The following is a 43861-nucleotide window of genomic DNA, read 5'->3' as shown; positions in this document are numbered from 1 at the left end:
GCTGTGCGCGGCTAAGGAGTCCGGAGACTCCCTAACCGCGCACAGGGCCGAAGGCCTGACTATCGAGCGAAGAGCAGTGCTCGCTTGACTTCCTGAATAGCCTTTGTCACCTGGATGCCGCGGGGGCACGCGTCGGTGCAGTTGAACGTGGTGCGGCAACGCCACACGCCGTCCTTGTCGTTCAGGATGTCGAGACGCTCGGAAGCGGCCTCGTCACGGCTGTCGAAGATGAACCGGTGTGCGTTCACGATGGCAGCGGGACCGAAGTAGCTGCCGTCGCTCCAGTACACGGGGCACGACGTGGTGCAGCATGCGCAGAGGATGCACTTGGTGGTGTCGTCGAAACGAGCACGGTCGTGCTGGCTCTGGATGCGCTCACGAGTGGGCTCGTTGCCACTGGTGATGAGGAACGGCTTCACGGCGCGGAATGCGTCGAAGAAGGGCTCCATGTCGACAACCAGGTCCTTCTCGACGGGCAGGCCCTTGATGGGCTCGACCGTGATGGTGACCGGCTTGCCGTCCTTGGGCAGCATGTCCTTCATCAGCAGCTTGCAGGCCAGACGGTTCACACCGTTGATCCGCATGGCGTCCGATCCACAGACACCGTGTGCGCAGCTGCGACGGAACGTGAGGGTGCCGTCGAGGTAACCCTTCACGTACAGGAGCAGGTTGAGCAGACGGTCGGTGGGCAGTGCCGGGACCTGGAAACTGTCCCAGTGCTGGCCCTCGCCCGATTCGGGGTTCATCCGCGCGATCTTGAGAGTGACCATGACGGCCCCCTCGGGAACAGCGGGGAGTTTGGGTGCATCTACAGCAGGCGCAGACATCAGTACTTACGCTCCATCGGCTCGTAGCGGGTCTGGATCACCGGCTTGTAGTCCAGACGGATGTCGGAGAGCAGGCCGTCACCCTCCTTGTACGCCATCGTGTGCTTCATGTACTCGGCGTCGTTGCGATCCGGGAAGTCCTCGCGAGCGTGGCCGCCGCGCGATTCCTTGCGGTTGAGGGCGCCGACGACGGTGACCTCTGCCATTTCGAGGAGGAAGCCCAGCTCGATGGCCTCGAGCAGGTCGCTGTTGTAGCGCTTGCCCTTGTCCTGGACCGTGATGTGGTTGTAGCGCTCCTTGAGAGCACGCACATCCTTGAGAGCCTGGGTGAGGCGCTCTTCGGTGCGGAAGACGGAGGCGTTGTTGTCCATCGACTGCTGCAGCTCGGTGCGGATGTCCGCAACGCGCTCGTGGCCGTGATCGGACAGGATGACGCCGACCCAGTCTTCGACCATGGCGGCCGGGGTTTCCGGCATGTCGACGAACTCGGTGGAGTTCGCGTACTCGGCGGCAGCGATGCCGGCGCGGCGGCCGAACACGTTGATGTCGAGGAGCGAGTTGGTACCGAGACGGTTTGCACCGTGTACGGAGACACAGGCGCATTCGCCGGCCGCGTACAGACCCTTGACGATCTCGTCGTTGTTGCGCAGCACCTCACCGTTGATCTTGGTGGGAATACCGCCCATGACGTAGTGGCACGTCGGGTAGACGGGCACGGGCTCCTTGACGGGGTCCACGCCGAGGTAGGTGCGCGAGAACTCCATGATGTCGGGGAGCTTCTCGTCGAGAACTTCCTCGGGGATGTGCGTCACGTCGATGTAGACGTAGTCCTTGTTCGGGCCGGCGCCGCGGCCTTCGAGAACCTCGAGGACCATCGAACGAGCCACGATGTCACGCGGAGCGAGGTCCTTGATGGTGGGTGCGTAACGCTCCATGAAGCGTTCACCGTCGGCATTACGGAGAATGCCACCTTCACCGCGGACGGCTTCCGAGATCAGGATGCCGAGACCGGCGAGTCCTGTCGGGTGGAACTGGTGGAACTCCATGTCCTCGAGGGGCAGGCCCTTGCGGAAGATGATGCCCATGCCGTCACCGGTGAGGGTGTGCGCGTTGGACGTCGTCTTGTACATGCGTCCCGAGCCGCCGGTCGCGAAGACGATCGACTTGGCGTGGAAGATGTGCAGCTCGCCGGTCGAGAGCTCGTAGCAGATGACACCGGTGGCAACCGGGCCGTCCTCGGTCTCGGTGATGGCGATGTCGAGCGCGTAGAACTCGTTGAAGAACTCGACGTCGTGCTTGACGCAGTTCTGGTAGAGCGTCTGCAGGATCATGTGGCCGGTGCGGTCGGCGGCGTAACACGCACGGCGGACGGGTGCCTTGCCGTGGTCGCGTGTGTGGCCACCGAATCGACGCTGGTCGATCTTGCCTTCGGGCGTGCGGTTGAACGGCAGACCCATCTTCTCGAGGTCGAGCACCGCATCGATGGCCTCCTTGGCCATGATCTCGACGGCGTCCTGGTCGGCGAGGTAGTCGCCGCCCTTGACGGTGTCGAAGGTGTGCCACTCCCAGTTGTCTTCCTCCACGTTCGCCAGTGCGGCACACATGCCGCCCTGGGCCGCGCCGGTGTGGCTGCGGGTGGGGTAGAGCTTGGTCAGTACGGCCGTGCGGGCACGGGGGCCAGCTTCGATTGCCGCACGCATGCCTGCGCCACCGGCGCCGACGATGACCACGTCATAACGATGTTCCTGCATGAAGTCTGTGCTCCCCTAGCTCGCCGAGATATTGGGGTCGAAGGTGAAGATGACGTACGTGCCCAGGCCCATGATCAGGATCATCGAGAGAACGAGGATCGTGGTCAGCCAGAAGCGCGTGGAGTCCTTGCGGGAGTAGTCCGCGATGACCGTGCGCAGACCGTTACCGCCGTGCAGCTGTGCCAGCCACAACATCGTCAGATCCCAGAACTGCCAGAACGGGCTGGACCAGCGACCTGCGACGAACGCGAAGTTCAAACGGTGAACGCCACCGTCGAGCATCAGCATGATGAACATGTGGCCCAGGACCAGAACGATCAGGGCGACGCCGGAGAAGCGCATGAAGAGCCATGCGTACAACTCGAAGTTGTTCCGAGCCTTCGCGCGCGGGGACCGCGGGTTGTCCAGGCTTGCGGGACGGTCGTATGAGGTGCCCAGGCTCTTGGCTTCGGGTCCGTGAGTAGTCGCCATGTCAGTGCTCCGCAAACATGTTGATGAGGATGCGTCCGGCGCCTGGGATCATCACCAGGAACCAGATCGTCAGAATGGTCCAGAGCATGACGCGCTGGTACTTCGGGCCCTTCGACCAGAAGTCCACCAACATCACGCGCACGCCGTTGAGGGCGTGGTAGAGGACTACGCCGACGAGGCCGATCTCCATGAGGCCGACGAGGGGGTTCTTGTACGTGTCGATGACGGCGTCGTACGTATCGGGATTGACCCGAACGAGTGCCGTATCGAGAACGTGTACGAATAGGAAGAAGAAAGTAGCGACGCCTGTGATCCGGTGTAGAACCCAGGACCACATTCCGGGGTCGCCCCGGTAAAGCGACCTCGTGCGCTCCTTCTGAGGAGCGGCTTCAGTCGTAGTACTCATCGAGTGCTGTGCCTCCAACGTCATTGGTGGACGCGTCGAGCCTGCAGAGAGCTTCGATGTACCTCAGCCCGGGCTCGACGGGATCCTGAACCGACTTGACTCAGACTCTAAACCTATGTGAAACCGGGAACTAATCAGATGCGGGATTCGTACGCGTACCAAACTCTTTGTAAGGTTTGCCTTTCCAATCTCGCCGAGACGGTTTCGGCGTGGTTTCTGCATCCATTCAGTCGGCGTGATTGGATAACGAACCATGGGTGACATCGACTGGAAGTTGTTGCGGCACAACGCGCAAGTGGTCATGCGGCAGGCTTATGCACCGTACTCGGGCTATGCAGTGGGTGCAGCTGCCCTGGTAGACGATGGTCGGATCGTCTCAGGATGCAATGTGGAAAATGTCTCATACGGTTTGAGCCTGTGTGCCGAATGTGGACTCGTCGGTAACTTGGCCGCCACCGGGGGCGGGCGGCTGATTGCCTTCACGTGCTGCGACGCGAAGGGCTCGATTCTGATGCCATGCGGCAGGTGCAGACAGCTTCTTCTCGAGCACGGCGGGGGTGAGATGCTTGTCGACACGAGCAGTGGGTTCAAGCCGCTGAGCGAGCTGTTGCCTGATGCTTTCGGGCCGGAACAAGCAGAGGGGCTCCGCCATGTTTGACGCAGTTTCCATCATCGGCGCCAAGCGTGACGGCCGCGAGCTGTCGGGAACCGAGATCGACTGGATAGTTCAGGCGTTCACACAGGGGATCGTCGGTGACGAGCAGATGTCGGCGCTCGCGATGGCGATCTACTTCCGAGGAATGTCGCGAGCAGAGACCGGTCGATGGACCGAGGCGATGATCGAATCCGGCGGGAGGATGGACTTTTCGGACTTGCCGCTGCCCACCGTCGACAAGCATTCGACCGGTGGAGTGGGGGACAAGATCACCCTTCCGCTTGCACCCCTCGTCGCTGCCTGTGGTCTTGCAGTCCCGCAGTTGTCGGGCCGCGGACTCGGCCACACCGGTGGAACTCTCGACAAGCTCGAGGCCATTCCAGGTTGGCGAGCCGAGCTCACGGCGACGGAGATGGTCGACATTCTCTCGGATCCGAAAATCGGCGCGGTGATCTGCGCTGCCGGAGCGAATCTGGCCCCCGCGGACAAGAAGCTCTACGCGCTGCGCGACGTGACCGGAACGGTGGAATCCATTCCGCTGATCGCAAGTTCGATCATGAGCAAGAAGATTGCCGAGGGAACCGGCGCCCTGGTGCTCGACGTCAAGGTCGGTTCCGGAGCGTTCATGAAGGACCTCGGCGACGCGCGAGAGTTGGCACGCACGATGGTCGAGCTTGGCAACGACGCCGGCGTGCGTACAAGCGCTCTCATCACCGGGATGGACACCCCGCTCGGATTGACGGCGGGCAACGCCCTCGAGGTACGTGAATCCGTCGAGGTGCTGGCAGGAGGCGGGCCGTCGGACGTCGTCGAGCTGACCCTGGTCCTGGCTCGGGAGATGCTGTCAGCGGCTGGGATCGACGGTATCGACCCCGCCGACAAACTGGCCGACGGCACGGCAATGGACCGGTGGCGCGCGATGATCGCCGCACAAGGTGGGGACCCACACGCGACGCTGCCGGTGGCCCGGCACAGCGACGTCGTCACCGCGGACCGAGACGGCGTACTGACCCGACTCGACGCCATGGCGGTGGGCATCGCGGCCTGGAAACTGGGAGCCGGACGCGAACGGCAGGGCGAAGCCGTTCAGGCCGGTGCCGGCATCGAGATGCATGCAAAGCCTGGCGACGTGGTCCGTGCCGGGCAGACGCTGATGACATTGCACACCGACACTCCCGAGAGATTTGATGCAGCGCGACGAAGCCTCGGCGGTGGATGGTCGATCGGGGCCGATTCCGACACCGTTTCGCGACCGTTGCTCATCGAGCGAATTGTGGGTGATTCGCGTTAGCGTTGGCGAATGAACGCACCGGAGTTGACCACGATCCGCAGCGCACCCAAAGTTCTTCTCCACGATCATCTCGACGGAGGACTCCGACCCGAGACCGTTCTCGAACTGGCCGAGCAATGTGGCTACGACGAGCTGCCGGCGAATACGGCATCCGAACTGGCGCAATGGTTCCGAACTGCCGCTGACAGTGGATCGCTCGAGCTCTACCTCGAAACGTTCGCGCACACAGTCGCCGTGATGCAGACCCCCGAAGGGCTTGCACGGGTGGCACGTGAGTGTGCCGAGGATCTGGCCGACGACAACGTCGTCTATGCCGAGGTCCGTTTTGCGCCCGAGCAGCACCTGGAACAAGGCCTGAGTTTGGACGAGGTCGTCGAGCACGTTCTCGAAGGTTTCCGGGCCGGCGAATCCGCTGCCAGGGTCGCGGGACGGGAGATCCGCATCGGCTGTCTCCTGACGGCGATGAGGCATGCCGCCCGGTCGCGGGAGATCGCCGAACTCGCGGTGCGATTCCGGGACCGCGGAGTGGTCGGGTTCGACATCGCCGGCGCCGAGGCCGGAAACCCACCGAGCCGGCACCTCGACGCGTTCGAGTACATGCGTGACGCGAACGCCCACTTCACGATTCACGCGGGTGAGGCTTTCGGGTTGCCGTCGATCCACGAAGCCATCGCCTTCTGCGGAGCGGATCGGTTGGGCCACGGCGTGCGGATCGTGGACGACATCGACGTAGGCGTGCAAGGTGGGGCAGAGTTGGGTCGGCTCGCGAACTACGTCCGTGACATGCGCATTCCCCTGGAACTGTGCCCGAGTTCGAACGTGCAGACCGGAGCCGTAGCCGCCCTGGCGGACCATCCGTTCGGACTCTTGGCGGACTTGCGCTTCCGAGTGACCGTCAACACCGACAACAGGCTGATGAGCGACACCACCATGAGCCGGGAAATGGCCGCGTTGGTCGAGACCTTCGGTTACGGATGGACCGATCTCGAACGCTTCACCATCAACGCGATGAAGTCGGCCTTCATCCCGTTCGACGAGCGCCTCGCGTTGATCGACGACGTCATCAAGCCGGGCTACGCCGTGCTCATCGGCTAGATGACGTGCGCCCGACTACTCAGATCGAAGCCGGGCCTCGAACTCGCGCTCGAGTTCGCGCCAGGCCTCGGATTCCTTGGTGAACGGCGCACTCGGAGCCATCCGCGACGGATCGGGGTTGAGGAGGTACGAGACGTACCAACCCAGCTCGTTCGACGCGGACAGAGCCTCCTCGGTGGAGTCGTCGTCGGCGAAATCTGCTGCATCGGTGAACAATTCGACTGCGAGTTCCAGCTGCTCGGCATCTACGACGTCCGGGCCCTGGGCGAGGTCGTCGGCGATACCGGGCAGAACGTAGACGTTCTCGTCCGTGACCTCGATTTCGAGTGAACCGTCGACGGCCGCATTCTGAATTTCGCCGTACGTACTGACCTGCGAGAGATCGTGTTCGTGGTTGTCGGCGAGGTAGCGAGCGAGTGCGCGCTCGCTACGGAAGACGGTGATCAGTCCGTCCTTGCCGAGGAAGATCGCCTGATCTCCCATGTAGCAGCGCAGAGTGTAGAACGTCTCGGCCGAGGTGATGATGCGGATCGGGTCGACACCGACCTCGCCCCAGAAGGTCTCGACCTCGTCTTCGTCCTCTTCGAGGTCGTCTTCGTCGAATTCCTCGTCCTCGCCCTCCTCGGCGACATCGTCGGCGTCGACGGTGTTCTCGGCGGCAGCGAGCAGTTCAGCTTCGGCGACCGCGACGGCGGCTGCATCGACCTTCGGGGAGGTGACCACCTTGTCGATGGCGTCGAGAACGGCGTCCCAGTCCTTGACGATCGCAGCGCCGACCTGGTCCCACAGCTCCAGGCCTTCGCGGCCTTCGAAGGTGCCGGCGCCGGTGGCAAGCGCGCCGAGTACCGGATGGCCGCTGAAGAAGCGGATGACCGCGTCGAGTTCGCACACCTCACCGATGTTGCGAGCCATGTTCAGGGTGTCTTCGAGTTCCGAGACCACCAGTGCCTCAGGGTCACCTGCGGCCAGTTCCGGCACGCCGACGAAGTCGAACGTGAAGTTCTCTTCCGGTTCCAACTCGGCTGCCGACAGTCCGGAGACGACGGCCCACGCCGGATGCTCGACCAGGTCGTTGTCGGAGTCCGTTCGGATGAAGGCCGCGAGTTCTGCGACGGAGGAGAACCCGTAGAGGTCTTCCTCATGGCCGAGGAACGCTTCCCACTCGTCGTCGCCCTCGCGCCAGCGGGGTGCCCACAAAGTGACGAGGTCTCCGTCGGTGAGTCCGATTTCGATAGGGACGATGTCTCCAGCCATGGGCGGAAGCCTATCCACCGCAGAGCGAAAGGCATAGCGGGGGTTCGTCACGTTTGTTTCAGTGCCACTCGGAGCTCACTGACCAGTCGCTCGCGTTCGTCGTTGGACTGTTGAACTGCCTGGTGAATCGTGGCCACCGTCAATGCGGCCACCGTCTGAGAATTCATCGCGGTGATTGCGTCGGTGATCCGTAGGTCGACCAGAGCGCCCAGCCCGTCGACAGTCGCCGTGACTATCCCACCCTCGCTCGAGACGACTACCCGCAGAGCGCCGACCCCGTCGACGGCGTCCTGCAAGAGTCCCGTCCGGTGTTTCGCCAGCTCCATGATTCGATCAATCTCGCTCATATCGAACGCATCCAGCTCGACGGAAGGTTCTGGCCCTCGGCGGCGTCGACATCGGCCAGTTCGTCTCGGGTCGGTAGACCGAGCCGATCGAGGATCGCTGCCGGGACTCCGGTCTCCTCGAGCCCCACACGATGGCGGGCGCCGGCCTCGATTGCTGCTTTCGAGCACAGCGTGAGTATCTGTTGCGCCAACCGCTGCCCGCCGTACCGCAGTTCGTCCTGGCTGATCCGCAGGTCCACGGGCACGGCGTGCTCCGTGGCGCGGACCGCGATGGTTCCGGCGCGGTTGACGGCTACGGCTGTGATGATCGGCGGTGATTCGCGCTTGTTCTCGGGCATGATTCCCTGTCATTCCGTCGGACGGTAGAAGCCGTGAAAGCCCATGCCGCTGTTCGTGGTTCGGATGGCGCTGATTTCGACTGGGTCGCCGGCTTCGATCATCTGGCCGCCGCCGATCACCATCGCGACGTGGCCGTCCCAGACCGCGAGGTCGCCCGGCATCAGATTGTTCTGATCGACCTGGTTCCCGATTCCCTGTTCCTGAGCCAACCTCGGAATGTCGACTCCGGCCTGGCCGTACGCCCATTGAGTCAGCCCGCTGCAGTCCAGACCGACTCCCGGCGTAGTGCCTCCCCAGGCGTACGGGACACCCTGTTGAGTGAGCGCGTTGCGTACGGCAGCAGCGGCCTCGGCGTTCGGTGCGGTGGCAATCGAGCCGTCGGGAAGTTCGACCTCAACGCCACCGACGGAACCGGAACCACTTGCGGAACCGGAACCACCGACGGAACCGGAACCACCCGCCGACTCGGAGACTCCAGGTGCGGGATCGGGTATCGGGACGGACGGGACGAGTGCGGACATCTTGTCGGTCGACCCGGCCAACTCACCGCGTACCCGCTCGATAACCGATACCGCGCTTCCGAGGTGCTCCAACGCGGCCGACAACAACATCAATTGGCCCGTCGGTGTCATCAGCGTCGGCCCGGCCTTGATCGCGAGTGTCAGAAAGGACTGGAGAATCTCACCGAGTTCGGTCATTCCCGCGTACACGGACGTTGTCGCTTCGTCCACGACGCCGGCGATGTCGCTTCCGCGATCGGCGAGGTTTCGCGTCGACGTCTGCGTCTGCTCGGTTTTGGTCACCGCAGCAGTGAGGGCAGTCGACGAACTCTGAGAGGACGCCAGTTCGCTCAGTGCCGCGCTTCCCAGTTGGTAGGCGATCTCGAGGGCGTCCGTGGCGATTCGGATGCCGACGTCGGGTCCATTTGTGCTGGGGACACCAGTCCCGACAGTGTCGACCAGATCGATGATCGGTCGTGCGAGTGCGTCGACGTCGATCATGAGCGTGCGGCTTCAGCGAGAGTCCTTCTTACCGATTCCTCGGAGTCGAGATAGACGGCGTGAGCGTCGAGGGCGGCCGACCGGACACTGGAAATTACAGTGGACAGTCGATCGATGTCGTCGATGTGCGCTTGTTGTGCCCGGCCCGCGACGCCGCCGAAGTCGCCGCCGATCAGCCCGAGCACAGCGGACAGAGCCGTGTGATCGCCACCCGCTGCGTCCTGTCGAGCTTGCGCGACGTTGTCGGCAACAGTGCCCAACCGCCTGGCGAACTCCGCGATGCTTTCAGTGTCCAGATCCAGATTTGTCAACTTGTCTTCCCCCCGTTGCGCTTACTCCTTCTTGGACGCCGCGCGGGGTGCTCCGGTTCCCGAGGAACTATTCTGATGGTCATGCAAACGCACGTAGTCGACCATCCGCTCGCGGCGGCCCTCTTGACGACAATGCGTGACGCACGCAGTGAGAACGCAACTTTTCGTTCCGCACTTCGCAGGCTCACGCACATGCTGGTCTACGAGGCCATGCGTGACGCGGAGGTCGAGGAGTTCCCGGTCGACACCCCGGTAGCAGCGACGACGGGCATCCGGCTCGCGAAGCCGCCGTTGTTGGTACCCGTGCTGCGGGCCGGTCTGGGCATGGTCGAACAGGCGAGTGCGCTGATTCCGTCGGCCGGCGTCGGCTTTGTCGGAATGGCACGTGACGAAGAGACTCATCAGCCGGTTCCGTACCTCGAATCCCTGCCGGCGGATCTGTCCGGTATCCCGGTGTTCGTGCTCGATCCGATGCTCGCCACCGGTGGTTCGATGGTGCACACCATCGACTTGCTGGTTGCGCGTGGCGCGACGGATGTCACGGCAGTGTGCGTCGTGGCCGCTCCGGCCGGCGTCGACGCGCTGGCAGCGTCCGGCCACCCGGTTCGTCTGGTCATCGCGAGCATCGATGACGGACTCGACGAGAACGCTTTCATCGTCCCCGGTCTCGGTGACGCCGGCGATCGGCAGTTCGGACCCCGCTAGAGCGAAAGGGCGAAGGTTCGGAGTTCGGCGAGCCGGGCCTTCGCCTGCTCTAGTGCGTTCGCGAGGTCGTCGCGGTTCGCCACCGGGACGACAACTTCGAGATAACACTTGAGCTTGGGCTCGGTGCCGGACGGTCGCACCACCACGCGGATCGACGGTCCGTCGAATATCACTGCGTCCGTGCGCATACCACCGCGAACCTCGGCCAAGTCCTCGACGGTGACCGGCTCGCCCGCGAGTTGGCTTGGCGGATCGGCGCGTAGTCGTTTCATCATTTCGGCGATGTCGCTCGAATCCTCGACGCGGCGGGATACTTGGTCCCCACGATGCAGTCCGAATTCGACGGCATAGTCGCCTAGAACGTCCAACAGGGTTCTGTTGCTGCCCGCGAGGGTGGCAGCCAAGTCGGCCACCAGCACGGCAGCCGAGATTCCGTCCTTGTCCCGCACCACATCCGGATCGACGCAGTGCCCGATCGCTTCCTCGTAGGCGTAGACGAGTCCGTCGCCGGCGCGCGTGAGCCACTTGAATCCGGTGAGTGTCTGCGCAAACCTGGCTCCGCGGGCTTTCGCCAACTTCGAGAGCAGGGTCGAGGAGACGATCGTCGTCGCCACCAACGAATCTTCGGGCGCCGTGCTCAGTACGTGGTCGGCCAGGAGCACCCCGGTTTCGTCGCCGCGCAACATGCGCCACTGATCACCGTCGCGAACTCCGACGGCGCAGCGGTCGGCATCCGGGTCGAGTGCGATCGCCAGATCCGCGTCGACACGTCGGGCAAGGGCGAGCAGGCGGTCTGCGGCGCCGGGCTCTTCGGGATTGGGGAACTCGACGGTCGGAAACGTGGGGTCGGGATCGAACTGCTCCGCCACGACGTGCAGGTCCTCGAATCCTGCTGCTCGCAGAGTCGCGGCCGCAGTCTCGCCGCCGACGCCGTGCATTGCCGTGAGCGCAATCCGGATCGAGCGTGCGTCGCCGTGCGGGAGGGTCGCGATGCGGGCGATGTACTCCTCGACCAGAGAGTTGTCGGCCGGAACCACCGATGCTCGCGCGACGTCGGCGGCACCACCGATGCCGGCGATCTCGCTCTCGATTTCACGATCGGCGGGGGAGACGAGTTGCGCTCCGCCCGAGAGGTACACCTTGTAACCGTTGTCGGCGGCAGGATTGTGGGAGGCGGTGATCTGGATACCTGCCGCTGCCCCGAGCCTGCGCACCGCGAACGCCACCAGCGGTGTCGGCAGTGGGCGGGGGAGCAGGGTCACCTCGAACCCAGCCGCTGCCATGACCTCGGCGGCGGCGAGAGCAAATGCCTCTGAACCGAGTCGGGCGTCGCGGCCGACCACAACGTGGGACCCGCCCTGGCAGCGAGCTGTCAGCCAGGCCGCCAGACCGGCCGTGGTCCGGATGACGACCGCGAGGTTCATGCCGTTGGGTCCGCCGCGCACCGGCCCGCGAAGCCCAGCAGTGCCGAAACTCAGCGGTGAGGAAAAGCGTTCGGTCAGTTCATGTTCCGAAAGGGCTGCCAATTCTGCGCGGGTAACCGGGTCCGGATCGGCGTCGATCCACTCGGTGACGTTCAGCGGTGTCACAGCTGCTCGACCAGTTGGCGCAGCAGCACTCCCATCCGGGCCGCCGAAGCTTTGCCTGCCGCCAGCACCTCCTGATGGTCCAGTGGGGCGCCCGTGATTCCGGCGGCCAGATTGGTGACCATGGAGATGCCGAGAACGCGGGCGCCGAGCGCGCGGGCCGCGATGGTCTCGTGAACCGTCGACATGCCGACCAGATCGGCGCCGAGTGTACGAAGCATTCGAATCTCGGCCGGAGTCTCGTAGTGCGGACCGGGAAGCCCGGCGTAAACACCCTCGGCAAGGTCCGGGTCGATCGAGCGAGCCAGCGCACGCAGTTCCGGCGAGTAGGCGTCGACCAGGTCGACGAACTCTGCGCCGACGAGGGGAGAGCGGGCCGTCAGGTTCAGGTGGTCACTGATCAGCACCGGTTGACCGACTGTGTAGTTTTCAGCAATACCGCCGGCCGCATTGGTGAGGATGACGGTGTCGGCGCCGGCAGCAATGGCTGTCCGGACCGGGTGGACGACGGTACCGAGATCGTGGCCCTCGTATGCGTGCGCGCGCCCGAGCAGCAGCAGGACTTCGGTGTTTCCGACGCGCACCGAACGAATGGTGCCCGCATGGCCGAGAGCGGACGGTGGGGCGAAGCCAGGAAGATCCGCCATCGAGACTTCGGCTGTCACGTCCGCACCGGCGTCGCCGAACACGTCTGCGGCATCGGTCCACCCCGACCCGAGCACGATGGCGACTGACGGTGACGAAGAGCCAGTCATGGCGGACAGAGCAGCGGCGGCGGCCTCGGCGATCGTTCCCATGTGAGCAACCCTACTGAGGAGTCGGGTCGGTTCGCCGGGTGAGTTGGCGGGCGTTACTCTCCCATCCATGCCTTATCTCGAACGCGACGGCGACGTATTCATCCTGTACCTCGGCAACGAGGGCGAAACGGACAACGAGAACCGCTTCGGCCCTGAGTGGATCGACGCTGTTCACAGCAAGTTGGACGAGATCGAAGCGCACGAGGGGCCCGCAGCCCTGGTGACGACGGCGACGGGCAAGTTCTACACGAACGGCCTGGACACGACGTGGATCTTCGGCAATCTCGACGGTCTCCCCGGCTACCTGGACAAGGTCCACACCATCTACAGCCGTTTGCTGACCTTCCCGATGGCCACGGTCGCGGCCGTGCAGGGGCACGCGTTCGGCGCCGGCGCCATGCTCGCGTCCTCGCACGATTTCCAGATCATGCGCGCGGACCGCGGCTTCTACTGCCTGCCCGAGGTGGGACTGAACATGCCGTTCACTGTCGGGATGTCTGCACTGCTGAACAGTCGTCTGCCCAAGCAGACGGCAGTCGATGCCATGACGACGGGGCGTCGCTTCGGCGGTGCCGACGCACTTGCTGCGGGCATCGTGCAGGAAACGGTCGACGGAGACGGAGTGCTCGCCGCTGCTGTGGCCAAGGCGTCGGCACTGACGTCGACTCACGGCAAGAACTTGGCGGGAATCAAGGCAGGCATCCACCGCGATGCTCTTGCAGACCTCGCTCAGGTGACTGACAAGAGCAACTTCTCCTTCGGGTGAGACAATGATCGCGTGAACCAGAATGTCGACAGCGCAGTCAGGTCCGTAGAGGCCGATCTGATTGCGCTGTCGCATTCGATTCACAGCGACCCGGAACTCGCCTTCGAGGAGTTCCGCAGCGCTGCCAAAGTGTCGGACCTGCTGGCGCAGCACGGTTTCGCGGTCACTCACGGGATCGTCGATCTGCCGACGGCCTTCGATGCCACCTACGGCAGCGGAGAGTTGGTCATCGCGATCTGCGCCGAGTACGACGCGTTGCCCGAGATCGGTCATGCCTGTGGGCACAACATCATTGCCGCCGCCGCGGTCGGGGCCGGCATCGCGTTGGCTACCGTGGCCGACGAACTGGGGATCACCGTCCGAGTGATCGGTACTCCGGCGGAGGAAACCGGTGGCGGCAAGGTCCTGATGCTCGAGCGTGGTGCCTTCGACGGCGTCGGCGCTGCCATGATGGTTCATCCAGGGCCGATCGACATCATCGGTGCGACCTCGCTGGCCTTGGCGGACATCGCCGTGAGTTATCACGGTCGCGAGGCGCATGCGTCTGCTGCGCCGGAGTTCGGTCGTAACGCCGCCGACGCAGCGACGCTCGCTCAGGTGGCGGTCGGACTTTTGCGTCAGCACCTGCAGCCAGGTCAGCAGATTCACGGAATCGTCAGTGACGGCGGCACGGCTCCCAACATCGTTCCGGCTCGGTCCGAATTGCTCTACTACCTGCGTGCCGAAACGGCCGCGTCGTTGGCCAATCTGTCCGAGCGTGCCGACGCGTGCTTCGCCTCGGGTGCACTCGGCACTGGGTGCACCCACGAAATCCGCACGGTATCGCCTACTTACACCGAGCTGACCCCCGATCCGTGGCTGGCGGCGGCGTACCGTGAACAGATCGTCGATCTCGGGCGGGTGCCACTGGCAGCGGAATGGGAGCGCTCCCGTCCACTGGGTAGTACGGATATGGGTAATGTGACCAATGTGATTCCGGGAATTCACCCGGTCATAGGCTTGGATTCATCGGGGGCAGTGACACATCAGCCGGAGTTCGCGGCTGCGTGTATCACCACCTCCGCAGATCGAGCGGTAGTCGACGGTGCAAATGCGTTGGCCCGCACTGCTGTCCGGGTAGCGTCCGATCCAGAACAACGCGCCCGTCTGTTGGAAGGGGTAGATCGCCGGTGAACGCGGCAATCGACACGTGGATTCACGCGCACACCGACGACCTCGTCGCGTGGCGTCGACACATCCATGCCAACCCGGAGTTGGCTCGCCGCGAATACGCGACCACCGAATTCGTCGCCACCCGCCTCACTGCCGCTGGATTGTCGCCGAAGATCCTTCCCGGTGGCACCGGTCTCACGTGCGATATCGGACCGGAGGGTCCACGAATCGCACTGCGCGCCGACATGGACGCTTTGCCGATGCAGGAAGCGACCGGGGCGACGTACTCGTCCACGGTCCCCGGTGTGTCCCATGCGTGCGGCCACGACGCCCACACCACCATCTTGCTCGGCGCCGGACTGGCTCTGGCCACGCTGCCCGAACTTCCCGTCGGGGTTCGGCTGATATTCCAGCCCGCCGAGGAAGTCATGCCTGGCGGAGCACTCGACGTCATCGCCGCGGGCGCGCTCGACGGTGTGTCCAGAATCTTTGCTCTGCACTGCGATCCGCGACTCGAGGCAGGCCAGGTGGGAATGCGCCTGGGTGCGATCACCTCAGCTGCAGACACGATCGAGGTCGTCCTCGACTCTCCGGGTGGGCACACGTCGCGGCCGCATTTGACCACGGATCTGATCTACGCGCTCGGCACCGTCGTGACCGGGCTGCCGGGAATGCTCAGCCGTCGTATCGATCCGCGTACCGGAACCGTCATGGTGTGGGGCGCGGTCAGTGCAGGTCAGGCGCCCAACGCGATTCCGCAGACCGGCATGATGACGGGCACGGTACGTACCGGCGATCACGACACCTGGGAGTTGCTCGAACCGCTCGTGGAAGAAATCGTCCACGGACTGCTCGCACCCACCGGAGTTCGCTACCAACTCAACTATCGTCGCGGAGTGCCTCCGGTCGTCAACGACGAGGTGTCCACTCGGATGTTCGAGGACGCCATCGCGACCGTCGGACAAGATGCTTTGGCGGACACCCCGCAATCCGGTGGTGGCGAAGACTTTTCGTGGTACCTCGAAACCGTGCCGGGTGCCATGGCGCGGCTCGGCGTGTGGTCGGGTGAGGGCGATCAGCTCGACATCCACCAACCCACTTTCGATCTCGACGAGCGAGCACTCGGCGTCGGTGTGAAGGTTCTGACGAGCCTGGTTCTGGGATAGTTCCGGTTCCCGTCGGGGGTACCGTTTTTCGTGTCGTTCGAGTGAAGGTACGGGCATGTCCATAGGTGTGGGAGTGCGAATCGGCACATTGGTGTCGACGGCTGTCGTTGCGTCGAACGATCCGGGTTCGGCCGATCCGGTGGTATTGGTTCGGGACACGATCCTCAATCAACGCAAGGACGGAACGACGGTGCTCGGTGGCACCGAGCAACTGGGTGCCGGCCGTGAGTTCGCCGAGAGCTGGTCGGGCTTTGTCGGTCGCGTCGGGGACCCGAGTGGCGTCGCGGGAACTGCCGATACTCGTTACCGCGCCGAGGATTTGGTGGCGACCTCGATTCGCTGTCTGTTGCAGGAATGCGAGCCGCTGCCCGATCGTGGTGGTCGAAGCGGGGGAGCGCCCGACATCGTCGCGACCTACCCGTCACGCTGGGACTCGTCGACAGCGGCACTCATGCAGGATTCGCTGGTCTACGCGGGCCTCGAACGGGTCACACTCGTCTCGGATGCCGAGGCCGTGTCGGCGTGGTTCGAGTCGGAAATCGCGGCACTCGCCGGCACGCTCATCGGCATCTATCACGTGGACGACACCGGGGCAGCGGTCACCCTCGTGCGTTCTGGTGTCGCGGCCGGCCGTGCATTCGGCTTTGCCGGCGACGGGAGTTCGCCGAGTTCACGCCTCGCGACGGCTCTGGGTGCGTTCGGTTGGATGCCGGAGAACCTGGACGCCGTAGTCGTCACCGGTGACGGAGAACCGGCGACAGACAAAGCGGCCATGATGTCCATAGCGGCCGGAATCGCCGAAAAGCTCGGTGTCAGATGTGAACTCGGTCCCGGACCTGAGCAGTCGGCTGCGCTGGGAGCCGCAATTCTGGCTGCCGGATTCACCTCGACGTCGCACACTATCGTGCCGATCGGATTGCCGCCTTCACACGACGTGACCGAGGTGTTCGACACCCTGGGACGCGAGAAGGTGGCGGCAGAAACCGCTGCCGGGGTGGCGACCGCCGAGCCGGAAACTGCAGTTGTCGCAGGCGAATCGGAGTCGCGCGGTTCCAAGCGTGTGCTCATCGGCGTGACGGTTGTGGTGGTGCTCGCAGCACTGGCAGTGCTCGCGTATTTCCTGCTGCTTTGAGCAGGACAGCTATCTAATCGGTAACACCGTTACCCGGACCGACATTGCGGCTGTTTCTCGTCCGCAACTCTCGTACGTACTCGGCCGGCGCTCCGGCAATCTCGGCGGCGTCGGCCATCACGCCGATGTAGCGGGCCGACGGCAGTCCGCCTTCGTACGCATCCATGACGTAGAGCCACGCAAGTACCGCGTCGCCGGCGGTGTCGACCCGCACGCGGATCTTGCGGTGCAGACCCAGTTCGGCACCTTCCCAGCGGTCCAGACTCACTTCGTCCTCTTCCGGGACGTCGTAGAGCACCACGAAAACACTGGAATCGGGATCTTCGACCACGGTGGCGAGAGCACCCTCCCAGCCGAGGTCCTCGCCGCTGAAGGTCAGGCGCCAGCCTCGCAGCCACCCTGTCCCGGACATGGGGGAGTGTGGGCAGCGCAACAACATCTGCTCGGGATGCATGTTGGAACCGTAGGCGGCATAAATCGACACGGGCGCAAGCCTAAACCGTGGTCCGAGGGTGTGGCGAAGCGGACCACCGGACGCAAGTAATCTGGTACAAGCACTGCGCGACACGTGGTGCTCGAATAGCGTGACACTGGTCGACGGGAGACCCCTGCCGGCCACGCGAGGACTTGGAGGACACATGACCCGGATCGTGATCATCGGTGGCGGACCCGCCGGCTACGAGGCGGCACTGGTAGCCGCGCAGCACGGGGCCACGGTCACCCTGGTCGATTCGGACGGCGTCGGCGGTGCGTGTGTGCTGTTCGACTGTGTCCCGTCGAAGACGTTCATCGCGTCCACCGGAATCCGCACCGACATGCGTCGTGCATCCGACCTCGGCATCACTCTGGATCCGGAGCAGGCTTCGGTGTCACTGCCGAAGATCCACTCCCGAGTCAAGAGTCTCGCGTTGTCCCAGTCCTCGGACATTCGCGCACGGTTGCAGACGGTAGGCGTCGAGGTTCTCTCCGGCACCGCCGAACTGACCGATCCACTCCTCGGCATGGCGGCACACCAGGTTCGCGCGACGCTCGGAAGCGGCGAGCAGAAGACCATCGACGCAGACGTCGTGTTGATCGCCACCGGCGCCAGCCCCCGCATCATCCCGGGAGCCGAGCCCGACGGTGAGCGAATCATGACGTGGCGCCAGCTCTACGACTTGGACGAGCTTCCCGAGCACCTGGTCGTGGTCGGTTCCGGTGTCACCGGTGCCGAGTTCGTCTCCGCGTACACCGAGATGGGCGTCAAGGTCACGCTCGTGTCCAGTCGCGACCGTGTTCTGCCCGGCGAGGATGCCGATGCGGCGCTCGTGCTCGAGGACGCCCTCGCCGAGCGCGGTGTCACCCTCGTCAAGCACGCCCGCGCGGACGCCGTCGAGCGCACCGAGAAGGGCATCGTCGTCAAGCTCTCCGACGGCCGCACGGTCGAAGGAAGCCACGCTTTGATGACCGTCGGTTCCGTCCCCAACACCAACGGTCTCGGCCTGGAGCGGGTCGGCATCGAGTTGGACAAGGGTGGATACCTGCGTGTCGACCGGGTCTCGCGCACCACGGTTTCCGGTATCTACGCCGCCGGTGACTGCACCGGACTGCTCCCGCTCGCGTCGGTGGCTGCGATGCAGGGACGTATCGCGATGTACCACGCACTGGGTGAAGGCGTCAGCCCGATCAAGCTGAAGACCGTCGCGTCGGCCGTCTTCACACGCCCCGAAATTGCAACGGTGGGTGTTTCGCAGGCAGCGATCGACAACGGAGAGGTGCCTGCGCGCACCGTCATGTTGCCGCTCAACACCAACCCGCGCGCCAAGATGTCCGGTTTGCGTCGCGGATTCGTGAAGATTTTCTGCCGCCCGGCTACCGGCGTGGTCATCGGCGGTGTTGTGGTCGCACCCACTGCTTCGGAACTGATCCTGCCGATCGCGATCGCCGTACAGAACAACCTGACGGTCAACGACCTGGCGCAGACGTTCTCGGTGTACCCGTCGCTGACCGGATCGATCACCGAGGCTGCTCGTCAGCTCATGCGTCACGACGACCTGGACTGACAACCGACCAGAGTCTTCTTACAATGTGGGAACTCTGTTTCACATACTGAAGTATTGGTGGGATAGTCGAGATACCGACCGAATCAAGGGTCGGTATCTCGGCGCTCTCCCGCCCCGTTGACCCAGGACGGCTCAGGGTGTTTTCCTCTGACCTTCATTCTGCGTGCCTGGGAGCTTCATATGACACACGCCGCGCTGTCCGCTCGCATGGACGGACTCCGTAGTTCTGCAATTCGCGATCTGCTCACCCTGACTGCCCGGCCCGACGTCATCAGCTTGGCCGGCGGACTGCCCGATCCCGATTTCATTCCGCGGGAGCGAATCTCGAAGGCAGCCCACGACGCACTCGGTGACCCCTCGTCCGTTCAGTACGGCGAGACGTCAGGCCTGCGGCGCCTCCGTGAGGTGATCGCCGAGCGCGAATCATCCAAGATCGGGCGGACACTCGACGTGTCCGAAGTCGTGATCACCCACGGTTCTCAGCAAGGTTTGAGCTTGCTCGCGCAGGTCCTCCTCGACGCCGGTGACGTCGTGGTCGTGGAGGAACCGGCATATACCGGTGCGCTGCAGGTCTTTCGAACGGCGCAGGCCCGTCTCGTTCCCGTCCAGCTGGACGAGCACGGAATGGACACCGACGCGCTCGAAGCGAAACTCGACGCCGGTCTTCGGCCCAAAGTTGTTCACACCGTAAGCAATTTCCATAACCCACGCGGCGCGGTGCTTTCGGCGCAGCGGCGAGCGCACTTGGCGGCACTGGCGGACCGATACGGGTTCTGGGTTCTCGAGGACGACCCGTACGGCGAACTGTACTTCGGCGAGAAACCGCCCGCACCGCTGGCGGCGTTGTCGGACAGGGTGATTCGGCTGTCCAGTGCTTCCAAAGTGTTGGCACCGGCGCTGCGCGTCGGCTGGCTGCACGGCGACCGAAAGGTCTGCGAGGCGGTCGAACTGATCAAGCAAGGCGCTGACTTGTGCGGGTCTTCGCTCACCCAGCAGATCGCCGCAGACCTCTTCTCCGACGTCGAATGGTTCGACGCGCATCTCGACGTGCTTCGAGCGGGGTACGGCGCGAGGGCGAAGGCGTTGGTCACGGCCGCCGAGACGGAATTGAGTGGGCGTGCACGCTTTTCCGAGGTCCGCGGCGGGATGTTCTGTTGGATGGATTTCCTCGACGACGTCGACACCACCGAACTCCTGGGTGCCGCGCTCGCGCATGGCGTGGCATTTGTCCCAGGTTCGGCCTTCGGGGTCGAAGCGGACCTTGGTCGAAGCGCTCGACTGTGTTTCGCGACGTATCCCGAAGCGGTGCTGGTCGACGCCGTCGGCAGGCTCCGGGACAGTGTCACCGCAGGTACAGCCTGACTTTGTCGATAGTGTTGCGGAGCAGATCGATCTCCGTACCGGACGGCGGGGTGGTGACGGTGACGTGGTCGGCGACGGCCAGATCCCATCCCGTCGCCTCTCGCACCTGATCGACCGAGATGCCTTCGTGGACACTGGTCAGCTCCAACTCGCCGCCGGGGCCCTGGTGTGTCAGGACACCGAGGTTGGTGAACACCTTTGTCACTCCTGCACCTGCCGGCATGATGCCCTTTCCGCTGGCGTGGGCGCGGGCGGGGCTGGGTGAGGTGCAGAAGTCGAGCTCGGCCGGAAAGGAACTGAGGTCGTGGCGACGCATCACGACGAAGATCTCGGCGGCGTTCGCGATGATCTCGACGGCCCCGCCTGCTCCGGGCAGTCTGACCGTCGGGTTCTTCCAGTCACCGATGAAACTTGTGTTCAGGCTTCCCGTTCGATCGATTTGAGCGGCCCCGAGAAAACCGACGTCGACGTTGCCACCTTGCAGGACATAACCGAAGAGTGCGGCCATACTGAGTACGGATTCGGCGCCGGAGACCACGACGGAGTCGGCGATACCTTCGGCCATCGCCGACGGATGCGCGCCGCACACTCCGGATTCGTAGATCAGTTCTACGTCCGGGTTCGACGTGTGGCGCGCGAGATCGACTGCGAGCGTGGGGAGCCCGACTCCGGCGAAGACCCGGCGCTTACCCGCCAACTCGCGTGCCGCGACGGCGACGATCGTTTCGGTGGAGGTGGTGTTACCGCTGACAATCGTGGTGGTCACAGTCTGCTCCCGTAGTCGACAGGTGTGGAGAGTTTTGATCCGACCTCGAGATCCGACCAGTAGTCAGCTCCGAGCTTGGCGAGATATTCGTCGTGATCGCCGAGTGTGTACACCCATTCGTCGAGCCAATTTCTCAGCAACGAAGGGTCTTTGGAAATCTCGGTCCAGCGTCGGTAGAAGCCGCAATCGCGGTCGTAGTATCCCTGTGCGTACGACGGGTGCGCGCCGCGCGGGCAGACGACAACCGCGTCGACTGCATGCGAGGGAATCAGAGTTCGGCTCGGATCTGACCTGATGACCTCGTCGTCGACCAGCTCTTCCACAACGACGATCGCCTTCTTCGCGGCGTAAACGGCTTCTTGCTGCACCCCGGCGATGCCCCAGATCTGTGCGTTCCCGGACGTGTCCGCTCGCTGTGCGCCGATGATCGTCACATCCGGATTCAACGGCGGCACAACGTAGACGCTCCCGCCGCCGTACGGATCCTCGACGAGTCGCAGTTGTGGGTTGAGTGCGGGTAGATCACTACCGGCGTACGACCGCAGCGGGAAGAAGGGAAGCCTGGCCGCTCCCGCCTGATACCGGCACACCATGCCGTAATGACTGTATTCCTCGACTTCGAGGGGGAGCGGGTCCTGGTTCTCGATGCGTCTGCGTAACTCGTACAGAGAACCTGCGGAGCCGCTGGCGAAGAACGAGGCAACCAGCTTTCGGACGCAGCCGGCGGCGACGAGTTGATCGGAAACGATGTCCGGCGTCATCCGGCAGAGGGTGAGGTCCTTTCTGCCCTGCCGGATGATCTCGTGTGCCGCGGCAAAAGGAATGAGATGCGAAAATCCCTCCAGCGCAACGGTCATCCCGTCTTCGACGTATCGGCCGACGGCCTCTTTCATCGAGAGGGTCTTGTCCACGTGTGTACCTCTTCTTGTTCTTTCGCGCACTCGGTCGGTTTCGGAACTTGACATGTTCGGCCGGTGTGGCGCAACAATGTCGGGTGGAAATTCATCAGATCAACGCTTTTCTCGCGGTGGCTGAGGAGCTACATTTCGGCCGTGCGGCGCAGCGGCTTCGGATTGCGCAACCGCCGCTGAGTCGAACGATCAGGCAATTCGAGAAACAGCTCGGTTCGCCGTTGTTCGATCGGAGCACTCGAACTGTGCGGCTCACTGCTGCCGGTGAAGCGCTGCTGCTTCCGGCGCGCGAGATTCTGGACGCGTGCCGGATGGCCGAGATCGCGGTGTCTGCGGCAGGCAAGGGAACGACAGGTCGCGTTCGCCTGGGTTTCGCGGGGACTTCTTCGCATCTGCTCGTCGGGCGGTGGGCGAAATTGGTGAGAAAGACGAATCCCGGTATCGAATTCGTGCTCGACAGTTCCGCTTTCGCGAACGAGGCGTTGTTGATGCTGCTCGATCGACGACTCGACATCGGGATGGTGCGGTGGACCGTACCGCCGCTCGGGATCACGTCGAGATTGATCGCCGAGGAGAACTTTCTGGTGGCCATGTCCAAAGACCACCCGTTGGCGTCGAGGGACTCGGTTCGGTTGATCGAATTGGAGTCCGAGAATTGGGTGACGCTTCCGGCGGAGCCAGGTTCGATTCTGCGGGAGTCTCTGCTCACTGCCTCGAAGAACGCAGGGTTCCTGGCTCGAATCGTGCAGACGGCACCGGATTCGATGTCGTTGATCGCGCTGGTGTCCGCGGAAATCGGATGCTCGTTGACCATTTCCTCGGTGGCCCAGAGCATCGTGAATCCTGATGTTGTCTTTGTTCCGGTCATGGACCCACCTCCTCCTCTTCAACTGCGTATCGCCTGGCGAGAGGGAGACGACAGACCTGCTCTTCTCGAAGTGTTGAAATTGTCCGAGCAGGCGCTGCCGTCCCTGGCCTAGACGGTTGCCCGACCGGTAGGAATCTCACCCGCTTCGGACTTCGGCGAGTTCGCAATATCGACAAGAGTGTTTTCGAGTTCGAGTTCGTCGTAGTCCGCTTGTTCGGCCGTCGAGAGTTCGCCCGCGTTGTAGCCGGTACGTCGGAGCAGGAGCAGGGTGCAGATCAGTGAGACAAGGGCGTACAGCCCGGATACGATCGCGACCCCGACGATATTGCCTGACGTGTTGAGCATCCACTGCGCCAGTACGGGAGTTCCGCCGCCGACGACAAGGGAACACAGCTGGTACGCCGTCGACAGACCGGTGTAACGGATGTTGGCGGGGAAGGCCCGAGCGAGAACGCCGGCGATGGCGCCGTAGAACATCGAGTGCGGGATCGTGGCCAGACACATTGCGACGACTGCAATGGTGAAGTTCCCGGTTCGGATCGCGAAGAACATCGCGGGCATGAGAACGAACTCCGGTATCACCATCAGACACATGGCTTTTCGCATGTCGATCTTGGAGACCAGGACGGCACCGAAAGGTTGGACGATGAACTGCACGACGAGCGCGATCGCGATGGCGGCCAGGAACGTTCCTCGATCGTATCCGAGTTCTTTTGTAGCCCAGGACAATGCGAAGGTGTTCTTGAAATAGGTGACCTGGGCGAGGGGGAGTGCGCCGGCGCCGAGGAGAACCAGTACCCAGTGCTTGCGCAAGACTTCGGCGAGCGGAAGCTTGACGACCTTCTTGCGTGCGAGAACGGCCTTCATCTCGTCCGACTCTTCGAGTTTGAGGCGAATGATCATCCCGAGAATGACCAGCACCGCCGAGATGATGAACGGGATGCGCCATCCGTACAGGAGGAACGACGGCGTCGGCATCGAGGACAGAAGGAAGAACGCGATGGTGGCCAACAGATTTCCGGCGGGTGAGCCCTGTTGGGCGAACGCAGAGTAGAGGATGCTCTTGCCCTTCGGTGCATTCTCGCTGGCAATGAGCACTGCGCCGCCCCACTCGCCACCGACCGCGACTCCTTGGATGACGCGAAGGGTGACCAGACCGATCGGCGCCCAGATCCCGACCTGTGCGTAGGTGGGGAGGAGCCCGATGCCTACCGTGGCGACACCCATCATCATCAAGGTGATGACGAGAGTGTTCTTGCGTCCGATCCGGTCGCCGAGGTGACCGAAGATGATCCCGCCGATCGGCCTGGCGAGGAAGCCTGCCCAGAGTGTGATGAAGGCGAGGAGAGTGCCGACTCCGTTCGGGAGAGTGTCGGAGAAGAAGATGTCGCCGAATACCAGGGCAGCGGCAGTGCCGTAGATGTAGAAGTCGTACCACTCGATAGTGGTTCCGATGAACGAAGCGATACCGGCTCTTCGCGCCTTGGCGTTGATCTCCTCGGAACTGCGAGTGGGTGAACTCATGCGTGGCGACCTTTCTCTGCAACATTCGCGGCGCCGAAACGTGGCGTGCCTGAATGAGATTCGCAGAGTGGTGTAGGTCACGTCCAATACCAACTTGGTCGCCTATTGATACCTCAGGAGTATCAATAGGCGACCATGATCAGCTCTTCCGGTATGGAAGGATCGGGGTGATTACTCGGACCAGTTGTACGTCCGCTCGACGGCCTTGTTCCACTCCGCGTACAGCCGTGACCTTTCGGACTCGTCCATCGCCGGTTCCCAGGTTTGGCCGACGGCCCAGTTGTTGCGGATGTCTTCGGTGTCGGCCCAATAACCGATGGCGAGGCCCGCTGCGTATGCAGCACCGAGAGCTGTCGTTTCGTTGACCACCGGGCGGATGACGGGAACTCCGAGGATGTCCGACTGGAACTGCATCAGGGTTTCGTTGACCACCATGCCGCCGTCGACCTTCAGTGCGGACAGTTCGACTCCCGAATCCGCTCGCATGGCGTCGATGACCTCGCGGGTCTGGTATGCCGTCGCCTCGAGCGCTGCGCGGGCCAGGTGTCCCTTGTTGACGAAGCGCGTCAGACCGACGATGACACCCCGGGCATCCGGTCGCCACCGAGGTGCGAACAGCCCGGAGAACGCGGGCACGAAGTAGGCGCCGCCGTTGTCATCGACACTTGCGGCGAGCGGCTCGATGTCCTTGGCGTTCTGAATGATTCCGAGATTGTCTCGAAGCCACTGGACCAAGGAACCCGTCACGGCGACGGAACCTTCGAGTGCGTAGACGGCAGGGGCTTCGCCGAGTTTGTAGCAGACGGTCGTCAGTAGTCCGTGCTTGCTGTGCACCGGCTTCGTGCCAGTATTGAGAAGCATGAAATTGCCGGTGCCGTAGGTGTTCTTGGCTTCACCCTCGGAGAGGCAGGCCTGGCCGAATGTGGCTGCCTGCTGGTCACCGAGGATTCCGGCGACCGGCACACCGGCGAGATTGCCGCGTGGACGTCCTGTGCCGTAGACCTCTGAGGAACTACGGATTTCCGGGAGCATCGACATCGGGATTCCGAAGTCCGCACAGATCGATTCGTCCCACTGGAGGGTCTCGAGATCCATCAGCATCGTGCGTGACGCATTGGTGACATCTGTCACGTGGACGCCCTCGGTCAGGTTCCACACGATCCACGTGTCGACAGTGCCGAAGCACAATTCGCCGGCCTCCGCTTTTGCTTTCGCACCGTCGACGTTGTCGAGAATCCAGCGGATCTTCGGCCCAGCGAAGTAGGTCGAGAGTGGTAGTCCGGTCTTGTCTCGATACTTGTCCGGACCCTCGTCGCCGCCCAGTTCGACACACAGTTGATCCGTGCGCGTGTCCTGCCACACGATCGCGTTGTAGATCGGCTTACCCGTCGAACGCTCCCAAACGACGGTCGTCTCACGCTGATTCGTGATTCCGACGGCAGCGATGTCGGCCCGAGTGAGATCGACCTTCGCGAGAGCGCCGGCCACCACCTCCCGAGTGTTGATCCACAGCGCCACCGGATCGTGCTCGACCCAACCTGCTCGCGGGAAAATCTGCTCGTGTTCTTTCTGCGCAACGCTCACCACGGCGCCGTCGTGATCGAAGATCATGCAGCGGCTCGACGTCGTGCCTTGGTCGATGGCGGCGATGTATTGATTCACTGTGCTCCTAGGTTCGGGCGTGTTCGCAGTAATCCGTGCGCTGTCGCAGTATGTGGATCAAGCTACTAGCCTGTAAACGGATTCGTCGTCGACTTACAGGAGACCGGGTTGAGTAAGCAGCAAGGTGCGCAGTTTCTCGGCCCGCAGCAGCGCGAAGCTGCTTGGGAACAACTTCAGACCGAGCAATTCGACGTCGTCGTGGTGGGCGGCGGTGTTGTCGGTGTCGGAGCGGCCCTCGATGCGGCCACCCGCGGGCTCAAGGTTGCGTTGGTCGAGGCCCGTGACTACGCATCCGGCACGTCCAGTCGTTCGTCGAAGATGTTCCACGGCGGTCTCCGCTATCTCGAGCAACTCGAATTCGGCCTCGTTCGTGAGGCGTTGCGTGAGCGCGAACTCTCGCTGACCACGCTCGCTCCGCACCTGGTCAAGCCGCTGAAGTTTCTGTTCCCCTTGGCTCACCGAGTGTGGGAACGCCCGTACATGGCCGCGGGAATCTTCCTCTACGACCGGATGGGCGGCGCCAAATCGGTCCCCTCCCAGAAGCACTTGACGCGGGCGGGCGCACTGCGCATGTCGCCGAGCCTCAAGCGCAGTTCACTGACCGGTGGCATCCAGTACTACGACACCGTCGTCGACGACGCTCGGCACACCATGACCGTTGCACGGACCGCCGCCCACTACGGCGCGGTCGTCCGAACATCGACGCAGGTCGTGGGATTTCTGCGTGAAGCGGACCGGGTCTCGGGAGTTCGTGTTCGCGACTGCGAAGACGGCCGTACCGCGGAGGTCAAGGGTCACGTCGTCATCAATGCAACCGGTGTCTGGACGGACGAAATCCAGGCCCTCTCACGTCAGCGCGGACGGTTCCGGGTGCGAGCGTCGAAGGGCGTACACATCGTCGTCCCGCGCGATCGCATCGTCAGTGAAGCCGCCATCATCCTGCGTACCGAGAAGTCGGTGCTGTTCGTCATTCCGTGGGGCAGTCACTGGATCATCGGCACCACGGACACCGACTGGAACTTGGATCTCGCTCACCCAGCGGCAACCAAAGCAGATATCGACTACATCCTCGGCCACGTGAACTCCGTTCTGGTCACGCCGCTGACGCACGCCGACATCGACGGTGTCTACGCAGGCCTGCGTCCGCTGCTTGCTGGTGAGAGCGACGAGACGTCGAAGCTCTCGCGCGAGCACGCCGTTGCCCGTGTGGCTCCAGGCCTGGTCGCCATCGCCGGTGGAAAGTACACGACGTATCGGGTCATGGCGGAAGACGCCGTCGATGTCGCAGCAGAAGACATTCCGGCGCGAGTGGCGTCGTCGATCACGGAGAAGGTGCCGCTCGTCGGCGCCGACGGATACTTCGCGTTGATCAATCAGACTGTGCAACTGGGCGAGCAGTACGGCTTGCATCCGTATCGCGTCAAGCACTTGCTCGACCGCTACGGTTCACTCATCACGGAGGTCCTCGAACTCGGCCGACAGACGCCGGAGTTGTTGCAGCCCATCACAGATGCCCCCGATTACCTTCAGGTCGAGGCTGTGTACGCCGCCGCGGCCGAGGGTGCATTGCACCTCGACGACATCCTGGCTCGTCGCATGCGCATCGCAATCGAGTACCCGCATCGTGGTGTCAACTGTGCGCAACAGGTCGCCGGATTGGTTGCTCCGATTCTCGGTTGGGATGCCGCCACCGTCGAGCGCGAGGTCGACACGTACCGAGCGCGCGTCGAAGCGGAGATCGAGTCGCAGACCCAGCCGGACGACGAGTCGGCCGACGCCTTGCGCGCCGCAGCGCCGGAGTCTCGGGCCGAGATCCTCGAACCCGTCGTCGTGGTGCCGGATCGGGTCTGAGTCGCCCGTCGTTTGTTCTCGGTCTGTCGCGGGTAGGCGGATGTCGAATCACCACCCGTGTCAGCACAGACCGGTCGAGCGTCGCCCAGGAGGATCCCAATGTTCGGTAGTCGGTCGAGATCTGCTGAGGAACACATAGCCACTGCCTATCTGGTCACTCACCTGTGCGGAGCGATGGTAGGGCTGCAACTCTCGCGGTCGCTCTCGGACTCGTACGGCGCGTGGGCCGACGGTGAGCTGGACTCGTTGCCGGGTGAGCTCGAGTACGAGATCGAGCAGCTGCTGCAACTGATCGAGGACACCCAGGGCATATCTCTGCCGCGGTACTCCAAGATCGACGCGACGGTCAATCGGATCAGGCGCCTCGTCCATGTCGACGCCATCTGGCGCAACCGTCTCGTGAAGCTGGCAACTCTCGAGATCATGCGGACCGCTCTGTGCGGCAAGAGTGCGATGTGGGAAGTCCTGAGAGACATTCCGGCCGGGGAGACGGAGGAGCAGTACCGCGAGCTCAACGACCTGGTGTCCAAGCAGATCACCACCGTCACGGCTCTGCATCACCGCGCGGCCACGGAAGCTTTTCAGGGGACGGACGGGCGGGAATCGGCGAGCGGCGGCGACCCCATCCGCTCGAGTAAGTAAGGTTTGTACCGTTCGGTGAAGAATTCGATGAACGGTAGACCCCGAGGTGTATGGAGATGGCTGAGCGCGACCAAGCACTGACAGAACCCACGGCAGTGTTCGCGGCGTTGGCGGAGATCCTCTACTCCGCCGCAGACAGCGCCGAGGTGTACTCCGCGATCTGTTCGGCGGCTGTCGAGTTGATTCCCGGTTGCGATCACGCAAGCCTGATGCTGCGACGGGGAAACACCAACGTCACGGTAGCGGCAAGCGATGAGATCGCCGAGCATGCAGACGATCTCGAACGTGCGACTGGTGAGGGGCCGTGCATCGACGCCCTCGACACGGAGGCGCCGCAGCTCGAGTCAGATCTTCGCACTCCGAATCAGTGGCCCGAGTTCGCTCGGAAAGTAGTGGCAGAGACATCCATTCGTGGCTCGATGGGGTTCCGACTGATGGTCGATCGTCAGAAGTTCGGTGCCCTCAACCTCTTCTCCGACACTCCGGGAGCATTCACGGAAACTGTTGCCGACCACGCGATCATGTTGGCATCGTTTGCATCCGTGGCCGTCACCGCACTGAACCGAGGAGAGGATGCCGACTCGCTGCGGCGAGGCCTGGCGAGCAGTCGCGAAATCGGTCAGGCCGTCGGTCTGCTGATGGCATTGCATCGGGTGTCCGACGACGAGGCCTTCGACATTCTGGTGCGAACCTCGCAGAACATGAACGTCAAGATCGCCGAGTTGGCGCGCAAGGTCATCGTCCAGCATCGTTCGACTCTGGACTGAGCGCTTCGTTCGTCCCGGGAGAGCCGAGGAGTTGAGATCGCTTGCGATCCACCGTCTCTCGAAGAGCTGTCACCACCGCTGCGACTTCCGGGCGGCGCAAGGATTCAGAACGAGCCACCAACCAGTACGAAAGTCTGACTTCGATGTGAGCGGGCAGCACGCGAATCAGATCGTCGTGCTGCTCAGCCATGAAGCAGGGGAGCAGGCCGATGCCGGCACCCGCGCGCGTTGCCTCGATGTGGACGAACACGTTGGTGGACGTGACGGCCTCGCGCATGGAAACCGTGAGCTTGCGGGCCAAGTCGAGTTCGTCGACCTGCAGCATCGAGTCGATGAAATACACGAGCGAGTGTTCGGCCAGATCTTCGGCACTTTCGGGAACTGCATTCTGACGTAGATACTCTCGGGAGGCGTACAAACCCAGCGCGTAGTCGGCCAGATGGACGGCCTCGGCGCGGTGAACTTGAGGTTTGCCGACAACAACCTCGATGTCGAGCCCCGAGCGTATCTGCGACGCCTTTCTGGTCGCGACGACTATCTCCACGCTCACGCGAGGATGGCGTCTGCGAACCGCTGCGCCGGCGGGGGCCGCGATGTATGCGCTGAAGCCGTCGGTGGCCGAGACCCGCACGACGCCGTCGAGTTGCTGCTGACCGGTGGAGTCGAGTGCCAGTTCGTTCACCGCGGCCTCGATGCGCTCGGCCGCGCTGAGGGCTTGTCTGCCCAGGTCGGTCAACTCCCAGCCGCCGGACGAGCGGACCAGTACACGGCCGCCGAGGCTCTTCTCGAGCGAGGCGATGCGGCGCGAAATGGTGGTGTGGTTGAGGCCCAGGTCGTCGGCGGCGGTGTTGAAGCGGCCGGTGCGACCGACCGCGAGAAGCACCAGTAGGTCGTCCGGGCTCAGTCCGAGTGTCATATCTGCATTTTTGCACCTGGATGGTGCGAGATTTGTCATTGTCGTGCCAAGAATCTGCACCGATACTCATCGAGTCACAAAAAATGTGCGAGCGGTCACATTCCTGATCGTGAAGAGCAGGCGAATCGCGAACTGAAGACGAGGGAGTCCACGATGAGCGTCGACAACATGCCGAAACCCGAGAGCCAAGCCCCACCATCGGGGCTGAAGAAGGTGGTCGGCGCCTCGATGGCGGGCACCGTGGTCGAGTGGTACGAGTTCTTTCTGTACGGCACGGCGGCCACTCTGGTCTTCAGCAAAGTCTTCTTTCCTGGCGGCGGCAACGAGCTGGATGCGATCATCGCGGCTTTCATCACCTACGCCGTCGGATTCGCCGCCCGGCCACTCGGCGGAATCGTCTTCGGATATTTCGGAGACAAGTTCGGCCGGAAGCAGTTGTTGCAGTTCAGTTTGCTGCTGGTCGGCGCCGCAACGTTCTTGATGGGCTGCCTACCGACCTACGGTCAGATCGGCTACTGGGCGCCGGCACTGCTGGTCACGCTGCGCTTCATCCAAGGATTTGCTGTCGGCGGCGAATGGGGTGGGGCGGTACTCCTTGTCGCCGAGCACAGCCCGAATCGATCTCGTGGGTTCTGGTCGTCCTGGCCTCAGGCCGGCGTACCCATGGGCAACCTGGTGGCCACTGTCGTGCTGTTGATCCTGACGTCGACGCTCTCGGACGAATCCTTCATGAGTTGGGGCTGGCGCGTTGCCTTCTGGCTCTCCGCGGTGATCGTTCTGGTCGGGTACTACGTTCGGACCAAGGTCACCGACGCTCCCATTTTCATTGCGGCGCAGAAGGAAGCAGAACTGGTCAAGGCAACCTCGTACAGCGTTTTCGAGGTGGTCAAGCGTTACCCGCGCGGAGTGTTGACCGCGATGGGCCTGCGTTTCGCCGAAAACGTCATGTACTACCTCGTGGTGACCTTCTCGATCACCTACCTCAAGGTCGTCGTTCATGCGGACACGGCGCACATCCTCTGGTGGATGCTGATGGCACATGCCGTGCACTTCGCAGTGATTCCGTTGGTAGGCAAACTGTCCGACACGATCGGTCGACGCCCGGTGTACATGATCGGTGCCGTCACCGCCGGAACGTGGGGATTCTTCGCCTTCCCGATGATGAACAGCGGACACAATGCCGTCATCTTGTCGGCAATCATCATCGGGCTTGTGTTCCACGCCTTCATGTATGCAGGCCAACCGGCGATCATGGCCGAGATGTTCCCGACCCGGATGCGCTATTCCGGTGTCTCCCTGGGTTATCAGGTCACGTCGATCGTGGCGGGGTCACTGGCTCCGATCATCGCGACCGGACTGCTGAGCAAGTTCGACTCCTCGGTCCCCATCGCGATCTATCTCCTGCTGGCATCCCTGGTCACCATCGTCGCAGTCGTTTTCGCGCGGGAGACCAAGGGAATCTCGCTCGAGTCCGTCGATGCTGCCGACGCACGAGTGCTCGCCGACGAGCGGGCCGGTGTTTCCGCGTGACGCTCTCTGGCAAATCGGCACTGGTCACCGGTGGTGCGAGTGGTATCGGCGAGGCGTGTGCCCGGCTCCTTGCCGCCCGCGGCGCCCACGTCACCGTCGCTGATCTCGACGACGTCGCCGCGAAGGCGCTGGCCGACGAGATCGACGGCACTGCGTGGGCCGTCGATCTCCTCGACACCGACCAACTCGTGGATCTGGCGCTCGAGACGGACATACTAGTCAACAACGCCGGCATTCAACGGGTCAGTCCCATCGAGGATTTCGACGTCGAGGACTTCCGGAAGATTCAACGCCTCATGGTCGAAGCGCCGTTCCTCCTGGTCAGAGCGGCCCTGCCGTACATGTACCGCAAAGGATTCGGGCGCATCGTCAACATTTCCTCGGTCCACGGGCTCCGCGCTTCGGCATTCAAGAGTGCGTACGTCACGGCAAAGCACGGACTCGAAGGCCTGTCGAAAGTTGTTGCGCTCGAGGGTGCCCCACACGGTGTCACCAGTAACTGTGTCAATCCGGGCTACGTCCTGACACCACTCGTGCGATCCCAGATCTCCGACCAGGCAAAGGTTCACGGAATCAGTGAATCCGAGGTTGTCGAGAAGGTGATGCTCACTGAGAGCGCGATCAAACGGATGGTCGAGCCCGCAGAAGTGGCATCGCTGGTGGGGTGGCTGGCATCGCCCGAGGCGTCGATGGGGACGGGGGCTTCGTACACCATCGACGGCGGGTGGAGCGCCAGCTAGATCACGGGGCTGCTGTGTTGTTCAAGCTGCCGGGTTCAGGCTTCGGGAATCTCGATTCCGAACTTCTCGCGGGTGATGACCTCGGGTTCGGGACCGCCGCGAACTCCGGTGTCGAGTGCGTCGATTGCGGAGAGTTCTTCGGCGGTGAGTTCGAAGTCGAACACGTCGAAGTTCTCCGCGATCCGCGAGGGAGTCACCGACTTGGGGATCACCTGGCGGCCCTGCTGGAGGTGCCAGCGCAGCATCACCTGTGCAGGCGACTTGCCGTGAGCGGTCGCGATGGCGCCGATGGTGGCGTCCTCGAGGGTCGAGCCGTGGGAGCCGTCGCGGTAGAACGTGATTCCGCCGATCGGTGACCATGCCTGAGACAGAATCCCGCGATCGGCGTCGGCCTCGAGCAGAGTCGACTGCCTGAAGTACGGATGAACCTCGATCTGGTTGACCGCCGGCACCACGGACGTTGCGTCCAGGAGTCGGGTGAGGTGATCCGGCATGAAGTTACTGACTCCGATGGCGCGGACCTTGCCGTCGTCCAGAAGCGTTTCCAACGCCCTGTACGCGTCGATCGTGCGCTCGAACTCGCTCGGCAACGCCTGGTGGAGGATCAGGAGGTCGAGTTGTTCGACACCGAGTTTGCCTGCGCTCTTGTCGAAGGCATGCAGAGTCTCGTCGTATCCGTAGTCGGTGATCCAGACCTTCGTCTCGACGAAGATGTCCGCGCGATCGAGTCCGGATCGCCGGATCGCCTCACCGACGCCCTTCTCGTTGCCGTAGGCCGCGGCAGTGTCGATATGGCGATAACCCGTCGACAGCGCGGACTCGACGGCGGCGAGTGTTTCGTCCGGCGGCGTCTGGTACACGCCGAAGCCAAGTGCGGGGATGTCGACGCCGTTGTTCAGTTTCAGACTCGGGATGCTCATGTCGTCCACGGTAGCGGCGGCCGGTGGTTCGGCGGGAGTGACTGCTCAGCCGGGTAACGGCAGTACCCCTTCAGGCCTGGGGATTCGCGATCGGGGGGACTCGTCAATGAGTGAGCACTATCTTCAACCCGACGATGAGGGTGGCGACGGCAGCGAGGCCGAAGGCTGCCAGATGTGTGTTCGTACTGACTTTCTCGCCGTGCAGTCGGCTGATCACGTAACTGGTGGAACCGATCCGCAGGATCAAGACGATTTCCGCGATCAACTGCGCCGTCCGTGGCTCCAGGAAGTTGAACCACGCCGTCGCGAGAATGACGACAGGAACAACCGCAGAGGTGAGGATCGGGACGGAATCGCGAAGCGAGTCGATTCTCTCCGCGGTCGTCAGTCGGCGATCGTTGCGAATGCTCTCGCCGACGCCCTCGGCAAATGTGTGGGCGATGTATGTCGACAATGCCGTGCCGACCACAATCGCGGCGCCGAGCGATTCCTGAGATTTCGTCACCGGTATGAGTGCGGCGAGGACAAGAATGTTGCCGTAGATGTACGCGGTGGTCCTCGCCGCCACACGTTCTTGTCCCAGCGGCGCACCGTGAGACGTGATCGGACGGTTCAGCAGGGTTCGCAGGTCCCACTCCATGTTCAGAGCATGGCAGATCAGACCCTGGGGCTGTAGTGCATCGGGTTATCTCGCTGCTCGAGCGGGGGCAGGTTGCGCGCCGGTGTGTGGACCAGTGGTGCGTCGGCGGGGATTCGGCCGTCAGCTCGATCCCATCCCGCGCGAGCACGTGGCTGATACCGGTATCGCCACGGCACCAGAAGGAAGACGGCGTTGACGGTGCGGCCGACAGCGTTGTGAATTTTCTGATCGCGACTGGTCCACGAGTAGCCGAGTAGGTCTCGAACCGGTTGGTCGTACATTCCGACCGTCAGCCACACGAATCCGCGGGCGAGGGGGATTCGGGCGAGCCGCCACAACGGATCGGGTAGCCACGTCATGTACGGGGGCTTGCCGAGTCCCGACAGGTCGAGGACGTCGCGGGTCGCCTTGTTGTCTTCGAGTACGTTGCGGCACATGTGGTCCCAGTACTCCTGAAATGCTTCCCAGGTCTCGGGAACAGGGCGCATGCTCATCCCGTACAGGCGGTACCACTGAATGTGCTCGGTGAAGAGCTGACGTTTCTGGGCCTCGGTCAAGCCACCGGAGAAGTTCTCGGCAGTGACGATGGTGCCCATGAAGAACGTTGCGTGCGCCCAGTAGAAAGTGTCGGGATCGAGTGCGTGATACCGACGCCCCAACTTGTCGACGCCCTTGATTCGTGTGTGATAGCCGCGGACTTCTTCGGCTGTCTGCTGCGCGCGATCGCCGTCGAAGACCACGCCTGCAATGGGATACAGCGAGCGGTACAGCCGTTCCCACCGCTCGTCGAAGAATTGTGAATGCTCCTCGACTCCGGCGCCGAGGCCGGGGTGCATGTTCTGCATCGAACCGGCCCAGACGCCTTGCAGCATCCCGCGCCAGTCGCCGAAATACTTCCACGTCAGGGAATCCGGACCGAGGGGAACCGGGGTGCTGCTGTCGTCAAGTTGACTACGCATGTTGTCAGATTAGGATCGACAACAGCGGTAGTCAAGGATCGAATACCGGGTGCATTGAAGATCAAGTGTCGGCGAAGTGGGGAAGTTGTGAGCATCGAAGAACGCAGGGCCACTCGAAAGGCGACGTTGTTCGACGTCGGAGTGACACTGCTCGGTGCGGTCGACGGTCCGGCCGTCAACGTGCGTGCGGTCTGCAAGGCCGCCGGTTTGACCGAGCGGTACTTCTACGAAAGCTTCACCGATCGCGATCAGTACGTTGTCGCGGTCCACACGTTTGTCGCCGAGCGCGCGCAGTCGGCGCTTGCGTCGGCAGTGGAGTCGGAGACGACATCCGAGGCCGTCGCCACCGCTGCGGTCGACGCTTTCGTCAAGCTCATGGTCGACGATCCGGCGATGGGGAGAGTGCTCCTGATCGCCCCGCTCTCGGAACCCGTCCTGAGCGGCCGCGGTATCGAATCGATGCCGGCGTTCGTGGACCTCGTGTACGACCAGTTGTCCGAGATCGCTGATCCCGTGGACAAGCAACTGGTGGCAGTCGGACTGGTCGGGGCGTTGTTCACACTGTTCATCGGTTATCTGGACGGCACGATCGTCGTGGACCGTGATCGATTTGTCCGCCACTGCGTCAGGCTGCTGATCAATGCTAACCAGGCGTGAAGGGCTGGCAGGCCGGGCAGAAGAAGATATTTCGCTCGGTGAGCTGATCCGGTCCGAGGGTGTCTTCTGTGATGCGAGTTCCGCAACGGCGGCATGGTTTTCCGCGTCTGCCGTACACCCATGTCTGCCTACCGGGGCGGGTGTCGCCGGTGGTGACCCGGATGCGACGTGACTTGTTGACGTTGATGGTGCGAAAAGACAGATCCACTATCGCGTCGAGATTCCCCGCGAGATGTGTCGGCGTTTTCGGGTGAATACCTCGTAGGAAGCAGATCTCGTTTCGGTACACGTTGCCCAGTCCGGCCATCACCCGCTGATCCAGGAGCGCGATTCCGATCGGTACGGAGTCGGCAGCCCGAAGATTTCGGGCGGCCACGGAACTGTCCCAATCGGTCCCGAGCAGATCCGGTCCGAGATGTCCGACGGCCTCCTGTTCCTGCCCGAGTTCGAGGATCTCGGTGATTCCCAGTGAAAAGCCAACTGCTACAGAGTCTTCGGTGGCCAAGAGGATGCGCGCTTGATGGGCGGGTCGGCGCCAGCGCTCGCCGGGGCGATAAATCTGCCACTGACCTTCCATCTTCAGATGCGTGTGAATGGACGCTTCGCCCACTCGGATCAGGAGATGTTTTCCGCGGCTCGCGACGGAATCCACGCGGTGGCCCGAGAGATCAACCGTGGCGTAACGAGGAACGCGGACGTCGCAGGTGGTGAGTACCTTCTCGGCCAGGGCAGCGCGCAGTTCATTGGCGGCCCGCCACACGGTATCGCCCTCAGGCATGGTCGCCGCACCCACACTTCAGGATCTCAACTGCCACGATCCCAATCATCATGACCCCAATCCTCATGACCGCAACCGGAATCCGCGAGGGGTGGCCGCGAAGCCGGCTTCGACCAGGACCGGAGCAAAATCGGTGCCGTGGATGGTCTCTCCGTCGACCTTCTCCACTACCAACTTGTCGACAGCGCGAGAAGTCACCTTCTGGGCAAGCGACAGTGCTGCCAGGCGCAAAGTTCCGCCGTCGTCGGTGAATGTCAGGATGGTGCGACCGCCGCGCTCGACGAACAGAACCAACTCGCCCTCCACCAGAACCACCAGTGCTCCCGCCTTACGTCCGGGCCGGTGTCCGGGTGACTCTTCGCCCCCCGACGCCGGCCACGGTAGTGCGGCGCCGTATGGATTGGCCGGGTCGCACGCCGCGAGAGTGACTGCAGCCGAGGAGGTGTGGCGCCCCTCGATGGAATCACCGAACGTGCGCAATCGGTCGACCACGGGAGGCGTCGAGAATTGAGCGCCGCCCAGGGTGTCCACGAAGTATCCGCGTCGAGCGCGCCCGTTGTCCTCGAACGTGCTCAGTACCTTGTAGATCAACGCGAAACCGCCCGGCACGTTCTCGCTCATCACCGAACCGCGGGTGACGACGCCGTATCGTTCGAGCAGCAGATCAGCCGTGGCGTGCGCCCGGATAGTGGGGTCAGGTTCGATACCTGGCAGCTGGAACCACCGACCGGAGGCGGTTGCCGGTCCCGTGCGCGCGGGCGTGGAAGCGCGGGCCATTCCGCGGTACGGACGGGCCCGAGGAACACGGCGAGGTGATCGGTGACTGGTTGTTGTTCTGGTGGTGTCGGAGAGAAGTGCGCGCAGCGGCGCAACGGTGTCGTTTCCGATGTGTCCGAGCCACACCAACTCCCACAGTGCCGTTGTCACCGCACTGTCGACCGTGTCCGCAGCCGACTCCGTAGTTCGCAACGCGTCGACCAACTGGCGGAAGAAGTAGGCACCGCCGCCGGACAGCAGGTCGAGGATGCGCTTCTGCAATTCCGAGACGTCGGTGTCGGCGGGCGAATTGAGCGTGATCGGTGCCAGGTCGGCGGGGTGCAGCACTACCCACCCGTCTTTGCCCGAGATAGCTCCCGATCCGGACCACAGGACTTCACCCGTCGACGTGAGTTCGTCCAACATCGCGGGAGAGTAGTCGGCAACTCGGCTCGGCAGGATCAACGATTCGAGAGCGGACGCCGGAATCGGAACGCCGGCAAGTTGATCGACCACCGTTGCAACACCGTCGATTCCTCGCAGCGTGCCGCCCACGTGCTGCCAACTGGGAAGGAATCGCCCGAGCGTCGCGGTGCTGACCGGCTCGACCTCCTGCCGTGCCGCGGCGAGCGAGCGACGCCGCAAGCGACGCAGGACCTCGGCGTCGCACCATTCGCTCCCGGTTGCAGACGGGCGGAATTCACCTTCCAGGACCCGCTTTTCGAGCGCGAGCCGACCGAGAACGTCACGCGCGACTGATACTCCGAGACCGAAGCGTGCAGCCGCGTCGGCGAGAGTGAAGGGACCGTGGGTGCGGGCGTACCGGCTCAGGAGGTCGTCGAGTGGTTGATCGACCGGCTCGATGAACGCGGCCGGAACGCCGATGGGTAGGGGAACGCCGAGTCCATCGCGAAGCCGCGCTGCATCTTCGACGACGGTCCACCAGCTCTCGCCCGCATACGAGACGTGGAGGGCACGTTTGTCCGTAACCAACTTCTCGAGCCATGAGACCGGGTCCTCGAGACAGCGTTCGGTGACTTCTTCGGTGGTCAGCGGGCCGAGCATGCGGAGGAGGTCGGCAACACCCTCGAGGTCCTTGGCCTTTCGGTCAGGGACGAGCCGTTGCAGTTCACGTTCGGCCTGCTCGATCACTCCGGCTTCGAGGAGCTCGCGCAGTTCGACGCGGCCGAGGAGTTCGGCCAACAGCGTGGAGTCCAAGGACAAAGCGGCGGCGCGTCGCTCGGCGAGGGGGCTGTCGCCCTCGTACATGAACGCACCCACGTAGTTGAACAGGAGCGCACTGGCGAACGGAGACGGAGAGGCCGTCTCCACCTCGACGATTCGAATCTGCCTTTTCTCGATCTTGCCGAACAATTCCTTCAGTGCAGGCAGGTCGTAAACGTCCTGCAAGCACTCGCGTACGGTCTCGAGCAGGATCGGGAAGGTCGGGAACTTGCGGGCGACGTCCAGCAGTTGCGCCGACCGCTGACGCTGCTGCCACAGTGGTGCACGTTTTCCGGGATTGCGGCGGGGGAGAAGCAGTGCGCGGGCGGCACATTCGCGGAATCGGGAAGCGAAGAGCGCGGAGCCGCCCACCTCTTGGGTGACCAGATCTTCGATGTCCTCGACGTCGAAGGTGAACAGTTCGGCGCCGGGAGGTTCGTTCTCGGTGTCGGGGAGTCGGATGATGATACCGTCGTCGGAGGCCGTCGGGCTGGAATCGACGCCGTATCGTTCCTGCAGGCGCGCCCCGATGGCGAGGGCCCACGGTGCGTGAACCCGTTGGCCGTACGGGGAATGCAGCACCAGACGCCAGTCACCGAGTTCGTCGCGGAAGCGTTCGACCACCAGGGTTCGATCCGACGGCACCTGCCCGGTGGCATTCTTCTGCTCACCGACGAGTTGGATCAGGTTGGTAGTCGCGTTGTGATCGAGCCCGCCCACGCGGCAACGCTCGACGACGTCGGCTTCGTTGCCGAGAGCCGTTTCGCGGACGAACTGCCCCAACGCCTGTCCCAGTTCGGCGGGGCGACCGAGTCCGTCGCCGTGCCAGAAGGGCAAACGACCCGGCATGCCGTAGGCGGGGCTGACCAGAACCCGATCGAAGGTGATCTCCTCGATCCGCCAACTGGTGGCGCCGAGCGCGAAGACGTCGCCGACCCGGGATTCGTAGACCATTTCCTCGTCGAGTTCGCCGACGCGGGACGCTTTCTCGCCAACCATGTAGACGGTGAAGAGGCCGCGGTCGGGGATTGCGCCGCCGGAAGTGACGGCCAATCGCTGCGAACCCGGGCGGCCCGTCAGCGTGTTGGACTCACGATCCCAGACGAGGCGAGGACGTAATTCGGCGAACTCGTCCGAGGGGTACCGCCCCGCCAGCAGGTCCAGAGTCGATTCGTACGCCGAACGGGGAAGCGTTGCAAAGGAACCGCTTCGGCGCACCGTCTCGAACCAGTCGTCGACGTCGATCGGTTCCAGAGCGGTGGCCGCAACAGTTTGCTGGGCAAGGATGTCGAGGGGATTGGCGGGAACGGCCATCGCCTCGATCTTGCCTTCGACCATGCGCTCGACGGTCACCGCGCAATGAATCAGGTCGGTGCGATGCTTGGGGAAGACGACGCCTCGCGATATCTCACCGACCTGGTGGCCGGCGCGGCCGACACGCTGCAGGCCGCTGGCAACCGAAGGCGGTGCTTCCACCTGGATGACCAAGTCGACGGCGCCCATGTCGATTCCGAGTTCGAGACTGCTGGTGGCGACGACGCATCGCAATCGACCCGATTTGAGGTCGTCTTCGATGAGGGCTCGCTGGTCTTTGCTGACCGATCCGTGGTGGGCGCGAGCAAGGAGGGGTTCCGCGCCGTAGTTGACCTCGGTGGGAGCTCCGATTTGCGCGGGCGGGCGAGGTGTTTTCTCGACGGCCAGACCGTTGCGTTCTGCATGAATCTCGTTGAGCCTGGCTGTCAAACGTTCGGCGAGGCGACGAGAGTTGGCGAACACGATGGACGATCGGTGGTCGAGCACGAGGTCGACGATCTGTTCCTCGACGTGTGGCCAGATCGAACCGGCTTGCGGGGTGGGGGATTCGGAACCGTCAGCCGGCGTGGCGATCCCCAATTCGGTCATGTCCTCGACGGGAACACGGACCGTGAGGTCGAAGGTCTTGGCGGCAGGCGGTGCCACGATCCGGATGGGTGCCGAACCGGCGAGGAACCGCCCGATCTCCTCGTGCGGACGGACGGTGGCCGACAATCCGATGCGTTGCGCCGGACGCTCGAGTAAGCCGTCCAGGCGTTCCAGTGAGAGCGCAAGGTGAGAGCCGCGCTTGGTGCCCGCCACGGCGTGAACCTCGTCGACGATCACCGTGTCGACGCCGACCAGTGTTTCCCGGGCAGCGGAGGTGAGCATCAGGAACAACGATTCCGGCGTCGTGATCAGGATGTCCGGGGGCCGCTTGATCAACGAGCGCCGATCGGCCTGGGAAGTGTCACCGGAACGGACACCGACGGTGATCTCGGGCGGAGTGAGGCCCAGACGCTTCGCAGTCTGTGTGATGCCGACCAGCGGTGCGCGAAGGTTTCGTTCGACGTCCACACCCAGCGCTTTGAGCGGCGAAATGTAGAGGACTTTGGTGGTGCCTTCGCCTTCGTCCTTGGCCGCAAGCTGATCGAGTGCCCAGAGAAAAGCGGACAATGTCTTGCCGGATCCGGTGGGTGCGACGACAAGTGTGTGAGAGCCGCTCGCGATGGATTCCCAGGCACCGAGCTGCGCAGCGGTGGGAGCGCTGAAAGCACCGCCGAACCACTCGCGTGTTGCGGGCGAGAATCTGCCGAGGACGTTGGTCACGACCACCATATTGCCCCTTCCCACCGACAGCGTGTTCGTGCCCGCGGCCGAAGTGCAGAGCATACTATTTGCCCTGTTATAGCGATTCTCTAGTTATCGAGAAGGCGAGTGCCTGATGGAAGCAGTCAAGATTGTCCTCGAGCTGGCGGTAGTGCTCGGGGCGATTGTCATGGGTACCAGATCGAGCGGTGTCGCTCTCGGTCTGTGGGGCGGCGCAGGTGTTGCCGTCCTCGTGTTCGTCTTCGGAGAGGACGTCGGCAGTCCGCCGGTCGACGCTCTCCTCATCGTCCTGTCCGTCGTCCTCGCGTCGTCGATGATGCAGGCGGCCGGTGGTATCGACTGGATGGTCACCATCGCGGCCAAGTTGATCGAATCTCGCCCGAAACAGATCACGCTGATCGCGCCGTTGGTGTCATTCCTGTTCTCGGTCGGTGCCGGCACGTCCAACATCCTCTACCCGCTGCTCCCCGTCATCTACGACGTCTCGTACAAGAACGGTGTGCGGCCGTCACGACCGCTGTCGCTGTCAGTTGTCTCGACCGGTGTGGCGCTCGCGTGTAGTCCGGTGTCCGCGGCAATGGCGGCAATGGTCACGCTGACCGACGTGCCGCCCTACGATTTCGAACTCATCGACATCATCAAGATCACCTTCCCGGCTGCTGTTGTCGGCATCGTCCTTTCCTCAATCGCGGTCAACCGACTCGGCAAAGATCTCGACGACGACCCGGAGATACAGGCGAAGATGAAGTCGGGCGAATTGGCCGGACCTGGTGCAGCCTCCAAGACCGAACTCGTCTCGACGAAGACCGGACGAAACGCGGCACTGATCTTCCTCGCCGGCGTCCTGGCTATCGTGATCTTCGGCCTGTTCAAGGGGATTCGTCCCGAAGCTGCCGACGGCACTCCGATGGGGATGACACCGATCATCGAAATGCTGATGTTCGTCGTGGGTACGTTGATCCTGCTGGTGTGCCGCCCGAATGTCGCCGACGTGCCGTCGTCGACGGTGTTCCGTGCCGGTATGGTCTCGGCCATCGCGCTGTTCGGTCTGGCATGGCTGACGGACACGTTCATCAGCGCCCATTCCGAGCTGATCACGAGCACCGTCGGCGACTGGGTCAACGCCGCGCCGTGGATCTTCGCGCTCGGTGTCTTCCTGGTCTGTGTACTGACGACCAGTCAGTCGACCGCTACGAGGACCATCGTGCCGATCGGTCTCGCTGCCGGGATTGCACCCGGTCTGGTGAGCGGAATGTGGGCCGGAGCGTTTGCCGGCGTCTATCTGTTGCCGACAAACGGTTCGCAGATCGCGGCTGCGAACTTCGACCTCTCGGGCAGCACGAAGCTCGGTTCCAAGCTCGTCGACCACTCGTTCTTCCTGCCGACCATCATCTTGGCCGTCACGACGATTGCGGCCGGCGCGTTGTTCGGAGTGGTGCTCGGTTGAGTATTGCGGCTGAGTCAGCCCTGAGTGACAGCGCTGAGTCAGCTGTTGCGGTAGTGGTCCCAGCTCGCCTTGCACGCGTGGGCGAGCTGGTCCACCCGCTCGGCATCGGGTGTCGGCCAGTCGACGCCGGGTTCCATGATGTAGGCGGCCAGTTCGTCTCCCAGCAGGAATTCTCGCTTGAATTCGGCCTGAACCGCACTCAACGTGATCCCGGCTTCGGCAGCGCGGGCGCTCAATTCGGCGAATCTCGCTCCGGCTCGGATGATTTCGAAACTGCCGAGGTACGGCTGATTGAGAGCGACCGCATCCGGATCGTCGACCTGAAATCCCTTGCGATGTGAGACCGCAAGTGTGCGAATGAGCTCCGGATCCATCGTCACGGGATTGTCGCCGCGTCGATTACCGTCGTGATCGCCACGATTGGAGAGTGCGACGACGTCGGGGAGTCGATCTGCTTCCGGCCGTTCGACATTGACGGCGCCGTCCCGCCGGGTGGTGTGGTTCATCGTGTCGTGGAACGACAACGTCGTGAACGATCGACCCAGTTCGAAGCTCTTCTCCACCATGGCTTCGATCAGTGCGTCGCGAGTTCTTTCGTAGACACCCAAACCGTGTTCGGCTGTCTCGGTGAAGGTCTCGGCGAGGTTCTTCCAGCCCGCGTCGTCGGTCGGCTCGAGCAGCAGGGGGTAGAACGAGAAGGTGACAGGGCGAACTGCGTCGACGCCGGTGAGGTCTGCTTTGTTGCCTGCACCGGCCTTGTGGACGCGGGCGAATGCTTCGCGCAGTGACGCTTCCAGGTTTTCGGGCTTCGCACGGTTGGGATCGCGAATCATGCGAGGGTGCGGATTCTCCACGTACACGATGCGCGAATCGATTTCGGCCCAACGGCGCACGATGGGACTGGTGGACATGTCGGTGAAGTCGAATTGCAGCCGCTGTGTGAACTCGGGTGCGAGAAAACGTGAGAGTTCTGCTGGAATCGCGGAACCCGAGTGTGGGCAACTGACAAGAAGGTCGGCTTCGGCGATGGCGTCGTCGAGACTGCGGGAGTCGCGATCGGCATAGAACGTCAGGTCCTCCGGCGTGAACACGGTTCCGGCCGGGATGAGTACTGGTTCTCCACTGGTCATGAGCCCCAGCGTAATCGAGTGCAACCGTGCTGACTCAGTATCCGATGAGTCGTTCCACGAGAGCTGTCTTGATCTCCGGTCGACCAGCCGCGACA

The 43861-nt window shown here is 63.2% G+C and carries 41 protein-coding genes; 18 read left to right on the top strand and 23 right to left on the bottom strand.

Translation table 11 applies throughout. The annotated features are described in order from the left end of the window. Window positions 1-59: 59 nt before the first annotated feature. The 4 genes from RWT78_RS09405 to sdhC are packed head-to-tail and all read right to left on the bottom strand — an operon-like array spanning window position 60 to window position 3455. On the bottom strand, window positions 60-827 hold the full coding sequence (locus RWT78_RS09405; RefSeq protein ID WP_003940925.1) for a succinate dehydrogenase iron-sulfur subunit: 768 nt from the start codon (window positions 825-827) through the stop codon (window positions 60-62). After that, the gene (sdhA, locus tag RWT78_RS09400; protein ID WP_003941011.1) at window positions 827-2578 is read right to left on the bottom strand and encodes a succinate dehydrogenase flavoprotein subunit; all 1752 of its coding nucleotides are present in this window, start codon (window positions 2576-2578) and stop codon (window positions 827-829) included. The genes RWT78_RS09405 and sdhA overlap by 1 nt, the downstream gene beginning before the upstream one ends. A gap of 15 nt (window positions 2579-2593) precedes the next feature. Further along, window positions 2594-3049: a succinate dehydrogenase hydrophobic membrane anchor subunit gene (locus RWT78_RS09395; RefSeq protein ID WP_003940699.1), complete on the bottom strand. Its 456-nt coding sequence runs from the start codon at window positions 3047-3049 to the stop codon at window positions 2594-2596. Between the two features lies 1 nt (window position 3050). Further along, the gene (sdhC, locus tag RWT78_RS09390) at window positions 3051-3455 is read right to left on the bottom strand and encodes a succinate dehydrogenase, cytochrome b556 subunit (protein WP_020969155.1); all 405 of its coding nucleotides are present in this window, start codon (window positions 3453-3455) and stop codon (window positions 3051-3053) included. A 253-nt stretch (window positions 3456-3708) separates the two neighbouring features. On the opposite strand from sdhC, the gene RWT78_RS09385 reads away from it, so the two are divergent. From RWT78_RS09385 to RWT78_RS09375, 3 genes are read left to right on the top strand one after another with little or no spacing between them, the layout of a single operon-like run. After that, a complete protein-coding gene (locus tag RWT78_RS09385; protein WP_042449639.1) occupies window positions 3709-4113 on the top strand; it encodes a cytidine deaminase in 405 nt (134 codons plus the stop codon). Further along, window positions 4106-5401, top strand: coding sequence for a thymidine phosphorylase (locus tag RWT78_RS09380; protein WP_283309241.1), 1296 nt, complete (start codon window positions 4106-4108; stop codon window positions 5399-5401). Before RWT78_RS09385 ends, RWT78_RS09380 begins: the two co-directional genes overlap by 8 nt. 9 nt (window positions 5402-5410) lie before the next feature. Further along, on the top strand, window positions 5411-6496 hold the full coding sequence (locus RWT78_RS09375; protein WP_050654872.1) for an adenosine deaminase: 1086 nt from the start codon (window positions 5411-5413) through the stop codon (window positions 6494-6496). Between the two features lie 15 nt (window positions 6497-6511). On the opposite strand, the gene RWT78_RS09370 is transcribed toward RWT78_RS09375, so the two are convergent. Genes RWT78_RS09370 through RWT78_RS09350 form a run of 5 tightly spaced genes read right to left on the bottom strand, consistent with a single transcriptional unit; the run spans window position 6512 to window position 9748 of the window. Further along, window positions 6512-7750, bottom strand: coding sequence for a hypothetical protein (locus RWT78_RS09370; protein WP_003940713.1), 1239 nt, complete (start codon window positions 7748-7750; stop codon window positions 6512-6514). 47 nt (window positions 7751-7797) lie between these two features. After that, window positions 7798-8097: a YbaB/EbfC family nucleoid-associated protein gene (locus RWT78_RS09365; RefSeq protein WP_007727324.1), complete on the bottom strand. Its 300-nt coding sequence runs from the start codon at window positions 8095-8097 to the stop codon at window positions 7798-7800. Next, window positions 8094-8435 carry a hypothetical protein gene (locus RWT78_RS09360; RefSeq protein WP_314675459.1) on the bottom strand — a complete coding sequence of 114 codons (342 nt, stop codon included), beginning with the start codon at window positions 8433-8435 and terminating at the stop codon, window positions 8094-8096. The genes RWT78_RS09365 and RWT78_RS09360 overlap by 4 nt, the downstream gene beginning before the upstream one ends. 9 nt (window positions 8436-8444) lie before the next feature. Beyond that, complete coding sequence (locus RWT78_RS09355; protein WP_314675457.1) at window positions 8445-9437, bottom strand: C40 family peptidase; 993 nt, start codon at window positions 9435-9437, stop codon at window positions 8445-8447. Then, on the bottom strand, window positions 9434-9748 hold the full coding sequence (locus RWT78_RS09350) for a type VII secretion target (RefSeq protein WP_314675456.1): 315 nt from the start codon (window positions 9746-9748) through the stop codon (window positions 9434-9436). Before RWT78_RS09350 ends, RWT78_RS09355 begins: the two co-directional genes overlap by 4 nt. 81 nt (window positions 9749-9829) lie before the next feature. Here RWT78_RS09350 and upp point away from each other — a divergent pair, with 81 nt between their 5' ends. Beyond that, window positions 9830-10453, top strand: coding sequence for a uracil phosphoribosyltransferase (gene upp, locus RWT78_RS09345; protein ID WP_007727319.1), 624 nt, complete (start codon window positions 9830-9832; stop codon window positions 10451-10453). On the opposite strand, the gene RWT78_RS09340 is transcribed toward upp, so the two are convergent. Both RWT78_RS09340 and RWT78_RS09335 read right to left on the bottom strand, forming a co-directional pair. After that, window positions 10450-12042, bottom strand: a complete 1593-nt coding sequence (locus tag RWT78_RS09340) for a phospho-sugar mutase (protein ID WP_314675455.1) — start codon at window positions 12040-12042, stop codon at window positions 10450-10452. The two genes, upp and RWT78_RS09340, sit on opposite strands and share 4 nt — an antisense overlap. After that, a complete protein-coding gene (locus RWT78_RS09335; RefSeq protein ID WP_314675454.1) occupies window positions 12039-12836 on the bottom strand; it encodes a purine-nucleoside phosphorylase in 798 nt (265 codons plus the stop codon). Before RWT78_RS09335 ends, RWT78_RS09340 begins: the two co-directional genes overlap by 4 nt. A 67-nt stretch (window positions 12837-12903) precedes the next feature. On the opposite strand from RWT78_RS09335, the gene RWT78_RS09330 reads away from it, so the two are divergent. Genes RWT78_RS09330 through RWT78_RS09315 form a run of 4 tightly spaced genes read left to right on the top strand, consistent with a single transcriptional unit; the run spans window position 12904 to window position 17052 of the window. Continuing rightward, the gene (locus RWT78_RS09330) at window positions 12904-13602 is read left to right on the top strand and encodes an enoyl-CoA hydratase-related protein (protein WP_047271754.1); all 699 of its coding nucleotides are present in this window, start codon (window positions 12904-12906) and stop codon (window positions 13600-13602) included. Between the two features lie 12 nt (window positions 13603-13614). Next, window positions 13615-14775: a M20 family metallopeptidase gene (locus RWT78_RS09325; RefSeq protein ID WP_314675452.1), complete on the top strand. Its 1161-nt coding sequence runs from the start codon at window positions 13615-13617 to the stop codon at window positions 14773-14775. Next, window positions 14772-15920: a M20 family metallopeptidase gene (locus RWT78_RS09320; protein WP_003940741.1), complete on the top strand. Its 1149-nt coding sequence runs from the start codon at window positions 14772-14774 to the stop codon at window positions 15918-15920. The genes RWT78_RS09325 and RWT78_RS09320 overlap by 4 nt, the downstream gene beginning before the upstream one ends. A gap of 55 nt (window positions 15921-15975) precedes the next feature. Beyond that, window positions 15976-17052 carry a hypothetical protein gene (locus RWT78_RS09315; RefSeq protein WP_030535059.1) on the top strand — a complete coding sequence of 359 codons (1077 nt, stop codon included), beginning with the start codon at window positions 15976-15978 and terminating at the stop codon, window positions 17050-17052. Window positions 17053-17065: 13 nt separating this feature from the next. Here RWT78_RS09315 and RWT78_RS09310 read toward each other — a convergent pair whose 3' ends face one another. Continuing rightward, the gene (locus tag RWT78_RS09310) at window positions 17066-17536 is read right to left on the bottom strand and encodes a gamma-glutamylcyclotransferase (protein ID WP_003940753.1); all 471 of its coding nucleotides are present in this window, start codon (window positions 17534-17536) and stop codon (window positions 17066-17068) included. A gap of 154 nt (window positions 17537-17690) precedes the next feature. Between RWT78_RS09310 and RWT78_RS09305 the strand changes: the two genes are divergently transcribed. Together RWT78_RS09305 and RWT78_RS09300 are read left to right on the top strand one after the other, a co-directional pair. Beyond that, entirely contained in the window at window positions 17691-19094 is a 1404-nt protein-coding gene (locus tag RWT78_RS09305) for an NAD(P)H-quinone dehydrogenase (RefSeq protein WP_003940987.1), read from the top strand. A gap of 180 nt (window positions 19095-19274) precedes the next feature. Then, the gene (locus tag RWT78_RS09300) at window positions 19275-20456 is read left to right on the top strand and encodes a PLP-dependent aminotransferase family protein (RefSeq protein WP_314675451.1); all 1182 of its coding nucleotides are present in this window, start codon (window positions 19275-19277) and stop codon (window positions 20454-20456) included. On the opposite strand, the gene RWT78_RS09295 is transcribed toward RWT78_RS09300, so the two are convergent. Together RWT78_RS09295 and RWT78_RS09290 are read right to left on the bottom strand one after the other, a co-directional pair. Further along, a complete protein-coding gene (locus RWT78_RS09295) occupies window positions 20437-21222 on the bottom strand; it encodes a CoA-transferase subunit beta (RefSeq protein WP_063316654.1) in 786 nt (261 codons plus the stop codon). The two genes, RWT78_RS09300 and RWT78_RS09295, sit on opposite strands and share 20 nt — an antisense overlap. Continuing rightward, the gene (locus RWT78_RS09290) at window positions 21219-22133 is read right to left on the bottom strand and encodes a CoA transferase subunit A (RefSeq protein WP_003940930.1); all 915 of its coding nucleotides are present in this window, start codon (window positions 22131-22133) and stop codon (window positions 21219-21221) included. The genes RWT78_RS09295 and RWT78_RS09290 overlap by 4 nt, the downstream gene beginning before the upstream one ends. Before the next feature lie 83 nt (window positions 22134-22216). On the opposite strand from RWT78_RS09290, the gene RWT78_RS09285 reads away from it, so the two are divergent. Beyond that, entirely contained in the window at window positions 22217-23113 is an 897-nt protein-coding gene (locus RWT78_RS09285) for a LysR substrate-binding domain-containing protein (protein ID WP_030535055.1), read from the top strand. Here the strand turns inward: RWT78_RS09285 and RWT78_RS09280 are convergent. Together RWT78_RS09280 and glpK are read right to left on the bottom strand one after the other, a co-directional pair. Further along, window positions 23110-24525 (bottom strand): MFS transporter, encoded by a 1416-nt coding sequence (locus RWT78_RS09280; RefSeq protein ID WP_042449618.1) that lies wholly within the window; start codon window positions 24523-24525, stop codon window positions 23110-23112. The two genes, RWT78_RS09285 and RWT78_RS09280, sit on opposite strands and share 4 nt — an antisense overlap. Before the next feature lie 171 nt (window positions 24526-24696). After that, complete coding sequence (gene glpK, locus RWT78_RS09275; protein ID WP_042449616.1) at window positions 24697-26187, bottom strand: glycerol kinase GlpK; 1491 nt, start codon at window positions 26185-26187, stop codon at window positions 24697-24699. A gap of 108 nt (window positions 26188-26295) precedes the next feature. Between glpK and RWT78_RS09270 the strand changes: the two genes are divergently transcribed. The 3 genes from RWT78_RS09270 (at window position 26296) to RWT78_RS09260 (ending at window position 29447) form a co-directional block, all read left to right on the top strand. After that, window positions 26296-28038 carry a glycerol-3-phosphate dehydrogenase/oxidase gene (locus RWT78_RS09270; protein ID WP_003940825.1) on the top strand — a complete coding sequence of 581 codons (1743 nt, stop codon included), beginning with the start codon at window positions 26296-26298 and terminating at the stop codon, window positions 28036-28038. Window positions 28039-28137: 99 nt separating this feature from the next. Further along, a complete protein-coding gene (locus tag RWT78_RS09265) occupies window positions 28138-28680 on the top strand; it encodes a hypothetical protein (RefSeq protein WP_003940921.1) in 543 nt (180 codons plus the stop codon). 50 nt (window positions 28681-28730) lie between these two features. After that, window positions 28731-29447: a GAF and ANTAR domain-containing protein gene (locus RWT78_RS09260; protein WP_314675450.1), complete on the top strand. Its 717-nt coding sequence runs from the start codon at window positions 28731-28733 to the stop codon at window positions 29445-29447. Here the strand turns inward: RWT78_RS09260 and RWT78_RS09255 are convergent. Beyond that, window positions 29416-30363, bottom strand: coding sequence for a LysR family transcriptional regulator (locus tag RWT78_RS09255; RefSeq protein ID WP_314675449.1), 948 nt, complete (start codon window positions 30361-30363; stop codon window positions 29416-29418). The genes RWT78_RS09260 and RWT78_RS09255 overlap by 32 nt on opposite strands. Window positions 30364-30516: 153 nt before the next feature. Here RWT78_RS09255 and RWT78_RS09250 point away from each other — a divergent pair, with 153 nt between their 5' ends. Beyond that, a complete protein-coding gene (locus RWT78_RS09250) occupies window positions 30517-31893 on the top strand; it encodes an MFS transporter (protein ID WP_003940819.1) in 1377 nt (458 codons plus the stop codon). Then, entirely contained in the window at window positions 31890-32633 is a 744-nt protein-coding gene (locus RWT78_RS09245) for a 3-hydroxybutyrate dehydrogenase (RefSeq protein WP_314675448.1), read from the top strand. Before RWT78_RS09250 ends, RWT78_RS09245 begins: the two co-directional genes overlap by 4 nt. 35 nt (window positions 32634-32668) lie before the next feature. Here the strand turns inward: RWT78_RS09245 and RWT78_RS09240 are convergent, their stop codons facing one another. The 3 genes from RWT78_RS09240 to RWT78_RS09230 form a co-directional block, all read right to left on the bottom strand. Beyond that, complete coding sequence (locus tag RWT78_RS09240) at window positions 32669-33553, bottom strand: aldo/keto reductase (RefSeq protein ID WP_065352887.1); 885 nt, start codon at window positions 33551-33553, stop codon at window positions 32669-32671. 103 nt (window positions 33554-33656) lie between these two features. Beyond that, entirely contained in the window at window positions 33657-34193 is a 537-nt protein-coding gene (locus RWT78_RS09235) for a hypothetical protein (RefSeq protein ID WP_003940745.1), read from the bottom strand. A gap of 17 nt (window positions 34194-34210) precedes the next feature. After that, window positions 34211-35152 carry an oxygenase MpaB family protein gene (locus RWT78_RS09230; RefSeq protein WP_054827241.1) on the bottom strand — a complete coding sequence of 314 codons (942 nt, stop codon included), beginning with the start codon at window positions 35150-35152 and terminating at the stop codon, window positions 34211-34213. A gap of 87 nt (window positions 35153-35239) precedes the next feature. Here RWT78_RS09230 and RWT78_RS09225 point away from each other — a divergent pair, with 87 nt between their 5' ends. Next, window positions 35240-35809, top strand: a complete 570-nt coding sequence (locus tag RWT78_RS09225; protein ID WP_007727263.1) for a TetR/AcrR family transcriptional regulator — start codon at window positions 35240-35242, stop codon at window positions 35807-35809. On the opposite strand, the gene RWT78_RS09220 is transcribed toward RWT78_RS09225, so the two are convergent. Together RWT78_RS09220 and RWT78_RS09215 are read right to left on the bottom strand one after the other, a co-directional pair. Next, entirely contained in the window at window positions 35796-36587 is a 792-nt protein-coding gene (locus tag RWT78_RS09220; protein ID WP_037129156.1) for a DNA-formamidopyrimidine glycosylase family protein, read from the bottom strand. The two genes, RWT78_RS09225 and RWT78_RS09220, sit on opposite strands and share 14 nt — an antisense overlap. Window positions 36588-36650: 63 nt before the next feature. Continuing rightward, window positions 36651-41198: an ATP-dependent helicase gene (locus RWT78_RS09215; RefSeq protein WP_314675447.1), complete on the bottom strand. Its 4548-nt coding sequence runs from the start codon at window positions 41196-41198 to the stop codon at window positions 36651-36653. A gap of 106 nt (window positions 41199-41304) precedes the next feature. Here RWT78_RS09215 and RWT78_RS09210 point away from each other — a divergent pair, with 106 nt between their 5' ends. Beyond that, window positions 41305-42636, top strand: a complete 1332-nt coding sequence (locus tag RWT78_RS09210; protein ID WP_003940851.1) for an anaerobic C4-dicarboxylate transporter family protein — start codon at window positions 41305-41307, stop codon at window positions 42634-42636. 38 nt (window positions 42637-42674) lie between these two features. Here the strand turns inward: RWT78_RS09210 and RWT78_RS09205 are convergent, their stop codons facing one another. After that, complete coding sequence (locus RWT78_RS09205) at window positions 42675-43766, bottom strand: N-formylglutamate amidohydrolase (RefSeq protein WP_054831364.1); 1092 nt, start codon at window positions 43764-43766, stop codon at window positions 42675-42677. Between the last annotated feature and the right edge of the window lie 95 nt (window positions 43767-43861).

This window comes from uncultured Rhodococcus sp. (genome assembly GCF_963525155.1).
Taxonomy (GTDB): Bacteria; Actinomycetota; Actinomycetes; order Mycobacteriales; family Mycobacteriaceae; genus Rhodococcus_F; species Rhodococcus_F qingshengii.
This window is presented reverse-complemented; position numbering and strand designations above follow the sequence as displayed.

Bases quoted from the DNA above. Each gene is read 5' to 3' on its own strand.
- RWT78_RS09265 (WP_003940921.1), top strand. From the start codon at position 28,138: ATGTTCGGTAGTCGGTCGAGATCTGCTGAGGAACACATAGCCACTGCC.
- RWT78_RS09370 (WP_003940713.1), bottom strand. From the start codon at position 7,750: ATGGCTGGAGACATCGTCCCTATCGAAATCGGACTCACCGACGGAGAC.
- RWT78_RS09405 (WP_003940925.1), bottom strand. From the start codon at position 827: ATGTCTGCGCCTGCTGTAGATGCACCCAAACTCCCCGCTGTTCCCGAG.
- RWT78_RS09355 (WP_314675457.1), bottom strand. From the start codon at position 9,437: ATGATCGACGTCGACGCACTCGCACGACCGATCATCGATCTGGTCGAC.
- RWT78_RS09240 (WP_065352887.1), bottom strand. From the start codon at position 33,553: ATGAGCATCCCGAGTCTGAAACTGAACAACGGCGTCGACATCCCCGCA.
- sdhC (WP_020969155.1), bottom strand. From the start codon at position 3,455: ATGAGTACTACGACTGAAGCCGCTCCTCAGAAGGAGCGCACGAGGTCG.
- upp (WP_007727319.1), top strand. From the start codon at position 9,830: ATGCAAACGCACGTAGTCGACCATCCGCTCGCGGCGGCCCTCTTGACG.
- RWT78_RS09235 (WP_003940745.1), bottom strand. From the start codon at position 34,193: ATGGAGTGGGACCTGCGAACCCTGCTGAACCGTCCGATCACGTCTCAC.
- RWT78_RS09215 (WP_314675447.1), bottom strand. From the start codon at position 41,198: ATGGTGGTCGTGACCAACGTCCTCGGCAGATTCTCGCCCGCAACACGC.
- RWT78_RS09280 (WP_042449618.1), bottom strand. From the start codon at position 24,525: ATGAGTTCACCCACTCGCAGTTCCGAGGAGATCAACGCCAAGGCGCGA.
- RWT78_RS09380 (WP_283309241.1), top strand. From the start codon at position 4,106: ATGTTTGACGCAGTTTCCATCATCGGCGCCAAGCGTGACGGCCGCGAG.
- RWT78_RS09330 (WP_047271754.1), top strand. From the start codon at position 12,904: ATGCCTTATCTCGAACGCGACGGCGACGTATTCATCCTGTACCTCGGC.
- RWT78_RS09220 (WP_037129156.1), bottom strand. From the start codon at position 36,587: ATGCCTGAGGGCGATACCGTGTGGCGGGCCGCCAATGAACTGCGCGCT.
- RWT78_RS09305 (WP_003940987.1), top strand. From the start codon at position 17,691: ATGACCCGGATCGTGATCATCGGTGGCGGACCCGCCGGCTACGAGGCG.
- sdhA (WP_003941011.1), bottom strand. From the start codon at position 2,578: ATGCAGGAACATCGTTATGACGTGGTCATCGTCGGCGCCGGTGGCGCA.
- RWT78_RS09395 (WP_003940699.1), bottom strand. From the start codon at position 3,049: ATGGCGACTACTCACGGACCCGAAGCCAAGAGCCTGGGCACCTCATAC.
- RWT78_RS09365 (WP_007727324.1), bottom strand. From the start codon at position 8,097: ATGAGCGAGATTGATCGAATCATGGAGCTGGCGAAACACCGGACGGGA.
- RWT78_RS09315 (WP_030535059.1), top strand. From the start codon at position 15,976: ATGTCCATAGGTGTGGGAGTGCGAATCGGCACATTGGTGTCGACGGCT.
- RWT78_RS09375 (WP_050654872.1), top strand. From the start codon at position 5,411: ATGAACGCACCGGAGTTGACCACGATCCGCAGCGCACCCAAAGTTCTT.
- RWT78_RS09300 (WP_314675451.1), top strand. From the start codon at position 19,275: ATGACACACGCCGCGCTGTCCGCTCGCATGGACGGACTCCGTAGTTCT.
- RWT78_RS09385 (WP_042449639.1), top strand. From the start codon at position 3,709: ATGGGTGACATCGACTGGAAGTTGTTGCGGCACAACGCGCAAGTGGTC.
- RWT78_RS09210 (WP_003940851.1), top strand. From the start codon at position 41,305: ATGGAAGCAGTCAAGATTGTCCTCGAGCTGGCGGTAGTGCTCGGGGCG.
- RWT78_RS09205 (WP_054831364.1), bottom strand. From the start codon at position 43,766: ATGACCAGTGGAGAACCAGTACTCATCCCGGCCGGAACCGTGTTCACG.
- RWT78_RS09255 (WP_314675449.1), bottom strand. From the start codon at position 30,363: ATGACACTCGGACTGAGCCCGGACGACCTACTGGTGCTTCTCGCGGTC.
- RWT78_RS09335 (WP_314675454.1), bottom strand. From the start codon at position 12,836: ATGGGAACGATCGCCGAGGCCGCCGCCGCTGCTCTGTCCGCCATGACT.
- RWT78_RS09360 (WP_314675459.1), bottom strand. From the start codon at position 8,435: ATGCCCGAGAACAAGCGCGAATCACCGCCGATCATCACAGCCGTAGCC.
- RWT78_RS09250 (WP_003940819.1), top strand. From the start codon at position 30,517: ATGAGCGTCGACAACATGCCGAAACCCGAGAGCCAAGCCCCACCATCG.
- RWT78_RS09230 (WP_054827241.1), bottom strand. From the start codon at position 35,152: ATGCGTAGTCAACTTGACGACAGCAGCACCCCGGTTCCCCTCGGTCCG.
- RWT78_RS09260 (WP_314675450.1), top strand. From the start codon at position 28,731: ATGGAGATGGCTGAGCGCGACCAAGCACTGACAGAACCCACGGCAGTG.